Annotated in this window: 49 protein-coding genes (1 of these 49 only partly in view); 18 read left to right on the forward strand and 31 right to left on the reverse strand. The window is 51.9% G+C overall.

Annotation, left to right across the window (positions count from 1 at the left end; genetic code table 11):
* Window positions 1-20 precede the first annotated feature (20 nt).
* The gene (ung, locus tag KK062_RS04480; protein WP_254083052.1) at window positions 21-683 is read left to right on the forward strand and encodes a uracil-DNA glycosylase; all 663 of its coding nucleotides are present in this window, start codon (window positions 21-23) and stop codon (window positions 681-683) included.
* A gap of 75 nt (window positions 684-758) precedes the next feature.
* Here the strand turns inward: ung and lepB are convergent, their stop codons facing one another.
* The 10 genes from lepB to KK062_RS04535 all read right to left on the reverse strand — a co-directional run bounded on the left by lepB (window position 759) and on the right by KK062_RS04535 (window position 9,757).
* Window positions 759-2,237: a signal peptidase I gene (gene lepB / locus KK062_RS04485; protein ID WP_317195742.1), complete on the reverse strand. Its 1,479-nt coding sequence runs from the start codon at window positions 2,235-2,237 to the stop codon at window positions 759-761.
* Window positions 2,238-2,308: 71 nt separating this feature from the next.
* Window positions 2,309-3,016: a 4-hydroxy-tetrahydrodipicolinate reductase gene (dapB, locus tag KK062_RS04495; RefSeq protein WP_254083053.1), complete on the reverse strand. Its 708-nt coding sequence runs from the start codon at window positions 3,014-3,016 to the stop codon at window positions 2,309-2,311.
* A gap of 90 nt (window positions 3,017-3,106) precedes the next feature.
* Window positions 3,107-3,523: a BrxA/BrxB family bacilliredoxin gene (locus KK062_RS04500; protein ID WP_254083054.1), complete on the reverse strand. Its 417-nt coding sequence runs from the start codon at window positions 3,521-3,523 to the stop codon at window positions 3,107-3,109.
* Between the two features lie 47 nt (window positions 3,524-3,570).
* On the reverse strand, window positions 3,571-3,924 hold the full coding sequence (locus KK062_RS04505) for an SUF system Fe-S cluster assembly protein (RefSeq protein ID WP_254083055.1): 354 nt from the start codon (window positions 3,922-3,924) through the stop codon (window positions 3,571-3,573).
* On the reverse strand, window positions 3,921-4,355 hold the full coding sequence (locus tag KK062_RS04510; protein ID WP_254083056.1) for a SufE family protein: 435 nt from the start codon (window positions 4,353-4,355) through the stop codon (window positions 3,921-3,923). Before KK062_RS04510 ends, KK062_RS04505 begins: the two co-directional genes overlap by 4 nt.
* A complete protein-coding gene (locus KK062_RS04515; RefSeq protein WP_317195743.1) occupies window positions 4,352-5,596 on the reverse strand; it encodes an aminotransferase class V-fold PLP-dependent enzyme in 1,245 nt (414 codons plus the stop codon). The genes KK062_RS04510 and KK062_RS04515 overlap by 4 nt, the downstream gene beginning before the upstream one ends.
* Window positions 5,597-5,598: 2 nt before the next feature.
* The gene (gene sufD / locus KK062_RS04520) at window positions 5,599-6,912 is read right to left on the reverse strand and encodes a Fe-S cluster assembly protein SufD (RefSeq protein WP_254083057.1); all 1,314 of its coding nucleotides are present in this window, start codon (window positions 6,910-6,912) and stop codon (window positions 5,599-5,601) included.
* 15 nt (window positions 6,913-6,927) lie between these two features.
* Window positions 6,928-7,683 (reverse strand): Fe-S cluster assembly ATPase SufC, encoded by a 756-nt coding sequence (gene sufC, locus KK062_RS04525; protein WP_254083058.1) that lies wholly within the window; start codon window positions 7,681-7,683, stop codon window positions 6,928-6,930.
* A gap of 58 nt (window positions 7,684-7,741) precedes the next feature.
* Window positions 7,742-9,187, reverse strand: coding sequence for a Fe-S cluster assembly protein SufB (gene sufB / locus KK062_RS04530; RefSeq protein ID WP_254083059.1), 1,446 nt, complete (start codon window positions 9,185-9,187; stop codon window positions 7,742-7,744).
* An 84-nt stretch (window positions 9,188-9,271) separates the two neighbouring features.
* Complete coding sequence (locus tag KK062_RS04535) at window positions 9,272-9,757, reverse strand: Lrp/AsnC ligand binding domain-containing protein (protein ID WP_254083060.1); 486 nt, start codon at window positions 9,755-9,757, stop codon at window positions 9,272-9,274.
* Window positions 9,758-10,416: 659 nt separating this feature from the next.
* On the opposite strand from KK062_RS04535, the gene KK062_RS04540 reads away from it, so the two are divergent.
* Window positions 10,417-12,102: an AMP-binding protein gene (locus KK062_RS04540; protein WP_254083061.1), complete on the forward strand. Its 1,686-nt coding sequence runs from the start codon at window positions 10,417-10,419 to the stop codon at window positions 12,100-12,102.
* 39 nt (window positions 12,103-12,141) lie between these two features.
* Window positions 12,142-12,582, forward strand: a complete 441-nt coding sequence (locus tag KK062_RS04545) for a tellurite resistance TerB family protein (RefSeq protein WP_254083062.1) — start codon at window positions 12,142-12,144, stop codon at window positions 12,580-12,582.
* Here KK062_RS04545 and KK062_RS04550 read toward each other — a convergent pair whose 3' ends face one another.
* Window positions 12,583-12,975, reverse strand: coding sequence for a hypothetical protein (locus KK062_RS04550; RefSeq protein ID WP_254083063.1), 393 nt, complete (start codon window positions 12,973-12,975; stop codon window positions 12,583-12,585).
* Between the two features lie 170 nt (window positions 12,976-13,145).
* Between KK062_RS04550 and KK062_RS04555 the strand changes: the two genes are divergently transcribed.
* Window positions 13,146-14,591, forward strand: coding sequence for a TonB-dependent receptor (locus KK062_RS04555; RefSeq protein ID WP_254083064.1), 1,446 nt, complete (start codon window positions 13,146-13,148; stop codon window positions 14,589-14,591).
* Here the strand turns inward: KK062_RS04555 and KK062_RS04560 are convergent.
* A complete protein-coding gene (locus tag KK062_RS04560) occupies window positions 14,588-15,952 on the reverse strand; it encodes an alanine/glycine:cation symporter family protein (protein ID WP_254083065.1) in 1,365 nt (454 codons plus the stop codon). The genes KK062_RS04555 and KK062_RS04560 overlap by 4 nt on opposite strands.
* 437 nt (window positions 15,953-16,389) lie before the next feature.
* Here KK062_RS04560 and KK062_RS04565 point away from each other — a divergent pair, with 437 nt between their 5' ends.
* The 11 genes from KK062_RS04565 (at window position 16,390) to KK062_RS04615 (ending at window position 32,302) form a co-directional block, all read left to right on the forward strand.
* Entirely contained in the window at window positions 16,390-17,130 is a 741-nt protein-coding gene (locus KK062_RS04565) for a sensor histidine kinase (RefSeq protein ID WP_254083066.1), read from the forward strand.
* Between the two features lie 66 nt (window positions 17,131-17,196).
* Complete coding sequence (locus KK062_RS04570) at window positions 17,197-20,301, forward strand: PAS domain S-box protein (RefSeq protein WP_254083067.1); 3,105 nt, start codon at window positions 17,197-17,199, stop codon at window positions 20,299-20,301.
* Between the two features lie 55 nt (window positions 20,302-20,356).
* Window positions 20,357-21,106, forward strand: coding sequence for a LytR/AlgR family response regulator transcription factor (locus KK062_RS04575; protein WP_254083068.1), 750 nt, complete (start codon window positions 20,357-20,359; stop codon window positions 21,104-21,106).
* A 139-nt stretch (window positions 21,107-21,245) separates the two neighbouring features.
* Window positions 21,246-23,843, forward strand: coding sequence for a PAS domain-containing protein (locus KK062_RS04580; protein WP_254083069.1), 2,598 nt, complete (start codon window positions 21,246-21,248; stop codon window positions 23,841-23,843).
* Window positions 23,844-24,230: 387 nt separating this feature from the next.
* Window positions 24,231-24,608, forward strand: coding sequence for a response regulator (locus KK062_RS04585; protein ID WP_254083070.1), 378 nt, complete (start codon window positions 24,231-24,233; stop codon window positions 24,606-24,608).
* Window positions 24,598-26,613 (forward strand): chemotaxis protein CheA, encoded by a 2,016-nt coding sequence (locus tag KK062_RS04590; RefSeq protein ID WP_254083071.1) that lies wholly within the window; start codon window positions 24,598-24,600, stop codon window positions 26,611-26,613. The genes KK062_RS04585 and KK062_RS04590 overlap by 11 nt, the downstream gene beginning before the upstream one ends.
* Before the next feature lie 3 nt (window positions 26,614-26,616).
* Entirely contained in the window at window positions 26,617-27,096 is a 480-nt protein-coding gene (locus KK062_RS04595) for a chemotaxis protein CheW (RefSeq protein ID WP_254083072.1), read from the forward strand.
* Window positions 27,097-27,127: 31 nt separating this feature from the next.
* Window positions 27,128-29,287: a HAMP domain-containing methyl-accepting chemotaxis protein gene (locus KK062_RS04600; protein WP_254083073.1), complete on the forward strand. Its 2,160-nt coding sequence runs from the start codon at window positions 27,128-27,130 to the stop codon at window positions 29,285-29,287.
* A gap of 423 nt (window positions 29,288-29,710) precedes the next feature.
* On the forward strand, window positions 29,711-30,934 hold the full coding sequence (locus KK062_RS04605) for a TolC family protein (RefSeq protein ID WP_254083074.1): 1,224 nt from the start codon (window positions 29,711-29,713) through the stop codon (window positions 30,932-30,934).
* A 7-nt stretch (window positions 30,935-30,941) separates the two neighbouring features.
* Window positions 30,942-31,799, forward strand: a complete 858-nt coding sequence (locus KK062_RS04610) for a CheR family methyltransferase (protein ID WP_254083075.1) — start codon at window positions 30,942-30,944, stop codon at window positions 31,797-31,799.
* Complete coding sequence (locus tag KK062_RS04615; RefSeq protein WP_254083076.1) at window positions 31,796-32,302, forward strand: chemotaxis protein CheD; 507 nt, start codon at window positions 31,796-31,798, stop codon at window positions 32,300-32,302. The genes KK062_RS04610 and KK062_RS04615 overlap by 4 nt, the downstream gene beginning before the upstream one ends.
* Window positions 32,303-32,308: 6 nt before the next feature.
* On the opposite strand, the gene KK062_RS04620 is transcribed toward KK062_RS04615, so the two are convergent.
* Entirely contained in the window at window positions 32,309-33,721 is a 1,413-nt protein-coding gene (locus KK062_RS04620; protein ID WP_254083077.1) for an inorganic phosphate transporter, read from the reverse strand.
* Window positions 33,722-33,952: 231 nt separating this feature from the next.
* Here KK062_RS04620 and pdeM point away from each other — a divergent pair, with 231 nt between their 5' ends.
* The gene (gene pdeM, locus KK062_RS04625; RefSeq protein WP_254083078.1) at window positions 33,953-34,588 is read left to right on the forward strand and encodes a ligase-associated DNA damage response endonuclease PdeM; all 636 of its coding nucleotides are present in this window, start codon (window positions 33,953-33,955) and stop codon (window positions 34,586-34,588) included.
* A gap of 15 nt (window positions 34,589-34,603) precedes the next feature.
* Window positions 34,604-35,764 (forward strand): CapA family protein, encoded by a 1,161-nt coding sequence (locus KK062_RS04630; protein ID WP_254083079.1) that lies wholly within the window; start codon window positions 34,604-34,606, stop codon window positions 35,762-35,764.
* Window positions 35,765-35,767: 3 nt separating this feature from the next.
* On the opposite strand, the gene KK062_RS04635 is transcribed toward KK062_RS04630, so the two are convergent.
* From KK062_RS04635 to KK062_RS04655, 5 genes are all read right to left on the reverse strand, one after another.
* On the reverse strand, window positions 35,768-36,499 hold the full coding sequence (locus KK062_RS04635; protein WP_254083080.1) for a hypothetical protein: 732 nt from the start codon (window positions 36,497-36,499) through the stop codon (window positions 35,768-35,770).
* A gap of 4 nt (window positions 36,500-36,503) precedes the next feature.
* Window positions 36,504-38,330: an LTA synthase family protein gene (locus KK062_RS04640; protein ID WP_254083081.1), complete on the reverse strand. Its 1,827-nt coding sequence runs from the start codon at window positions 38,328-38,330 to the stop codon at window positions 36,504-36,506.
* A 97-nt stretch (window positions 38,331-38,427) separates the two neighbouring features.
* A complete protein-coding gene (gene groL, locus KK062_RS04645) occupies window positions 38,428-40,068 on the reverse strand; it encodes a chaperonin GroEL (RefSeq protein WP_254083082.1) in 1,641 nt (546 codons plus the stop codon).
* Window positions 40,069-40,091: 23 nt separating this feature from the next.
* The gene (locus KK062_RS04650) at window positions 40,092-40,370 is read right to left on the reverse strand and encodes a co-chaperone GroES (protein ID WP_254083083.1); all 279 of its coding nucleotides are present in this window, start codon (window positions 40,368-40,370) and stop codon (window positions 40,092-40,094) included.
* A 212-nt stretch (window positions 40,371-40,582) separates the two neighbouring features.
* Window positions 40,583-41,293, reverse strand: coding sequence for a hypothetical protein (locus KK062_RS04655; protein WP_254083084.1), 711 nt, complete (start codon window positions 41,291-41,293; stop codon window positions 40,583-40,585).
* Between the two features lie 298 nt (window positions 41,294-41,591).
* Here KK062_RS04655 and KK062_RS04660 point away from each other — a divergent pair, with 298 nt between their 5' ends.
* Window positions 41,592-42,107: a hypothetical protein gene (locus KK062_RS04660; RefSeq protein WP_254083085.1), complete on the forward strand. Its 516-nt coding sequence runs from the start codon at window positions 41,592-41,594 to the stop codon at window positions 42,105-42,107.
* A 75-nt stretch (window positions 42,108-42,182) separates the two neighbouring features.
* On the opposite strand, the gene KK062_RS04665 is transcribed toward KK062_RS04660, so the two are convergent.
* The 13 genes from KK062_RS04665 to serA all read right to left on the reverse strand — a co-directional run.
* The gene (locus KK062_RS04665; RefSeq protein ID WP_254083086.1) at window positions 42,183-43,358 is read right to left on the reverse strand and encodes an acetyl-CoA C-acyltransferase; all 1,176 of its coding nucleotides are present in this window, start codon (window positions 43,356-43,358) and stop codon (window positions 42,183-42,185) included.
* Window positions 43,359-43,396: 38 nt separating this feature from the next.
* The gene (locus KK062_RS04670; RefSeq protein ID WP_254083087.1) at window positions 43,397-44,065 is read right to left on the reverse strand and encodes a hypothetical protein; all 669 of its coding nucleotides are present in this window, start codon (window positions 44,063-44,065) and stop codon (window positions 43,397-43,399) included.
* 3 nt (window positions 44,066-44,068) lie between these two features.
* Window positions 44,069-44,725, reverse strand: coding sequence for a tetratricopeptide repeat protein (locus KK062_RS04675; protein WP_254083088.1), 657 nt, complete (start codon window positions 44,723-44,725; stop codon window positions 44,069-44,071).
* On the reverse strand, window positions 44,722-45,693 hold the full coding sequence (locus KK062_RS04680) for a vWA domain-containing protein (protein ID WP_254083089.1): 972 nt from the start codon (window positions 45,691-45,693) through the stop codon (window positions 44,722-44,724). Before KK062_RS04680 ends, KK062_RS04675 begins: the two co-directional genes overlap by 4 nt.
* Before the next feature lie 79 nt (window positions 45,694-45,772).
* Window positions 45,773-46,273 carry a GNAT family N-acetyltransferase gene (locus KK062_RS04685; protein ID WP_254083090.1) on the reverse strand — a complete coding sequence of 167 codons (501 nt, stop codon included), beginning with the start codon at window positions 46,271-46,273 and terminating at the stop codon, window positions 45,773-45,775.
* A gap of 12 nt (window positions 46,274-46,285) precedes the next feature.
* Complete coding sequence (dapA, locus tag KK062_RS04690; protein WP_254083091.1) at window positions 46,286-47,161, reverse strand: 4-hydroxy-tetrahydrodipicolinate synthase; 876 nt, start codon at window positions 47,159-47,161, stop codon at window positions 46,286-46,288.
* A 30-nt stretch (window positions 47,162-47,191) separates the two neighbouring features.
* The gene (locus KK062_RS04695) at window positions 47,192-47,698 is read right to left on the reverse strand and encodes a DUF6913 domain-containing protein (RefSeq protein WP_254083092.1); all 507 of its coding nucleotides are present in this window, start codon (window positions 47,696-47,698) and stop codon (window positions 47,192-47,194) included.
* Window positions 47,699-47,706: 8 nt separating this feature from the next.
* On the reverse strand, window positions 47,707-49,728 hold the full coding sequence (ligA, locus tag KK062_RS04700; RefSeq protein WP_254083093.1) for an NAD-dependent DNA ligase LigA: 2,022 nt from the start codon (window positions 49,726-49,728) through the stop codon (window positions 47,707-47,709).
* 76 nt (window positions 49,729-49,804) lie between these two features.
* The gene (locus KK062_RS04705; protein ID WP_254083094.1) at window positions 49,805-52,183 is read right to left on the reverse strand and encodes a TonB-dependent receptor; all 2,379 of its coding nucleotides are present in this window, start codon (window positions 52,181-52,183) and stop codon (window positions 49,805-49,807) included.
* Window positions 52,184-52,555: 372 nt separating this feature from the next.
* Window positions 52,556-54,421, reverse strand: a complete 1,866-nt coding sequence (locus KK062_RS04710) for a M1 family metallopeptidase (RefSeq protein ID WP_254083095.1) — start codon at window positions 54,419-54,421, stop codon at window positions 52,556-52,558.
* 168 nt (window positions 54,422-54,589) lie between these two features.
* Window positions 54,590-55,666: an aminotransferase class V-fold PLP-dependent enzyme gene (locus KK062_RS04715; protein ID WP_254083096.1), complete on the reverse strand. Its 1,077-nt coding sequence runs from the start codon at window positions 55,664-55,666 to the stop codon at window positions 54,590-54,592.
* Between the two features lie 409 nt (window positions 55,667-56,075).
* A complete protein-coding gene (locus tag KK062_RS04720) occupies window positions 56,076-56,903 on the reverse strand; it encodes an ion transporter (protein WP_254083097.1) in 828 nt (275 codons plus the stop codon).
* Between the two features lie 58 nt (window positions 56,904-56,961).
* On the reverse strand, window positions 56,962-57,671 hold the 3' portion of the coding sequence (gene serA, locus KK062_RS04725; RefSeq protein ID WP_254083098.1) for a phosphoglycerate dehydrogenase. 1,183 nt of this gene lie beyond the right edge of the window; only the last 710 of its 1,893 coding nucleotides appear in the window; the start codon falls outside the window, past its right edge — the gene reads right to left on this strand; it ends in the stop codon at window positions 56,962-56,964.

Genomic DNA, 57,671 nt, shown 5'->3' on the forward strand with positions numbered 1-57,671 from the left:
GCTACCCGTTAGTTTTAGGGATGGATGTTAAAATTGCGCCTTCCTGGAAGGATCGTCTGGCTGACGAATTCAACAAGCCATACTTCAAAACCCTCATCAATTTTGTCAAACAAGAGTATCAAACCCAAACGGTATACCCGCCGGGCAAGGAAATTTTTAACGCTTTTGACGCCTGTGATTTCAGCGATGTAAAAGTGGTCATCCTGGGGCAGGATCCGTATCACGGCGCGGGTCAGGCCAATGGCCTGTGTTTCTCAGTGCATGACGGCATACGCATGCCGCCGTCGCTGGTCAATATCTTCAAAGAGATCCTGGCCGATTTGGGCAAGCCCCTGCCATCCACGGGCAACCTGGAGCGCTGGGCCAGGCAAGGTGTACTCCTGCTAAACGCGACGCTTACCGTGCGGGCCTCGTCGCCGGGCTCACACCAGAACAAAGGGTGGGAGACCTTTACCGACGCCGTCATCAAGCATATATCGGACGAACGCCAGCACGTGGTATTCCTGTTGTGGGGATCGTACGCGCAGAAGAAAGGTGAGGTCATCGACCGCAGCAAACACCTCGTGTTGATGTCGCCGCACCCGTCACCCTTCTCGGCTGACCGTGGCTTTTTTGGAAACAAACATTTCAGCAAGACGAACGAATACCTTGTGAGGCAGGGACTGACACCTATTGAATGGTAATCGCCACGGTGTAAGGCATCATAAAAAAAGCCCCCTTGCTATAAACAAGGGGGCTTTTGCTTTTATGCTATAAAGCTATTTGATCAGCTTAAAGAAGCGATTCCAGCGGATGCGGTTCGCGAGACCAGAGCCGTTGTCGACCGACAGCCAGATAAAGAATGCTTTTCCGACGATGTGATCTTCCGGCACAAACCCCCAAAAGCGTGAGTCGAGGGAATTGTGACGGTTGTCACCCATCATGAAGTAATAGTTTTGCTTGAAGGTATAACTGGTCACAGGTTGACCGTCGATGAAGAGCTTGTCGCCTTCTATCTTGACGTTTTTGTTGTGGTCGTACAGCTTAATGGTTGTGCCATACAGGGCCAGGGTTGACTTATCGATGGTAATGGTCGCGCCTTCTTTCGGAATCCACAACGGACCGAAGTTATCGGTCGACCAGCGGAACAACCGGGTAGAGTCGGGGCCGCCATACCAGTCGTAGTAGCTCGAGTAGGGAATGGTGCCTTCGTCGTGTATGCGTTTCTGTGCTTCGATGGCGCGGATATACGGCAGGGCCTTGATCTCCTCTGCGCGGGCTTTGGTCAGCCACATTTGGTAGGCAAACTTTCCGTCAGCCTGACGACCGTGGGCCTGATAGTCTTCAATACCCAGGCCGAGGCCGGCAAGGTTACGTTCGCTAATCGGTCCGTCGGACAATATCAGATAGCTGAATTGTATTTCCGGCGGCACGGGCGATGCCACGCCGTTGATATATACCTGCTGGTCTCTGATCGATAGCGTGTCGCCGGCTACGGCTACGCAGCGTTTTATATAGTTTGTTTTGAGATCGACCGGGTAATCGATGCCATCGTTCAGCCCTTTGGGTGGCACGTTAAAAACGACCACGTCTTCGCGTTTTACATGGCTGATGCCGGGCAAACGATACTGGGGCAGCTTGATCCATTCCAGGTAAGACGGGACATTCTTCGTGAACCAAATCTTCTGGTGGGTCAGAGGGATTTGCAGCGGTGTTGTCGTGGTGCGGGTACCGTAGTGGAATTTGCTGACAAACAGGAAATCGCCTACAAGCAGGGAGTTTTCCATGGAAGGCGTGGGAATGGTATAGGCTTCCATGATCAGCCAGCGGATCAGGGTCGCAGCGATTACGGCAAAGCCAATGGCTTCGGTCCATTCCTGACGGGTAGATTTTTCGCCGTGGATCTGGGTGGCGGGGCCTTTATACTTTACATCTTTGGCAAAGCCCATGTAGGGGAAGTAGATGAACGGGAAGATAACCGCGGCGGCGATCTGGTGAACCTTTTCTTTGCCAAACGATTTCAGCAGGTCGGCCACTACGCCAATGGCGATAATCTGACCAATTACAGGAATCAATAAATAAAAGATCCAGGACCAAGGGCGTCCCACGATTTTCAGAAGCACGATCTGGCCGTAAATAGGAATAAGCGATTTCCAGCCGGGTTCGCCTGCTTTTTCAAACAACTTCCACATCCCGACATACGAAGGGACGAAGACGAGCACAAAGCCCAACATGATAAGAAATTCGTAACCTGCCATAAATTATGTTCTTGAAAACCTGTAAATAAAGATAAAATAATCGATTTAGACGGTTAGTCGCTGGAACGGCCTTAAAATTTCAAGTAATCGTCCATGGAAAGAATACCTTTTTTGTTCTTAATCCATTCAGCTACCATCACCGCACCTTTTGCAAAGCCTTCACGGGAATGTGCGATGTGTTTGATCTCGATATCGTCAATGGGAGAGGCATATTTCACGACGTGGGTGCCGGGCACCTGGTCGATGCGGAAAGAATTAATGACAAGTTCGTCGGGGTTGCCAGTGTCCCGGTTCACCCAGCCTTTTTTGCGGGGCAGGTATTTCATGGTCCCTTCAGCCAGCGTAATGGCGGTGCCACTGGGCGCGTCTCTTTTTTCGGCGTGGTGGATCTCGTTCATCTCCACATCGTATTCTGTCATATTCTGGACCATTTTGGCCAGGTACTCGTTCAGCTTAAAGAAGATGTTTACGCCGACGCTATAGTTGGAAGAGTAGAAGAATGCGCCGTTGCGTTCCTGGCAAAGCGCTTCGATCTCGGGCTTGCGTACCAGCCAGCCGGTTGTGCCGCAGACTACCGGAATATCGTTCAGCAGCGTCCTGCGTACATTTTCGAAGGCAGCGTCGGGGTGAGAGAATTCGATGGCAACGTCGCCTGTGGCGGTTTCGAATTCGTGTTGGTTGTGAAGGTCGATGCGGGCGGAGATAGTATGGCCGCGCTCGAGGGCTACGCGCTCAATGATTTTTCCCATTTTTCCGTAGCCGAGAAGGATGATATTCATGTAAGGGTTTGTCGAGTTTGCCGTAAAACTAAAAACTTTCCGAAAGTTTAGTGCTCCCGGAAAGTTTTTAGTTCGGATTCGTCTATACGACTAGCAAAACTCTTCAAACACTTCGACCAGGTGTTGGCCGATCATTTGGGCGTTGCGGCCTTCAATGTGGTGGCGTTCAACAAAATGAACAAGCTCGCCATCTTTGAACAGGGCAATGGCGGGTGAAGACGGCGGGTAAGGCAGGGTATATTCCCGTGCTTTAGAAACCGCTTCTTTATCAACACCGGCAAAAACCGTTGTCAGCTGCTGCGGCTTTTTGCCGGCATGCTCGACAGCCCATTTCACACCAGGGCGTGCTGCACCGGCAGCACATCCACATACAGAGTTGATGACCAGCAGGGTAGTGCCTTGCTGATTCTTCAGACAATTATCAACTTCCTCGGAAGTCTTCAGTTCAGAGAACCCAGCGCTGGTCAGATCGCTGCGCATGGGCGCCACTAGTTGTTCGGGATACATATTGTTTTTTGCAAAGTTAAATCGGATTGTACTGTTATTATAACAAATTATAAAAATCCTAGTTCAAGCTTGGCCGCCTCGCTCATCATGTCTTGCGAGTACGGTGGGTCAAACGTCAACTCCACCTTCACATCGTTCACGCCTTCAATCGCTTTCAATTTCTGCTGCACTTCTCCGGGAATAGATTCTGCGGAAGGGCATGATGGCGACGTAAGCGTCATTTGTATATAAACGTTGTTGACGGGGTAGACGTTGATCTCGTAGATCAAGCCGAGCTCATAAACATCAACCGGAATTTCGGGGTCGTAAACGGTCTTGATGGCTTGCAGAACTTTCTCCTGCAGGTCCGGAATGGCTGTCGTGGAGGTGTGTTGTTCGGTAGAACTGGCCGGTTCGCTCATGAGTTTACTTGCATTTTTGTCTTAAACGCCAGGGCATACAGTTTCATCTGTTTGATCATGGCTCCAAAACCATTAGAACGTTGCGTGCCAATAAAGCGTTCCATGCCGATGCGGTTCATGAACGTCAGGTTGGCATTTAAAATAGCGTCGGGAGTCTGTCCGTTAAAGATTCGCACCAGCAAGCTTACAAGCCCTTTGGTAATGGCGGTGTTGCTGTCCGCCACGAACTGGACCTTGCCGTCTTCGATCTGGCCCGAGAGCCATACCTTTGATTGGCAACCTTTTACGACATTTTCTTCGGTTTTGTCGGCTTCCGGCATCTCGGGAAGCTTCTGGCCAAGTTCCATCAGGTAGAATACGGCCATTTCACGGTCGCCGTCCAGGAGAGAGAATTCTTCGGTTATAGCGTCCTGAGTTTCCTCGATGTTCATTTCATGAAGTTGATGATCCGCTCGAGACCTTCCACCAGTTGGTCGATCTCTTTTTTCGTGTTGTAAACAGCGAATGAGGCACGTACGGTTCCTTCTACCTGGAAACACTCCATGAGCGGCTGCGTACAGTGGTGTCCTGTGCGTACGGCAATGCCGCGGGAGTCGAGCATCTGGCCGATGTCAAAGTGATGGATGCCTTCCACACCGAATGAAAGCACACCAACCTTTTGCGGTGCCGTACCGATCAGTCGCACGCCCTTCAGCGCCGAAACGCGCTCGGTAGCATAGGTTAACAACGCATGCTCATGGGTGGCGATGTTCTCACGGCCCAGGTCGAGAATAAAGTCCATGGCGTATTTATAGGCCACTACATCGGCAATGTTGGGTGTACCGGCTTCGAACTTATACGGCAGATCGTTGTATGTCGTCTTGGCGAAGGTTACATCTTTGATCATCTCGCCGCCAGCCTGGTAAGGTGGCATTTTCTCCAGCAGCTCACGTTTGCCGTAGAGCAGACCGGTGCCGGTCGGGCCGTACATCTTGTGCGAAGAGAGACAGTAGAAGTCGCAGTCCAGGTCTTGCACGTCGATGGCGACGTGAGCACCGGTTTGCGCGCCATCGATCACGGCTACCGCACCGGCGGCATGCGCCAGGGCGATGATCTCTTTTACGGGATTGATGGTACCCAGGCTATTGGAAGCATGATTGACCGACACCACTTTGGTCTGCGGCGAAAGCAGCTTCTTATAGGCTTCCATATCCAACGCGCCATTCTCTAAAACAGGAATGACACGCAGTACGGCACCCGTAGCTTCGCAGACGATTTGCCAGGGTACGATGTTGGAATGGTGCTCCAATCCACTGATGATGATCTCGTCGTTGGTCTTCAGAAAAGCGCGACCGTACGAGGATGCCACCAGGTTGAGGCTCTCGGTTACACCGCGGGTGAAGATGATCTCCTGTTCTGAACGGGCGTTGATAAATGTGCGCGCCGTGTGGCGGGTTTCTTCATACGCCTTTGTCGCCTTTTCCGCCAGTGTGTGGATGCCACGGTGGATGTTGGCGTTATAGCCCTTGTAATAACCGATCAGGGCATCGATCACGACAAGCGGCTTTTGCGAAGTAGCCGCGTTGTCAAAATATACCAGGTCACGTCCGTTTACTTGCTGGTGCAGAATCGGAAACTGTTTCCGAATGGCTTCAACATCCAGTACACGGGTGACTGCAGGAGAGGAGGTCATACTCAAAAGTTTTTGTGTAGCCGTTGGCTAATCAGGTTGTCGAGGTATTCCTTCACCACCGGGTTCTTCACGTTGGTCAGGACTTCGCCGGTAAAGGCGTACAGCATCATGGCCTGTGCCGACAGCTTGTCGATGCCGCGGGAACGCAGGTAGAAGACCGCTTCTTCGTCCAGCTGACCGGAGGTACAGCCGTGCGAGCATTTCACGTCGTCAGCCCAGATTTCGAGCTGTGGCTTCGTGTTTACGATGGCCGTAGGGCTCAACAGGATATTACGGTTCGCCTGGAAGGCGTTCGTCTTCTGTGCTTGTGGGCGTACATAAATCTTGCCGTTAAAGACACCGCGCGAAGTACCGTCCATAACACCTTTGTATAGCTCGTTGCTAAAGGAGTTCGGCTTGCGGTGATCTACCACGGTGTGGTTGTCTGCCAGGGTGTCGCCGGTTAACAAATAGAGACCGTACATGTGCGATTCAATGCCTTCGCCGTCCAGGACCAACTGCAGGTTATTGCGTACAAGCTTACCGTTGAGCGTGAACGTGAAGGTGTTCACGCGGCTGTAGTTTGCCTGTTGTATGCGGATCGTTCCGACCTGATACCGTTGGCCGGCGTCGTGTTGAATGCTGTAGAGATTTAAGCCTGCATTTTCGGCCACGACAGCTTCCGTCACCTGGTTAGAGAACGATGGCGATGCACCGGTTGAGTCATATTTCTCCAGGATGGTGACCTCGGCATTCCTGCCTACCACGATCAGGTTACGGGTCGCGGTAACGACCTGGCCTTGGCTGGCGTCGTGCAAGTGATACAGGATAATGGGCCGCTCGATGATTTTGTTGTCAGGAACGTGTACAAACAGGCCGGTCGTCCACGCCGCGGTGTTCCAGGCCGTAAACGCATCGGCTGCGGTGTCGGCATATTGGCCAAGGTGTTTTAACACCAGGGCGGTGTGGGTAGCCAGGGCATCTTGCAAGGGCAGGATGGTCAAGGCTGTTGTGTCTTGTATGCGGGAATCTGCCGGGGAAAATACGCCGTTGATAAAGACCAGGCTATCGGCTTCCAGGCCGGCAATGGCATAGTCTTTCACCCGGCTTACCTGCCCTGCCGGTGTCGGCTGTGACAAGGAAAACTGCTTCTCCAGGATGCGGGTTACCGGGGTGAACCGGTATTCTTCAGCCTTTGCAGCAGGAAGGCCCACAGCGCGGAAGGCGGCGGTGGCATCTTTGCGCAAGGTGGCATCGGAGGCAGTGGCCACCAGTTGCTTATCGAGCAATGCGGCTAACTCCGATGTTATAGTGTTGTCGGTTACAGTGGCGCTCATGAGCAGGATCGTTGGTTAGAGTACAGATACTTCTTCTTTGATCCAGTCGTAGCCCTTGGCTTCGAGCTCCAGCGCCAGTTCTTTGGTACCGGATTTAACGATCTTTCCTTTATATAATACGTGTACAAAATCAGGCACGATATAATCGAGCAGACGCTGGTAGTGGGTTACTACGATCACCGCATTCGACTTATTGCGCAATTTGTTTACACCGTTGGATACGATCTTCAGGGCGTCGATGTCAAGACCTGAGTCTGTTTCGTCGAGGATGGCGAGCTTTGGCTCTAACATAGCCATTTGGAAGATTTCGTTGCGTTTCTTTTCGCCACCGGAGAAGCCTTCGTTCAGGGCACGGTTCAGCAGGGCCTGGTCGATCTCTACCAGCTTCATTTTTTCTTTCATGAGGCCGAGGAACGACACAGCGTCCAGTGTGGGCTGGCCACGGTATCCGCGGATTTGATTCACGGCGGTCTTCATGAAATTGATGGTACTCACCCCCGGTATTTCTACCGGATATTGGAACGCCATGAACACCCCTTCGCGGGCGCGGTCTTCCGGAGCCATTTCCAACAGATCTTTCCCTTCGAAGGATACCTCGCCACCGGTCACCTCGTATTCTTCACGTCCCGCAAGTACCGACGCCAGGGTGCTTTTACCCGAACCGTTAGGTCCCATGATGGCGTGTACTTCGCCCGGCTTCACATCCAGGTTGATGCCGTTCAGGATATGCTTCTCACCAATCTTCGCCTGTAAATTCTTAATCGTTAACATCGCTATACCTCAAATCTTTTATTACGTTCTCGTTCTTTCGTTATCGTTGCTTGGCGTATTAGCCAACGCTTCCTTCGAGCGTCAGGGCCAGCAGCTTTTGTGCTTCCACGGCAAATTCCATCGGAAGCTGATTCAATACCTCCTTGGCATAACCGTTGACGATCAGCGCTACCGCAGACTCTTCATCTATACCGCGTTGCAGACAGTAGAAAATCTGGTCTTCGCCAATCTTGGAAGTGGTGGCCTCGTGTTCGATGCGCGCGGTATTGTTTTCCACGTCTATGTACGGGAAGGTGTGTGCGCCGCATTGGTCACCCATGAGCAGGGAATCACATTGCGAGAAGTTGCGTGCGCCTTCTGCGCGTTTCATAATATGTACCTGGCCGCGGTAGCTGTTTTGTGAGTGGCCGGCAGAGATCCCTTTCGATACGATCCGCGACTTGGTGTTTTTGCCAATGTGGATCATCTTCGTGCCGGTGTCGGCTTGCTGATAGTTGTTGGTAACAGCCACCGAGTAAAACTCACCCATGGAATTGTCGCCGCGCAAAATGCAAGACGGATATTTCCAGGTAATAGCCGAGCCTGTCTCAACCTGGGTCCAGGAGATTTTCGAGCTATCGCCGTAGCATAAGCCACGTTTGGTGACGAAGTTGTAAATACCTCCTTTGCCTTCCTTGTTGCCCGGGTACCAGTTCTGCACGGTAGAGTATTTTACCGTTGCATCTTTCATGGCGTAGATTTCTACTACGGCCGCGTGCAATTGGTTCTCGTCACGCTGCGGGGCAGTACAACCTTCCAGATAGCTTACATAAGAGCCTTCGTCGGCCACAATGAGCGTACGCTCAAACTGACCGGTGTTGGCCGCGTTAATACGGAAATAGGTGGACAGCTCCATCGGGCAACGTACGCCCTTGGGAATATAACAGAATGAACCGTCGGTAAAGACGGCCGAGTTCAATGCAGAGAAATAGTTGTCGTTTACCGGTACGACCGAGCCCATGTATTTCTTCACCAGGTCGGGGTGCTTCTGTACTGCTTCGCTAAACGAGCAGAAGATAATACCAAGCTCGCCGAGTGTTTCTTTAAAGGTAGTGGCAACAGACACGCTGTCGATAACGGCGTCTACGGCAATACCGGTCAGGCGCTTTTGCTCGGTCAGCGAGATGCCCAGCTTCTCAAAGGTCTTGATCAGCTCGGGATCTACATCCTCCAGGTTCTTGGGCGTCACCTTCTGCTTGGGAGCAGAGTAGTAGATCACGTCCTGGTAATTGATTTCCGGGAATTTTACGTTGGCCCACGTGGGCTCTTTCATCTTTGTCCACTGCTGATAGGCTTTCATACGCCATTCCAGCAACCATGCCGGTTCGTTTTTCTTGGCAGAAATGAACCGGATGATGTCTTCATTTAGTCCCTTTGGGGCGGAATCAGTCTCAATGTCCGTCGTCCACCCATGCTCATACTCCTTTGACGTGAGCTCTTCCAGTACCTGATTGTCTTTACTCATAGTGATCAAGTAGTCTATTTAGACTAATTTTAAACAACCTACAAAATTATAACAAAAAAGGCATTTTAAGGTTCCGGGGCCGGTTTATTTATTTGAAATTGTTTGATCTACTAAGTTGAGACTTCGGTCCAGACTTTCCTCCAGGGAGATCATAGTCTCAGTACGTTCAATGCCTTCTACCTGCTGAATCTTGTCATGCAGCACGAGCTTGAGGTGATTGGTATCCTTACAGTGAATCTTGCAGAACATGCTGTAGTTACCGGTTGTATAATGAATGCTCGTGATCTCCGGAATAGCCTTGATTTTGGCGATTACCTGGTCGTACAACGCACTTTTCTGCAGGAAGATTCCTATAAAGGCGGTGATATCATAGCCTAACTTGGCGTAATTGACTTTCAAAGTCGTTTTCTCAACAATGCCTGCTTCTTCCATCTTATTCATCCGCACGTGCACCGTACCGCCGGAAACAAAGGCTTTTTTGGCTACTTCGGTATAAGGCTTCTTGGCATCCTGCATTAAAATCTCCAGGATCTTCAGGTCTACATTGTCAACTTTATAATTTTCTGGCATAGGTGAAATTGGTTGTTAGTGTTAATTCAAAAATATGAAATATTATTGAAAAGTATACAATTATTGGAATGTTTTGTTGATTTCGATGCTAGTAAATGACTTACTTTGTTACATAATTTACAACGAGACAAAAGAAACACACACCATTCTCACACGCAAAAATAACACATCTTGTAGGGTGTTGAAATTGGCAGACAAGCCCTCCGGTCTCGAGGGTGGAGGTAACGGAATAAAGTCCAGCCTTTGGCGACCTAACCGCTCCGTGGAGGTTCGAGTCCTTCTCCTACAGCCGCGCACACGCACACACAAAGTAACACATTATTGTAGGGTGTTGAAATTGGCAGACATGCCCTCCGGTCTCGAGGGTGGAGGATAGGAACAAAGCAATGCGCTGACCCCGTCATTTTCTGGAATACAGGGTCAGTACAAAGCCTAACCGCTCCGTGGAGGTTCGAATCCTTCTCCTACAGCAGCTCAGTTTAGGTTAATGAGTTATTCTAGAGCTACCCGTTCCGGTTTTCCGGAACGGGTTTTTTTATGCACTTTGCCCACCGTCCAAACGGGTTTCATGGCCAAATTCTTATATTCCTGTTTGATTTGCTGCGAACAATCGTTTGCTTTGGATTATTAAATATTGATACGTCACGCGTCTGATTACTATGAAAGATTTTCCGTGGTTTAAGCACTACCCCCCTCAGGTTGCACATGAAATAAAGCTCTATGAGTACGAGTCGTTGGTCGACCTTTTTGAAAAGAGTGTAGGGCGCTTCCGCGACCGGGTTGCTTTTGAAAATATGGGTGTAACGCTAACCTATGGACAGGTGCACGAGCTCTCGGGACACTTCGCCGCATACCTGCAGAAAGATCTCGGTCTGAAAAAGGGTGACCGGATCGCCATTCAGATGCCTAACCTGTTGCAGTTTCCGATTGTATTCTTTGGCGCCCTGCGCGCCGGCCTCACGGTGGTCAATACCAATCCGCTCTATACACCGCGTGAGATGGAGCACCAATTCAAAGACTCTGGTATTTCGGCCATCGTTATTGTTGCCAACTTTGCGAGCCACCTGGAAAAGATCAAGGGCAACGTACCATCGCTGAAGCATATCATCGTCACTCAGTTGGGCGACATGCTCGGCGGTCTGAAAGGCACCATCGTGAACCTGGTAGTGAAACACATCAAGAAGATGGTGCCCGCCTATCACTTGCCGACAGCGCTTTCTTTTAAGGATGTCATGAAGAAAGGCGCGTCGTTAAAGCTCGATGCACCGAGAATAACCATCGATGACCTGGCGGTATTACAGTACACCGGGGGGACTACGGGTATTGCCAAAGGTGCCAAACTTTCGCACGGCAATATTGTAGCGCATAATTCCATGATCACCCAATGGTTCCAGCCCTACCTGCAAGACAAACGCGGTGGCGACGACCTGATCATCACCGCCATTCCGATGTATCACATCTTTGCCCTGACGGTAAACGGCTTCCTGATGTTCAGCACCGGCGTTAAAAATGTGCTGATCACAAACCCGCGCGATATGAAAGGCTTTGTAAAAGAGCTGAGCAAACATAAGTTCACTATCATTACCGGTGTTAATACATTGTTTAATGGATTGCTGAACAACCCCGATTTTAAGAACCTCGACTTCTCACACTTGAAAGGCTCCGTAGCGGGTGGTATGGCGTTGCAAGACGCGGTGGCAAGAAAGTGGGAGCAAGTAACCGGTTCCGGCCTTATCGAAGGCTACGGCCTGAGCGAGACCTCGCCGGTATTGTGCTGTAATCCACTCGACGGCAAGCACCGGCTGGGCACCATCGGTCTGCCCATGCCCAACACCGAGGTGGCCGTATTCGACGATGACGGCAACCGATTGGCCGAAGGCGAGACAGGTGAGTTGTGTGCCCGCGGGCCGCAAGTCATGTCGGGCTATTGGGAAAAGGACAACGAAGGCGTATTCTTCAACAAGGAATGGTTCCGCACGGGCGACATTGGCATCATGGACAAAGAAGGCTACTTCAAGATTGTCGATCGTAAAAAAGATATGATCAAAGTGTCGGGATTCAACGTATACCCAAATGAGATAGAGAACGTGCTGGCGGGCCACCCGAAAGTATTGGAAGTAGCGGCCATCGGCGTGCCCGACGAAAAGTCGGGTGAGGTTATCAAAGTCTTTATAGTGAAGAAAGATCAGAGCCTGACCGAGAAGGAAGTAAAAGATTATTGCCACGAAAATCTGACGAACTATAAAGTGCCGAAGCTGGTGGAGTTCCGCACGGAGCTTCCGAAGACCAACGTCGGTAAGATCTTACGTCGCGCGCTGAAGGAAGAAAAGGCCGCGGCAGCTTAGTATATTGCTTTACGAACTTAACAAAAAAAGACACGGCCTATGATGGGTTTTTTTGAACATCAGTACCTCTCGTACAAGAAGAATCACATCAAGAACCTCCTGGCCCTTGCGAAAGTAGATGGGCACATGCACGAGAAGGAAGAAGCGTTGCTGTATAAGATCGGCCGCCGCTATGGTCTGAAAGATCGCCAGGTGCAGGAGCTGGTGGATAGCAGTGAGCAGTATGTGCTCAACGTTCCCGACAACCACAACGACAAGATGAATTTGCTATACGACCTCGTACTGATGGTGTATGCAGACGAGGTCGTAGATGAGCATGAGATACAGTTCTGCCAGGACGCCGTGCGCCAGTTTGGTATGAAAGAAGAACTGGTTCAATGGTTATTAAAAGAATTCGATCGCGGCACACCGCCGCCGCCCGACGACTGGGATCATATCAAACAACAAGCAAAGGAGCGATTTCTTGCGCAGCCGGTGTAATTAGTCGTAAAACTGGCAGTCTCCTCCGTGCCAGATCAACTTTTGATCGGTGATGCTTTGGAACGTCACGGAGTCATCGAGTTTATGGCCGTCGCATGTCCAAATCACGGGTATCCACTGGCATGAGGCACAGCACAGGCCTTGCACAAAAACCGTTTGATTTTCGTATGTACCTGTGTAAAGGGTGACCATGTTCCCCTGCGGGCCATTTTTTGCTTCCGCAATTTTGTCGCGAAGCCAACCCAGATTCTCCACCGGATTACAAACGCCACAGACGGGGTCACTTCCGTCGTCACAACTGGATTTAGAGTCGTCGTCGCTACCGCAGGCAAATACTGCGGCAGAAAACAAGAGGACGGCCAGCGGCCGAAGAATGAATTGTGTTTTTACCATATATAAGTAGGTTATGCTGTAATAGACACGATTGACGGAGGAATGGTTGGAAACGTTTGAGGCACGATTCGTGTTAATATACATGCACAGCAAATACACTCTATTTTTCACACTTTTCTTTTCAACCGTAGCCGATTAAAAGTAACTTAGGCCCGCGTGGAGACCAGCGTATGGATGAATTTAGAAAACTAACAACGCAAGAGAAGGCATTGCGTATCAATCTCAGCAGAGCCATCTACGGATCCTTTGCAGAGATAGGAGCAGGACAGGAAGTAGCAGCCAATTTTTTCAAAGTAGGAGGTGCTTCCGGAACTGTCGCCAAAACCATGTCGGCATACGACATGAAATTCAGTGATGCGATTTACGGGGTAGGGGACCGGTATGTCTGTGAAGACCGGTTGATGCGCATGCTCGACCACGAGTACGTACTCCTGCCCGAACGTTTACCACACCGCATTGAAACTACTCGCTTTTTTGCATTTGCCGACACCGTAGAGGTGCTCAACTACGAGCGCACGAACCAGGGTCACGGCTGGATCGGACTGCGATTTCAGTTGAAGCCTCAAAGCGAGCCCAACGACTGCATCATACACGTCAAGATGCACGACAACGATCCGTTGCAGCAACAGTACTCTCTGGGCATTGTCGGTGTGAATATGCTCTACTCGTGTATGTTCCTGAGCGACCCGGAAGAGATGTTAATGTCGTTGCTGGATGGCCTCACGGCCCGCCGCATCGAGATCGACATGTTCCGCATCTCAGGCCCCGACTTTAAGCACGTCGACAATCGCCTCATGGCGTTGAAGATGGTGAAGAATGGCCTGACCAAAGCCGCCATGTTCGGCCCCGACGGCAACGTGATGCAGCCATCGGATGAGCTCTATAAAAAGAACGTGTTGGTACTACGCGGTCGATTCCGTCCGCCGACCCACGTTAACGTAGATATGCTGCTCACCTCGCGGCGTCACTTCAAACAAGAGCCTGACGTTACACGCTCAAACATTGTATTGCTCTCCGAGCTTACACTGAACGACTTGAGTTCGGATGGTAAGGTGGATGAAAAAGACTTTCTGCATCGCTGCGATATTCTCTGCTCCCTGGGACAGAATGTATTGATCTCGAATTACTTCGAATACTACCGCCTGGTGGAGTATCTGTCGAAGATCACCCGCGGTAAAAAGATCGGCATCATCATGGGCATCTATGCCCTGCAAAAGGTATTTGATGAAAAGACCTATGAGAACATTCGGGGGGGAATTCTCGAATGCTTTGCATCGCTGTTTGGCACCAACGTTAAAATATATGTTTATCCGGCGTTGCGTCCGGATGCAACGCTCTTTACACTGAAAGACTTTGAGAACGAGCTTCCGCCCAATCTCAAGAATCTGTTCCGCTATCTGATTGATAACAACAAGATGGAAGACGTGAGCGATGCCGACACCCGCAAGCTGCACATCATCTCTGACAACGTGCTGGCTATGATCCGCAAGGGCGAGCCGGGTTGGGAGAAGTTCGTGCCGCACAAAGTAGAGGAGGCAATCCGGGAACAGCGCCTGTTCGACCTGCCGGCTGCCGATACCGCCGATGTTACCATCGTGCCGGAAGCGCAGCCTTAGCGCTTTTGTTTGTAAATCACGTTCTCAAAGTAACGCCGCGCTTCGGCCATCACTTTTGGCGCGAGCACCATGCCCGTGATCATGGTAGGCACCGCCATGAGCGCAAACGCTATATCGATGAGGTATAAAACGGTCTCCATAGACGCCACAGCGCCCACGACAATCATGGTGAGGTAGAAGTAATCGTAGCTGGCGCCATAACGCTCGCCGATCAGAAAGGCCAGTGCCTTGCGTCCGTAATAGCTGTATGAAAACAAGGCGCTGATACCAAATACCAACGTGCAGAGCAGCAATACATAGTGGCCGCCCAGCGGCATGGCCTTCGCATAGGCCTCGGCTGTCAGGGTGATGCCCGACGATTTGCTGGTCTGCCATACGTCCGTTACCAGAATAGCGAGTGCCGTCAGTGTACACGATACAATCGTATCGATTACCGGGCTGAGCATGGACGCCATCCCTTCCTGAACAGGTGCCGAGCTTTTCGCAGCGCCCATCGCCATGGGGGCTGTGCCGATGCCCGCCTCGTTGGAGAACGTAGCGCGGCGTACACCTAACATAATAATACCGCCCAGCATGCCACCGAGGAATGGTTGTCCATGGTAGTGGTGGGCCGCAAAGGCGTCCTCGAAAATCATGGCCAGGTACCGCGGCACCTGGTCGGCATATGCCACCAGGATAATCATGACCGAGGCAAAATGCAGGACGATCATAACCGGCACCAGGCGCCCCGCCCAGTTACCTATGCGTTGGATGCCGCCGACAATAACGGCCGAAGCAATGGCACAGAGTACGACGCCAATCAGCACCTTCCAGGTGCCGGGTGACAACCCCGCAAGAGGCATTGCCCCCAATCCAATATCGTAGATGGCCTGTGTTAGCTGATTCGCCTGGTAGATCGGCAACGCCCCAACCATACAGCAGAGGCAGAACATCACGGCCCAGGGCTGCCAGCGCTTGCCCATTGCCTCGCGAATGACATACATCGGGCCGCCTTGCACTTCACCATTACTATCCTTGCCACGATAGAGACTTGCCAGCGTGCTGGTAAAGAAGTTCGTAGACATTCCTATGATCGCGGTGACCCACATCCAAAAGAGCGCACCGGGTCCACCAAGCGCAATGGCCGTGGCCACGCCTGAGAGATTTCCAATGCCGACGGTAGACGCCAACGCCGTAGACAATGCCTTGTAGGCACTGATTTGGCCCGGCGCGTTTGGGTCGTCATATTTTCCCCGTAACACATCGATCGCATGTTTGAAATGCCTAAAGTGAATGAATCGGGAATAGAACATAAAAAACAAACCACCCCCGATGATGAGAAACAATACCGGCCACCAGATGTAGCCAGACAGGTCTTCCAAAAAGGCCTGTAGGGTAAAAAGGGCGAAAAGAGAGCAAAAACGCAACTGATTCTACTTTAGAGGCTTAAAAGTAGTAAAAAGGTGTTATTTCCTACCAGGTAAGTAGATTAACCTCGTAAAGTTGAGGCATCGATAGGGCATGCTTATAGCATACCTATGGCATACCTATACCAAAGCTATGGTTAACTTATAATAACCTTATAGTGAGTATAGTAAAATGAAAATTGCGAAGCTTGGCAAGCTGGCAGGTGTTAGCCAGGCGAAGCATCTGCAATATCCCACCAGCCCCGGCGTTATAACAACAATCGGTAGTAACGGCTTCATGCCTGCAAAATGCCTCAGGAACCTGGCAGGTATTTTGATATGCTGATGAAAGGAATGTCCGGAGCACAAAAGACCCCTCAAGTCTTAGTAACCACTAAATAACGTATCGGACCGTGGAGAATGGAAATGTAATGGAACGTCAGAACGAGGAGTTGCGAAGAATCAATGCCGAGCTTGATCGCTTTGTATACAGCGCCTCACACGATCTGCGAGCGCCCCTCATGAGTGTCAAAGGGCTGCTGAACATGATCAAGCTCGATGCTGAAAAGAAGAATACCGATTTGTACCTGGCCTTAATTGAAAAGAGTGTGGGCCGGTTAGACAATTTTATCACCGATATCATTCAATACTCGCGCAACACGCGCACCGATGTCGAAGACAAAGAGATAGACGTGGCCACGCTGCTGCAGGAGTCGCTGGAGACTCTGCGGTTTATGGAGGGCGCCGAACATGTACGGAGCACGCACTACATGGACATCCGTGCGCCGTTTTACTCCGACCCCAGCCGGTTGCTCATGGTCTTCAACAATATCATCTCGAACGCCGTACGCTACCGCAACAGCGCACGCCAGGACTCGTTCCTCGACGTCAACATCAGTGTGGATAGTGCGCGCGCGCGTATCAGTTTTACAGACAACGGCATCGGTATTCCGGCCGAGTACCAGGAAGCTATCTTTGACATGTTCTTCCGCGTCAGCGGTGAAGGGCAAGGATCGGGGCTCGGCCTGTACATCGTAAAGGATGCCGTGACCAGGTTGCACGGGACAGTAAACGTACAATCGGTGCCTGGAAAGGGCACGACATTTATGGTAGAAATCCCCAACCAGCTCGGCCAGGCGCGCCTTCAGGCATAGCGACAAAGTCGTCTGTCTCTTGGAAAATTGCAATTAGCCCGTAACTTCGTTACAAAGTGTGGGCCATTGAGTACTATCAGTGATAAGGAATTTAGCTCGTTGCTGGATGCAACATTGTTCTCGAGCATCCTGGATAGCATCAACGAGGCGATCTGGGTAATCGATTTTAATAAGTCGCATCCATATTGGTTCGCTTCGGTCGCCAATAAGCTCAAGTACGCCGTTCCTCAAGACCCTATCTCACCCAGTTTCTGGCGTGACAATGTACACCCTCAGGATGCCGACCGCGCGGTAAAAGGATTTGAGCAGGCGTTGCAAGACCCTGCGGTAATGAATTTTGTACATGAGTATCGCTTTTGCGGGGCCAATAATATCTACTACATCATACACGACACGATGCGCTTCCTGCGTAACGAACGCGGCATGGCGCAACGTGTGATTGGCAGCTGGCGTGATGTGACGGAGGAACGCATGCGTGAGCACAAGCTTGAGCAGGCACTCAACACCCTGGAAGACGAACGCAATCGCTTCAAGCTGATAGCCGAGCTATCCAGCGCGGCCATGTGGGAATACGATATACCGGAAAACCGGTTGTCGTGGATGTCGGGCAGCTCGACATTGGAGGAGTTTGGTTTTAACAAGCCGCACTATAAACTGCAAGATTGGATCGAGGGTATCCATGAAGAAGACCGCGAGCGTGTGGAGCAAAACTTTGACCGTGCGATGGCAACGGAAGAAAGCTTCTTCGATACATACCGGTTTAAAAAGGCCGATGGAAAGATTGCCTATGTCATTGATCAGGGTACCTTTCTCCGCGACGCCTCGGGCAAGGCCTACAAAGCCGTCGGCAGCTGGGTCGATATAACCCGCGAGCGCTTGCGCGAGCTTTTGCTGGAGGACACACTGCAGCATCAACGCAGCTTGAACTATTCGTTGCAGGTGCGCGAAGAGGAGCTGGCTTCGACCGAAGAAGAGCTTCGTCAGATCAACGACCAGCTATACATCAACATACGGCAACTTTCCGAACGCGAGTTTGTTCTCAACCAATCACAAAAATTGGCGAAGATCGGCAGCTGGGAGTACGACGCTGAGCACAAGACCATGTTCTGGTCGGCCGAGATGTATAACATCTATGGTGTCGACCCTTCTTTTAATAGCAGCGACTTCGAGGAAGTAAACCGTTTGTACGAGGCAGGCAGCGAGGCCGTTGTCAACCAATCGTTCACCACCCTGCTGAAGGATCACCGGCCTTCCGACATCACCGTGCAGCTCAAAACACCCCTGGGCTATCGCAAGTGGGTGCGCATTACGGCGCATCCGTTGCTCGAAGACTACGGCGTGCGCCGCATCCTGGGGCTGACATACGACATCACGTACTTCAAAGAAGCGGAGGAACGATTGCGTTCGAGCGAAGAGAAATTCTCAAAGGCCTTCCGCTTTAGTCCCGACCTCATGTCGATTCACCGCGAACGTGACGGTGTGATCGTAGCTGTAAACGACAACGCCTATACCGTGCTGGGATTTCGCAAAGAAGAAATTGCCGGCAAATCGGTGCAAGAGCTCGCGCTGTTCATCGATCCGGCCGAACGCGAGAAGTTTTATGACGCGTATTTTAAACATGGTCATGCACAGATAGAAACAAAATGGCGTCGGAAGGACGGTGGCCAGATCGACGTACTGATCACCAGCAACCGCATCGAGATTGAAGGAGAGGGGCATTTGCTAAGCGTCGTAAAAGACATCTCCGAATCGAAGGCAGCCGAAGAACGTTTCCGCAAGGCCTTCGATCTGAGCCCCGACCTGATGATGATCTTCCGCGAGCACGATCTGGTGTTGATCGATGTTAACAGTAAGATCGAAATGATCTCGGGCTATACCCGGGAAGAAGTGCTCGGCAAATCTTCCACCGACTTTGAGATCTGGGTGGACAAGGATATGAAGAACAAATACTTCGAATCCTATTTTCAACTGGGCGGGGTAAGCTTGGAGACTCAGTTCTATGGCAAGGATGGTATTCAGTTTTTTGGGTCGGTCACAACGAAACGGATTCAGCTCTCTGGCGAAAACCACATGCTGGTGGTTGTCCGCGACATGACCGAGCGAAAAAAGGCCGAAGAAAAGATTATCGAGAATGAGGCCAAGCTGGATGCCATTATCAACAACACCGACATGAGCATCTGGTCACTGGACCTGCACTATAGAATTACCGCGCTGAACCGCTCGTTTCACGACATGGTACGTCACAATACCGAAGATGTGAACTTCGGCGTCGGTCAGAATGTGCTCGATGTATCCCGACGGTTCTTGCCCGAAGAATATGTGCAGTATTGGAAAGTACTTTATAACCGCGCCTTTGCCGGCGAGTCCGTACTGGAAGAATCTGACCTTAACGGTCGGGCCATTCTGGCTTCGCTCCACCCGATCATTGAAAACAATCGTATCATTGGAGCGTCGGTTTATGCCCAGGACATCACCGAACGCAAGCAGAAAGAGGAAGAGCTGAACCGTAAAAACCTGGAGCTTGCCGAAGCCAACAAAAAGATTGGTGGCCTCAAGCTCATGGCGTTGCGGTCGGTGATGAACCCGCATTTTATTTTCAACGCGCTAAATTCGATACAGTTCTTTATTGCGAAGAACGACCGGCAAAATGCCATCAACTACCTGTCAACATTCTCTAAGCTGATCCGTGGTGTGTTGAACCACTCCGTGAAGGACAAGATCAGCGTTGCTGACGAGTTGGACCTATTAAAGCACTACATCAACCTGGAGATGGTACGCTTTGAAAACAAATTCGAGCTCGTTTTAGAAATTGACCCTGAGCTGGATAGTGAGAACATCGAAATCCCGTCACTTTTAATACAGCCCTACGTAGAAAATGCCATTCTGCACGGTCTGTATAACAAACCGGACAAAGGGCTGTTGAAGACCTGTGTGCGGTATGATAGTGACCGTGTTTTATTCATTGTGGAAGACAACGGCATTGGGCGGGAAGCAGCCCGCCAGTTGCGCGAAAAGAATTTTCCCAAACATACATCCATGGGCACGGTGCTGACCGAGGAGCGTTTACGGCTTATCAACGAGCTTAATAACATTTCTTTAGGGATAGATGACCTGGTCCATCCCGACGGAAGCGCCGCTGGTACAAGAATACGTATCTGGGTAAGATTTTAAATTTGTCGGTACTGGATTTCAGGATACTTTTGGTAAATTAGGTCTGACCTTCTCTATGATCACAAGTATAATTGTCGATGACGAGCTCAAAAGCAGGGAGAGCCTCAAAATCCTGCTGGAAGACTTCTGCGAAAATGTGACTGTCAAGGCCCTTTGCCAGAATATTGGCGAAGCCATCGACGCGATCAAAGAGAACAAACCCGATGTGGTGTTTCTTGACATTCAACTACAACGGGAGACAGGTTTTGACTTATTGACGCGGCTGCCGGAAATCGACTTTGAAGTGATCTTCACCACGGCCTACTCGGAATATGCCATTAAGGCCTTCCGTTTCTCGGCCATCGACTACCTGCTCAAGCCCATCGATATTGAAGAGCTTAAGCGCGCACTGGCGAAAGTCGAGAAGCGCAAAGGCGATACCATTGCCACCCGGTTGCAGCAGCTGATGCAAAACTTGCGCACCGGTTCTACTGACAACTACAAACTGACCTTACCGACGTCCGATGGATTGCTCTTTGTAAAGATCCAGGACATTTTATATTGCGAGGCGTCCAGTAACTACACCGAGATCACCTTCGCCGACGGAAAGAAGTGTATTGTGAGCCGGACGTTGAAAGAATACGAAGACTTACTGGCAGATCATAACTTTTATCGCATTCACAATTCCTACCTGATCAACCTGAATGCCATAAAGAAATATGTACGGGGAGAGGGGGGCTATGTAATCATGAACAATGACAAATCCCTGGACGTCTCCAAACGAAAAAAAGAGGGCTTTTTGTCCCGCATCGGCTCAAAACTCTGACCGGGACCATCCGCTCACTCACATCGGCCACTTGCTCAATGCCCATTTCTGAATACTCGTTCCCCGGGTAACATTGCGTTGGCAATTGTCTGGCCTGACCGCAACTGCTTGATTTATTTACCTCTTAATATCACGCCGCATGAAAATCCTCTCGTATGCCCTGATCAAGAAAAACTATCTCAACAACCTCAACCAACGCATCACCTCGGGGCAGCAAGAGGTAGCGGGGGCTACACGCTTTGTCAAAGAGATCGAACAGGGCAACCTCGAGGTGCAATACAACGGTGACGACAAGGTTGACCAGGAGAATCTGCTGGCATCGTCACTCATCAGCATGCGCGACCAAATGAAACGCTTCTCGCAGGAGGAACGTCAACGCAACTGGGTGACGGAGGGCCTGGCAAAGTTTGTGGATATTCTGCGTTCGAAGAACGACGACATCAAGGTGTTGGCCGAAGACATCATCAGCAACCTCATCAAATACATGGGGGCTAACCAGGGGGCGTTGTACGTTATTAACGACGACCAAAAGGACGACGAGTATTTAGAGATGCTCGCCTGTTACGCCTATGACCGCAAGAAGCACCTTACCCAACGGATTGAGATTGGTGAAGGTGTCACCGGTCAGGTCATATTGGAAAAGCGCACGACCTATATGACCGTTATTCCGAAGGATTTTATGCGCATAACCTCCGGCCTGGGCGAAGCGTCGCCATCGGCGCTGCTGATCGTGCCGTTGAAGATTGAAGAGCAGGTGTTGGGCGTAATCGAGATTGCCTCGTTCACGGAGATCAAACGCTACAAGATCGACTTTGCAGAAAAGCTGGCCGAGAGCATTGCGGCTACCATTCTGGCGGTGAAAACCAACGACCGCACCCGCAAGCTGCTGGAAGAGACGCAGCAACAGGCCGAGCAGATGCGCTCACAGGAAGAAGAGATGCGCCAAAACATGGAAGAACTGGCGGCCACCCAGGAAGAGATGCACCGCGTGCTGACGGAAGTGCAGGGGAAAGAGCGTTACATGATCGACCTTATCGATGCCTCGACGGACTCGATCCTGACCGTAGATAAAAATATGCTCATCATCAACAGCAATACGCAGTTCCGTTCCACGTATGCCGGCATGGAGATCGATAAAGGCTTTGACCTGACACGCATTTTCTCCACACCCGAAGAAAAAGAACGCTATCGCGCCATATACCGCCGTGTATTTGAAGGCGAGTCCTTTGATATGACGGACCACGTCCGTGTCAACGGTATGGATATGTATTATATGCTGTCCTACAGTCCCATTCGCAACGATGCCGGCGATGTCATAGCCGCCGCGGTTTTTGCCAAGGATGTTACGCAGCTCACGAAGGCCAGGAACGACGCCCAGCATCAGTCGGAAGAGCTGAAGGCCCAGGAGGAAGAGCTGCGGCAGAATATGGAAGAGCTTTCGGCTACGCAGGAGGAGATGCAACGCATCCTGAACGAGGTGCAATCGCAGGAACGGTACTTAAACGAATTGCTCAATGCTTCCACAGACTCCATCTACACCCTCGATAAAAACCTGAAGCTGATCAGCTACAACAAAGCCTTTGGTGCCGCGCTCGAAGCCATGGGCGTACCATTACAGAAGGGTTTTGACATGCTGTCGCTTTTTCCCGAGGGAGCCGAGCGTGAAAAACAGCGCGAGATGTACGTGCGGGCGCTAAAAGGGGAGACCTTTGAAATTACAACAGACTACACCACGAATGGTGTTACATCGTATCATACCAGCATCAACGCCCCCCTGTACAATGATGCTGGCGAGATCTTCGCGTTGGCGTCCTATTCACATGAGGTGACGCAGCAGGTGGAGCTGCAACGAAAGACCGATGCCTTACTGGAGGAGGCGCAGAACCGGGCGGAAGAGATGAAGGCCCAGGAAGAAGAGCTGCACCGCATACTCACCGAAGTGCAGGACAACGAACGGTATTTAAATGAGCTGTTAAATGCGGCCACCGACTCCATCTACACGCTGGATAAGAACTTCCGCCTGATCAGCTACAACCGCGTCTTCGGTGGCTCGCTCGAAAGCATGGGCATACCGTTGAAGAAAGGGTTTGAAATACTGTCCCTGTTCCCGGATAAAGAGGAACAGGACAAGCAGCAGGCGTTGTACGCGCGCGCGTTGAAAGGGGAGTCATTTGAAGAAGTATCAACCTACACTTCCAATGGCGTAACCTCGTATTACGCAAACAGCTTTGCGCCCTTGCGCAATGAGGCGGGTGAGGTATTTGCTATTGCGGGCTTTGCCAAAGACATTACCGAACGTATAAACCTGCAAAAGCAGGCTGCGCAGCGGGAGAGCGTATTGGGACTTACCACGATTTTATCCGAGGCCGACGAACGTGGCGTCATCACGTTGGTAAACGACAAACTGTGTGAAGTGTCGAAATACACACGGGAAGAATTGATCGGCAAGCCGCACAGCATCTTCCGGCACCCCGATATGCCGAAGGAGCTCTTTAAGGTCTTCTGGCAGACGATTAAAGCAGGTCAGGTTTTTAAAGCTATTATCAAGAACCGCGCAAAGGATGGCACCCACTACTGGGTGGATGCTACGATCGTTCCGGTGAAAGATGAGGCCGGCAAGATCGTACAATATATTGGCGCGCGGTATCACATCACGGAAGATGCCCTTGCGCTCACACTGTACAACAAACAAGCTGAAGCGCTAAAGCTGCCCTTCCACCCGGCGACGCAGCCGTAAACTCGGCGACTTCTTCCGCCTACTCATTTGGTTCTCCCACCTACTCATTAGTGGTATCGGAGGCTTCCGGGGCGCCGTATATTTGTAACACATACACAGTAAAATTCTCCTGTATCATAGGTTTTGGGTTTAAGGGTTACAGGAATTAGAAAGCCCCGCTGGCAGACGGCCGCGGGGCTTTTTTGCTTTTAAGCCGTATCGTAGTGATCAAGGCAGTTAAACTGCCGTCAATGACACTTACTCCCCGTTTCCGACCGCTTATCGCCGTAAACTGTATGTTGTTCGGAAAAACTAACCACTTAATAACTTAAGCCGCCCACCTAATCGACAGCGCTGTTCCCATCCGGGGTTTCGACGTTAATTCGAACATATTTCAATACCCCCCGTATGAAACAAACCATCCTGGTAGTAGACGACTTTGCAAGCATCCGCGATTTTGTATGTGAAACACTCCAGCGCAAGGGGTACCAGACTTTGGGCGCTGCCAACGGCAATGAAGCATACAAGGTGCTGACCGAAACAGAGGACGTGAAACTGGTCCTCACCGACTACAACATGCCCGACTGCACGGGCTTTGAATTACTGAAAAAGATCAAGGATAACCCGACGGTGTCGAAAGTACCCGTCATTTTTTTAACGACCGAATCGAACCCGGATAAGATGCGTAGCGCCAAAGAGGCGGGACTGACGGCATGGATTAAAAAACCGTATCGTTCAGAAACGTTCTTTGCACAGATAGAAAACGCACTGTCCAATGGACATTAATCAGACGCGTTTCATAGAGGACGCGCTGGATCTGCTGAACGAGCTTGACGAAGGACTACTGCAGCTCGAAGCTAACCCACACGCCAGTGCCCCGCTGGAGCAGGTGTTTCGCACCATGCACACCATCAAAGGCGGCGCCAACATGTTTGGGTTTGAGAGCATCGGTACCCTGGCGCATCAGCTGGAAACCCTGTACGACTACGTGCGGCAGGGAAAAATGCAGGTAACCGATGGGTTGATCAGCATTACCCTGCACGCTTTCGACAAAGTACGGGATCTGTTAAAAGAAAAAGATGCAGCCCGCATCAACAACAGCGACGCGTTAAAAGAGCATTTACAGGTAGCCATGGAGTTCTTAAAGGTGGCTGAAGCCACCGGTGACCTCGCCGACCTCTCGGGCACGATGGTCACGAAGGACGAACTGGCTACCTTCTTTTTACGCGTCTCGCCCTCTATAGCATTGACGGAAGATGGCAACCATCCGCTCATCTTCATCTTGCAAGACATTGCCATCCTCGGCAACTCCCGTGTGCTGCTGCACAAGCATCCGTCGGGAGAAGTGGCGCAATGGGAAGTTATGATCGCAACCACCGCGCCGCAGGCCGAGCTTGAGAGCTACTTCATGTTCGTCGAGAACGAATGCGCGGTAGAATATATCCGCCTGGCTCCGGGTGACCTGTTTGAAGATGCCGGTTTCAGCGAATACCTGGATACACTCCAGGGGCAACCCGTTAACCTGGCCAGGATCCAGCCGATCATTGATCGACGTCAGGCTACTTACGTAGCCCCACTGAACGAAGAAGACGAGAGCGATACTGCTGCTGGCCGTAAGCGTGTGGCTTCCGACAGTTATATAAAAGTAAGCAAACGCAAAGTAGACGATCTGCTGAACTGGATTAGCGAGCTGATCATTCTGCAGGCCCAACTGTCCAATACCGCTTCGTCGTTGCAACATGCAGCGCTGACGAATGTAACCGAGCAACTGGAAATGATCACGGGCCGCCTGCGCGACACGTCGCTGGAAATAGGCCTCGTGCCGGTTGAAACACTCGTAACAAAATTCAAGCGCCTGGTGCGCGACCTGTCCCGCCAACTGGGCAAGAAGGTGAACTTCCTGAGCGAAGGCGCCGAGACGGAAATGGACAAGGACGTTATTGAGCTGATGGCCGATCCGATGATCCACATCATTCGAAACGCCATTGACCATGGTATCGAAACCCCCGAAGAGCGCAAAGCCGCCGGTAAGTCCGAGCATGGCGCCGTGAAACTGAAAGCATTCAATTCGAGCGCCTACGTAAACATCGTCATCAGTGATGATGGCAAAGGAATCTGCAAAGAAAACGTTCTGAAGAAGGCGCAGGAAAAAGGCCTGGTGGCCGCGGATGCCAACTTGTCGGATGACGAGATCTATGACTTCATCTTCCATCCGGGATTGTCCACGGCGTCACAGATCTCCGACGTATCGGGTCGTGGTGTGGGCATGGATGTGGTCAAACAGAAAATAGTAGAGCTGCGGGGAAGTGTCTCGGTTAAGAGCCAACCGGGACGCGGAACCGTTATACACATCAAACTGCCGCTGTCGCGTTCGATCATCGAAGGACTGCTGGTAAACGTAGCCGAAACACGCTATGTCGTACCGATGAATGTCGTTGAGCGCATCGACCGCATACCGTACGACGAGCTTTACCGCGACGATAAGGTAAACAGAACCGTGGTAGTGAACGAAGAGCCTCTGTTCGTGCTCTCCCTGCGTGAGCAATTTCACCCCGGCCTGAATCCGCCGCGCACAACGGATATTATTTCAATCCAGGTGAACGGTGCGCGCAAAGGCATCGCCGTCGACAAGATCGAAGGCAAAATGCAGACCGTCATGAAGCCGCTGGGAGATGTATATAAAAACCAGGACTTCATTTCAGGTAGTACGATCCTCGGTAATGGAAACCTGGCCCTGGTACTCGATCCGGTGCGCTTGTTCTCCATGAGTATGAATACAATCACTGTCTAACCTATGAGTAAGAATCACGAATCACACCCCTACCTGACATTCTCGTTGGGCGAAGAAAAGTTCGCCATCAGCGTCGAGTATGTACAGGAAGTCGTGGAGCTGGAGCAGGTCACCAAAGTTCCCAACGCCCCCGACTATATGCTGGGCATCATCAACCTGCGCGGTAGAGTATTACCGCTCCTCGACACACGCATGAAACTTGGCCTGAAGCGGACGGAGATTACTAAAAAGAGCCGCATCATGATACTCGACCTGACAACAGCAGACGACAAGAGCTTGCAGGTGGGGGCTCTGGTAGACATTGCGAAAGAAGTCATTGAGCTGGCGCCTGACGACATACAAGAGGCTCCCGACTTTGAAAACTACAAAACGCAGGCTCCGATCACGGGCATCGTCAACAACCGCGGTGACATTACCATGATCATGGACATCGACCGGATATTCTCGACGGCCGACATCGTTCAGCTCAACACACTAAATTAAAAAACTATAAAGGCTTTAATCTTTACTCTCTATGATGAATAATTTAACTATCCGCACAAAGCTCATAGCAGCGTTTACAATCCTGCTGGTTCTGATGGGCGTGATCTTTGCGATCTCGTACTCGAGCATCAGTAGTATAAACGACAAGCTCAATGAGATCACTGACAAGACGGCTGTACAACTTCAATTGATTGGTGATATCGAAGTGAACCTGACAGAGATCAGCCGCGACCAGAAAAAACTGATCCAGGCCGAAGATCTCGAAACCATGAACGCTATTAAACGTTCGATCGAAGGGTTTACAACCGAGGTTACGGGAACACTCGCGGAGCTTGAGCGCATCAGTGATGAAGAGACGGTAGTAAAGATCAAAAATTTACGGGCTCGCATTACTGACTTCCTGAACGCTGGTTCCAACGTGATTCAGCTGGCGCTGGAAAACACAGAAATACAGGCAACCCTGTTATCCGACAACGAGGCATACGTAGAATATACGAAGATCAAATCGACACTGGAAGAATTGATCGCGCGCTTGAATGCAGCCGGCGACAAAGGACAGCTGGACAAAGTGCACCAAATCCGGGCGTACCTGGTAGACCTAAAGAATTCGGAGAAGACCCTCATCGCCGCCGAGACCGAAGAAGCAAACAAGGCCGTCATCCAGAAAGCAGGGGAGATTGAGAACAAGATCGAGATCCTGGGGACGGCCATCGGCGGTAATCTCACCGGAGAAAACAAAGCGCTGTTTGATAAATACCAGATGCAGTACAGCAATTTCTATAACCTGCACCTGCGTGTACGCGACATGGCGCAAAAGAATTCGAATACACGTGCTGAGGCAATCTCCGAAGGCGAAGTAGAAAAGCTCGACGATGCTTCTGATGCGGTGTTAAGCGAGATCGAAGCCGACATAGAAGGTAAGCTCGCGCAAGACCGCATCGCGGTTGACGAACAATATGCCAGCGCCATCCGCATGATGCTCATCATCATTATTCTGGCTGTCGTTATCGGATCGCTCGTAGCCGTATGGTTGCTGCGCGACATCACATCATCACTGAATGTAGCAAAAGGTACTATTCGTCAGGTAGCGAAGGGTGACTTCAGTGCCGATGTCCGGATAGAGAAGCAAGACGAGATCGGCGACATGCTGCAGGAGCTTCAACTCATGGTGGAGAAACTGCGCAACAGTGTCGAAGTAGCCAAGCTGGTATCAAAAGGAGACCTGACCATAGACTTCAGCACCATCCGCAACAAAGGGGGCGACCTGGACGATGCCCTGGAGACCATGGTGAACAACCTGCGCGAGATCGCCACAACGATCTATAACGGCGCAGAAAACGTATCCGCCGCCAGCCAACAAGTTGCGTCAGCCTCTCAGCAGATGTCGCAAGGCGCACAAGAGCAGGCCAGCGCTTCGGAAGAAGTATCTTCTTCGATGGAGCAAATGGTGGCCAACATCCAACAAAACACCGACAACTCACGCGAAACAGAAAAGATTGCCAACAAAGCGGCGAAAGACATACAGGTAAGCGGTGAATCCGTATCCGAAACGGTAGAAGCGATCACCAACATTGCAGAGAAGATTGCGATCATCGAAGAGATTGCCTCTAAGACTGACTTGCTTGCGCTGAACGCTGCAGTCGAAGCAGCCCGAGCCGGCGAGCATGGTAAAGGGTTTGCCGTAGTAGCAGCGGAAGTACGCAAGCTCGCCGAGCGAAGCCAGAAAGCCGCTTCTGAGATCACTGAAATCTCTTCGAAGACGGTACGTGCTGCACAGCAGTCGAAAGAGCTCTTGCTCAACACCCTGCCGGACATCAACAAGACGGCGCAGCTAGTACAAGAGATCGCAGCGGCCAGCATCGAGCAAAATACAGGCGCCGACCAGGTGAACGGTGCTATCCAGCAGCTGTCGCAGGTAACGCAAGGCAACGCGTCGGCGGCCGAAGAGATGTCGTCCAATGCGGAAGAGCTCAGCGGTCAGGCCGAGGAGCTGAAAGCAGCGGTAAACTATTTCAAGCTCGACAATCGCGCGATAGCAAGAGCAAAGACTGCCAAGGCCGCTACCAGCCGTAAATCGGCGAAGCCGAGCTACAAGGAAGTGGCGGTATCATCGAATGGCAACGGCCATGGAAAAGGATTCGACCTGAAGCTCGACGAAGGGCCGGCGGATCATGACTTTACAGATTTTTAATATCTAACGTATAAGGGGGAAGTGCCACGCAAGCAGTGAAGTGGAGAGAAGGGAAAGGCTTGCGGGCACTTTATAAAAATAAGAGCATAAGATCTTGAGTGATTGGATATGAGGGGGAAGTGCCACGCAGGCAGTGACGTTGAATGAAGGGAAGGCTTGCGGGCACTTTAGTATAAAATTGAGTTTTAGGTTGATTGTGTAACGGGAATTAATGTGAAGCATGAGGGGGAAGTGTCGTGCAGGCAGTGAAGTTGAACGAAGGGAAGGCCTGCCGGCACTTTAGTTACACCGGCGACAAAACGAATAACGAATTATTTGAAAAGACATTACGGAAGAGAAGGGGGAGAAGTGCCTGGCAGGAGGAGGAAGAGGGGGAGAAAAGACGCCTGCCGGCACTTTCATTTAACCTTAAGACCTACGACTATGAGACCTTTATTATTGGCATTAGCCGGATTTCTATGGGTAGCTTTACCAGCAGTAACACAAGCCCAGCCCGGCGTTCGCATTACAGTAGCCGATTTCCTTCAAGCCATTGAACAACATCCTGATATCTCTGCGCATGCGGAAGGCATCGAGTCTATCAAAAGCGAGATCGACATTGCCCGCATTTTACCTGACCCAAGCTTGACATTTGGCAACGTGTCGGGCGACATCAGTGGCATGAACATGCCCCAGCAATTATACCTGGGCATAGACTATACCGTGGAGACCGGTCGGAAGCGCCAGCATCGTGTTCAATTAGCGAGCGCCCAGGTGCGCCTGGCCGAGGCCGAGCACACAGTGTTTGTCAATGAATTTAAGCGCGATGCACTGCTGCTGTTCCAGCACTGCTGGATGCTGGAACAACAGATCCAGGAGGACCTCAAATACAAACAAGAGATACTTTCGCTGAACGTGCCCGACAGCACCGCGCGCCTGAAGCAACAGTTGCTGCTGCTGGAAAACCAACTGTTGTTAGACGTGGCACAAGACGACCTGAAAGAGTCGCTCGAGGAGCTGAACGACATGGTAAAGCATGTATACGGTGCGCAGCCCGTACTCCCAGCCATGTGGGTATGGTCCTTTGAGAAGTATACTTCTGCACAGGCCAGCCGCTACGACCGTGTCCAGGTGAGTAAAGCCTCGGCGGACGTCGTACACCAGGAGATCTTATTAATGGCGGCGAACCGCGTACCGGACATCTCAGTCTCGTTGGGTAACAACTTCGTGGGCCGCGCAACGAATCCTGAAGCGCCATCACCCCGCTATAATGCTATTACAGCAACGGTGTCCGTACCCTTGAAGTTCTCAAACTGGCATGGCGCGGAACGCAAACGTGAAGAGCTAAAGAAAGCCTCGGCACGTCAGCAGGAACTGGAAGCCGTAGGCGTTGTAGAAGATCAATTAGACGAGACACAGGATGATATCGCCGACCTTTCCACTACCTTTACCCAACTCAACAAGTTGATCGCTTTGCAGGAACGGTTCGTCTCGCAACTTCCGCCGACGCAGTCGCGGGAGAAATTAGAAGAGCTGACCCTGCTGCATGGCTACCGGCACCAGCGATGGGAGATCTTCGACAACATCTCAAAGCGCAAAGCCGATCTCTTCGTGTTGACTGGCGCGCTGCCGCGCGACCCTTCGGTCCTGGCGGGCTCACAAAACTAACTTTTGAATGATGACCCAGGCCACGGATCAACCCCTTTTTGTCCGCATGGACGATGAGAGCTTTGCTCGCCTCAGCTCGTACGTAACGCGCGAGTATGGCATCAAGCTCCCCGTCAATAAGCGGTCCATGCTGGAGAGCCGCCTGAACAAAAAAGTAAAAAGCCTGGGGTTGGATAACTATAAACAATTCCTGGATCACATCTTCAGCGAAGAAGAGAAGCAAGGCGATCTGCTGCACGTCATTGACCTGATTACAACAAACAAGACGGACTTCTTTCGCGAACCCGAGCATTTCAAATTTCTGTCGGGCAGCTTTTTACCCGCGTGGACCGAACAAGCAAACCGGCAGGCCATGAACGTGTGGTCAGCGGGTTGTTCCAGCGGAGAAGAGCCCTATACCCTGGTGATGGTGCTCGAAGAATTTCGCAAGCGTAACCCCGCCTTCAACTATTCGCTGCTGGCAAGCGACGTGTCGATCCGCATGATCCAGGCGGCCTTCAAGGGCGTGTATACGCTCGACAAGATTGCGGCGATCTCCAACGAGATGCGACGTGCGTACTTTTTGCGCAGCAAGGTGCAGCCCGATCTTGTGCGCGTAAAACCCGAATACCGGAAAAAGATCAATTACCGGCGTATCAACTTCATGGACGACGGCTTTGGACTGATCAAGCACGACTATGACATCATCTTCTGCCGTAACGTGTTGATCTATTTCGATAAGGCCACACAAGAGCGCGTCATCCGGAAGTTCGCTGAACATTTGCGTCCCGGCGGACTATTATTTTTGGGCCACAGCGAGTCGATCATGGGCATGAACGTGCCTTTCCGTCAGCTTCGCCCTACGGTTTATCAGGCTATGGCATGATACCCCACCGCCGCTACACCGTATTTGCCGGACAATTTCTGATCACCTCCGTGCCCGCACTGTTAACAACCGTACTCGGCTCGTGCATAGCGGTATGTTTGTGGGACAAAAAAAACCACATCGGTGGCATTAATCATTACCTGCTGCCCGGCACACCCGACGACGACACCGGTGACCCTACACGCGGCATGGCCGCCACGCATATGCTGGTACGCTCCATGCTCAATCGACGGGTGAAACGAGAGAACCTCGAAGCGAAGGTCTTCGGAGGATGCAATTCGCTCTACAAAAACTCCGATGTCTTCCGCATCGGGATGCGTAATAGCGAGATCGCGTTGGAAGTATTAGACCACTATGACATTCCTGTCGCGGCGAAACATGTAGGGGGAGCGTATGGACGGAAGATTGTCTTCAACACCGCCACGGGCAAAGTGCGTATGCGCCTCCTGACGGAAACGGCGGCCGAGGTCAACGAAAAGATTAAACTTGGATTTGGCTATTAGCTCCGGTTAAAAGATCGCACGGAACAGCAGGAACAGTGATCCAGACAGGATCATCACGACGGGCAACGTCAGCAGCCACGCCATCAGAATGTTCCGTACGGTATCACCTTGCAGGTTTTTCACACCTTTGCTGGCGACCATGGCCCCCGCAATCCCCGAAGACAATACGTGTGTCGTACTGACCGGTAGCCCCAGGTTAGTCGAGAGACCAATGGTGCTGGCGGCCACAAGCTCAGCCGAAGCGCCCTGTGCGTATGTGAGATGTTCTTTACCAATCTTCTCACCAACGGTTTTTACAATACGTTTCCAGCCAATCATAGTACCTAATCCCAGTGACAGCGAGATCATCAGGATGGCCCAGCGTGGCGAGTAATCCGTAATCTTACGAACGGCCTTCAGGTCATCTTTAATAATCTGGCGGCTGGCAGCGCTTACGCTCAGCTCGTCTTTGTCTAACAGATACTTCAGGTGACGATCCAGCATAAGAATGTCTTTCCGTACGCTAAACCGTTCCTTTTTAGAAATCTCGTCTACCGAATGCACCTGGCTGATGGAGCTCAAAAGGTGTTGGTTTGTCGTGCGAGCTTCCGTAAAGACAGCTTGGTCCGGAGCCGAAAGGGGCGTGGGATCGAGAGTAGCGATGACTCGCTCGATACGGTGCAGCGGCGCGTTCAATTCGGTGGGCGATACACGAACATCCAGCGCGAAGTATACCGGCACAATGCCGATCAGGATCAGCATAATCAGGCCCACACCCTTCTGACCATCATTTGAGCCGTGATAGTAGCTTACGCTGGTACACGTCAGGATCAGAATGATTCGGATCCACAACGGTGGCGGAGCGTTCTTCTTGGGTTCTTTAAACAAACTATCACCGTACGAAGTCTTCTTGGTAAGCGTTCGCAGCAGGTACATCAATATGATCGTGATCGAAAAGCCGAACAGGGGAGAGATGAGTAATGAAACGCCGATATCGGAAGCCTTATCCCAGTTGACGGCAGCGGATTGCGAATCGGGTAGCAACGAGAACGCAATGCCTACGCCCAAAATGGAGCCGATGAGTGTATGCGAGCTGGAACAGGGAATTCCTAAATACCAGGTCAACAGGTTCCAGAAGATGGCACTGATCAGTAGTGCCATGACCATGGAAATACTATGTGCAATGTTTTGGTCGATGAGCGATTCTACCGGCAGCAAGTTCACAATACCCATCGCGACACCGACACCTCCGAATAAAACACCGAGGAAATTCCAACTGCCTGACCAGATCACCGCAACCCAGGGCTTTAATGAGTTGGTGTAAATAACCGTCGCCACAGCGTTCGCTGTATCATGGAATCCGTTTACAAACTCAAAAGCGCAGGCGGCAACAAGGCAAAGGACCAGGAGGATAGAATAAGACAGGTCTAATTCAAACATAGAGATTGAAATTCGGGCGCAATCTAAGGCGATTTCGAACACCCAATGTTACTACTATGTTAACTTTTTTAATCAATAATCTCTTTTATTTCTCTAAATACGCTGAAAAACAGGAAGTTATCGTCTATTAACAATAGCAAAAATTGAGTGTGAAAGGGACCTTTTTTGTACTCCTGTGGAAGGTCTGCGCGGGTTTTCCGGAGGCGCGGCAAAGTGCTATCTTGGCGCCGAATGAAGGCTGTTATTGCAGGTGAGGAATTTAGTCTATTGCCACAAAAGGCCATGATCTGGCCGCGGTTGGAAACGTTGCTGCTGGCAGACCTGCACCTGGGCAAGGTCAACCACTTCCGCCGCTACGGCATTGCCGTGCCCAGCAAAGCCAATGACCACAACCTGGAGATCATTGTAGATCTGCTGCAAGCCACGCGCCCACGCCGGGTGATTTGCCTGGGCGATCTTTTTCACAGCCATTATAACACCGAGTGGGAGGTATTTGGCGAAGTGGTCAGCCACTTCCGGGCCATCTCCTTCGAGCTGGTGTTAGGCAACCACGACATCATGAGCGAGCGCCAATACGAGCGCAAAGGTATTCAGATACACGAACAGCTGCAGATCGACCGTATGGTGCTTACCCATCATCCGCAAGAGCAGATCGAGGCGGACTGTTACAACCTGGCCGGCCACATACACCCTGGCGTATGTCTCCGTGGAAAAGGGCGACAGTCCCTGATGTTACCGTGTTTTTACTTCGGAAAAAATCAAGGGTTGCTCCCCGCATTTGGTATGTTTACCGGGTTGGCGCGGATCACGCCCCGAAAAGAAGGAAAAGTTTTTGCTATACTTGAAGATAAAGTGCTCGAGCTCTGACCCTTTACAACAACTATGATAAAAAAATTACTGCTAGGTTGCCTCATGACATGCACGCTGCCTGTCTTCGCCCAGGACACCACCCGCCTGTCGCTATTATTTGTAGGCGATGTTATGGGACACGACTCCCAAATTGCCGCGGCCTACGACCCTGTAGGGAAGAAGTATGACTACAGCACCTGCTTTCAGTATGTCAAACCCTACATCGAGTCGGCAGACCTGGCGATTGGCAACCTCGAGGTCACGCTGGCAGGTCCGCCCTACAAGGGCTACCCGCAGTTTAGCTCGCCCGACGCATTGGCCAGGACGCTGCAAGACATCGGCTTTGATGCACTGGTGACAGCCAACAACCATTGTGTTGATCGCGGCAAGAAAGGACTGGAACGCACGGTCATGATGCTCGACAGCTTACAAATTCCCCATACCGGCACCTTTGTCGATACCGTTAGCCGGATGAACGATCAGCCGATGATATTGGAACGAAAGGGATTTAAGCTGGCTGTATTGAATTATACCTACGGAACCAACGGACTGCCAGTATATAAACCCAACATCGTAAACCGCCTCGACACCGCCACCATGCGAAAGGATCTCGTACATGCACGTGCGCAGAAGCCCGATGCCATCATTGTCTTCACACACTGGGGCGAAGAGTATCAGAGCCTGCCTTCGGCGTTGCAAAAGCGACTCACGGAGTTTTGTTTTAAACATGGCGCCCAACTCGTCATCGGCGCACACCCGCACGTGATACAGCCCATGGAATGGCGCAAAGCCGAAAACCGGTTTGTAGCCTACTCATTAGGAAACTTTATTTCCGGACAACGCAAGCGCTATACCGACGGTGGCGCCATGGCGTACATCGAGCTTGAAAAGATCGCCTACAAACCCGACAGTGCGATAACGACGATTGACAGTGCCGCGTATTACCTGGAGTGGGTACACCGCGATGCCGCCAAGGATTATTATATACTACCCGCGCCGGAAGTCGAGCTTGACTCGATCGACATGCCCAAAGACGTCACCTCCCGCGCTGCCTTCAAGACATTCGTAGACGATTCGCGCGCGCTGTATAAGAAACACAATAAAGAAGTACCTGAAATCCGGCAGCGCCCGCAAACGCCGGCCCGCAGACCGGAAGACGTCCCGATGCTGGACGACCAGAAGAAAGAACCGTAGCGACTAGCGACGACGACGCTTCCGCTTCATGGCTTTCTTGGGAGCCGAAGGGCCACTGTTTCCCGAGTTGAAGATCAGACCGACGGAGAATTCCCATCCGGTAAAATCGATCTTGGCATCGGCATATTCCACCTCGCGGGTTTCCAGGGTGGTGCTCCCACCGGTATAGCTTCCTTTCAATGGGAACTTGGACTCGCCAACCAGGTAATTGGCTTCCAGCGAAACGCCGACATCCTTGAAAATATAGAGTGTCAGCTCGGCGCCACCATGGTAACCCCAGCCCGGTTTGTTCTTAAAAGAAAAGTCGCTGTTCACCACTTCCCATCCTTCGGCCTTGCGCAGGGCGCGATCAAAATTTCCATAATTGATGTGCTGGCTGAAGCCATGAAATCCAAAGGCGCCCCCTTTAATATCAAAGTCAGCCTTCTGACCGTGAAATTGGAGCACCAGCTCTACGGGGACGAAGATCGTAAAGTTCGGTCCCACGAGTGGATCTTTGCTTTCAAATGGCAGATCCTTCATATTCAGCCCCGACATGCGATAGAGCGAAGCGCCCGCTTCCAGTGCCAGGTACCGGTTAAAATCAAACCCTAAGCCGCGGATGGAAAACGGGCTGATAGGCGTTGAGAAGTAGCCGTTCTTGGGTATGAAGTAGGAAAACGACAGACCAAACTCCTGCGCCTGGGTGGTCACAACCGCCAACATCATCAGCGCCAGGGTAATATATCTTTTCATAGGCTTAACGTTTATTATAATCACTATAAAGCACCTGCTCATACGCCTTGCCCAGCGTAATGTCTTCCTCCGTAATATTGGTTTGTTCCAGGAACTGCTTGCCGGTGTTGTCATAGACCATGTGCTTGTCGGGCAGCAAAAAGCCAAAGCCGTCATTAAAGAAATACGCAGCAAACGGTACGACCTTGTTGCCGAGAATATCTTTACTAAATCGGAACTCCGGTGACGGTTTATCTAACTGTGCCAGCAAAGTATTGGCAATGTCAGTTTGTCCCGCAAGAGTATGGATCACCGTGTCTTGTCGTACCGCGCCGCCCACGATTAGCAGCGGCGTTTTAAAACGTCGTTTGTCTTTGAGCTCTTTATTGCCCGGGCTTCGGTGGCCGTGGTCGGCGGTCATGATCACGATGGTATTATCCCACCAGGGTTGCTTCTTGCAAAGCTCGATAAAGTTGCCGATGCTCTTGTCGGTATAGTGGCAGGAGTTCAGGAAAAGCGACTCCTCGTCTTGTCCCTGAATGAAGGGCTCCATGGGCACGTCAAAGGGCTCGTGGCTGCTCAGGGTAAGGATGACTTTAAAGAACGGGCTGCGGGTAGTATCCAGCTCGTGCAGGGCCTGGGCAAACATAAAGTGATCGTGTACGCCCCACTTGGAGGCATCCAGCTCCGCCGGGAAATCATTCGCGCTGGTGATGTGCTCAAAGCCTCCGGTGGTGAGGAACGAACGGAAATTGGCGAAGTCCACATCGCCGCCATAGACAAACGAGCTTTTATACCCTAGCTTCTTCAGCTCGAGATTCAGTTGAGGCATGCGTTGTGTCTTGGCCGGAAACTTAATGATGGACGTCTGCGGTTGGGCGGGATAAGCGCTGAGAATGCTTACCAACCCTTTGTCTGTACGGTCGCCACTCGAATAGAAATTGTCAAAGAGGATACCTTCTTTACACAGCTTGTTGAGATTGGGCGCGATATCCGGCAGACCGCCCAGGGGCTCGATCACATCGGCGGTAAAGCTTTCGATGATGATGAAGATGATGTTCGGGCGGGCCGTCGTAAACAGGTGCCGGGTAGAGTCGCTGGCCGGGTAGAGGGCGGCGAACCGCGCCTCGGCATCGGCGGAATTGACAAAGTTCTCGGGATAACGAACATTGGAGCCCTTACGGGCACTATTCAGAAAATTCCAGATGACGTTGATAGCGGTATGATTGGCATAAGGCTTTGATTTATGAAAAAACACAAAACCCGTATTCATCGGGGCCACTGATATGCTGCCGCGTATCGGAAAGAACAGCAGACCAGACACGGCCAGCATTACAAACGCTGTAGGCAGCGAGCCTTTGGTAAGCAGGGTAGACGTATAGGGTGATATAAGACGGTTATAGAGCCAGGTATACAATACCGTCAGGGTGAAAAAGATCGCGATCAGCCCAACGACTACTCCAGGCGAAACGCTGCCCAGTGCGCCGGAACCGATGTAAAAGAACGGAGTTGTATTGAGACGAAAGCCCCAGTGACGGTATAATTCCAGGTCGACCATTACGATCAGCCCGAAAAGCGTCAGCACGGCAAAAGTGATCACCCGCAGGGTACGGTGCAGCCAGATGCCGGCGGCAAACGAAGAGACCATGAGCAGCAAACCCGCCAGGGCGAGAACGTATCCTACCATGCTGGCATCCATGCGGATGCCATGGGTCATGGTCTGTAACATTTCCACAGCAGTCAGTTGCGCCGAAAGGTCGTGGTTATATGCCAGGAAAAGGCCGCGGATAAAAATCATATAGCTCAGCCAGAAAAGCATGAGCAGCAGGAAGATTCGAAGACGTTCGCGCATAGCCGGTAATTGCGTGCAAAGATAGTGGGTAGGGGTAAAAGAAAAAGGCTTCTCTTGGGAGAGAAGCCTTTTTCAACCATGTATAATGATGTTTTGATTACATCATGCCGCCCATGCCGCCGCCGTGGTGGGGCATAGCAGGAGCTTCTTTGTCTTCCGGAAGGTCAGATACCACCGCTTCAGTCGTCAGCAACAGGCCGGCGATAGAGGCTGCGTTTTCCAATGCCAGACGAGTTACTTTCGTCGGGTCGATAATACCCGCTGCGAAGAAGTTCTCGTATTTGTTCTCACGGGCATTGTAACCGAAGTCTTTTTTGCCGTCGCGAACTTTGTTCACGATCACAGAACCTTCCTGACCTGCGTTCTCAGCGATAGTGCGCAGCGGAGCTTCCAGTGCCAGACGAACGATGTTTACGCCTGTAGCCTGATCTTCATTGTCAACGCCGATAGCTTTGGGATCAATCAGCGCATCGATCGCACGGATGAAGGCTACGCCACCACCGGGAACAATGCCTTCCTGAACTGCCGCACGTGTTGCATGCAGGGCGTCGTCCACGCGGTCTTTCTTCTCTTTCATTTCTACTTCGGTAGCAGCACCCACGTACAGGATCGCCACACCACCTGAAAGTTTCGCCAGGCGCTCTTGCAGTTTTTCCTTGTCGTAGTCAGATGTAGTGCTTTCGATTTGAGCCTTGATCTGGTTTATACGGCCCTGGATGTCTTCCTTCTTGCCACTGCCATTCACAATCGTCGTGTTGTCTTTGTCGATGTGAATTTTCTCAGCGCGACCCAGCATATCCAGCGTAGCGTTCTCCAGTTTGAAGCCTTGCTCTTCCGAGATCACTTTGCCACCGGTCAGGATAGCGATATCTTCCAGGATAGCCTTTCTTCTGTCGCCAAAGCCAGGAGCTTTTACCGCAGCGATGCGCAGGGCACCACGGATCTTGTTCACCACCAGGGTAGCAAGGGCTTCGCCTTCTACTTCCTCTGCGATGATCACCAGCGGCTTGCCAGTTTGTGCAGATTGCTCCAGGATCGGCAGAAGCTCTTTCATGCTGCTGATCTTCTTGTCGTAGATCAGGATGAAGGGGCTTTCCAGCTCAGCTTCCATTTTCTCCGTGTTTGTCACGAAGTAAGCTGACAGGTAACCACGGTCGAATTGCATACCTTCCACGGTCTTCACTTCGGTCTCAGTACCCTTTGCTTCTTCAACGGTGATAACACCGTCTTTGCCTACTTTGTCCATAGCATCGGCGATCATCTTACCGATGGTCACGTCGCTGTTGGCAGAGATCATAGCCACTTGCGCGATCTCGTTCGAATCTTTGATTTTTTTGGATTGGCTCTTCAGGTTCTCCACAACAGCATCAACAGCTTTGTCGATACCGCGTTTCAGATCCATCGGGTTAGCACCAGCGGCCACGTTCTTAATACCGTGTGCATAGATCGCTTGTGCCAGTACAGTAGCGGTAGTAGTACCATCACCTGCCGCGTCAGCGGTTTTAGACGCTACTTCTTTCACCAGCTGCGCACCCATGTTTTCGATAGGGTCTTTCAGCTCGATTTCTTTTGCTACCGAAACACCGTCTTTCGTCACGGTCGGAGCACCAAATTTTTTATCCAGGATCACGTTACGGCCTTTAGGGCCCAGGGTCACCTTTACTGCGTCAGCCAACTTGTCTACGCCTCTCTTAATGCGGTCGCGGGCAGCGGTATCAAATGTTATTTCTTTAGCCATAGTCTTAGTTCGATTGAGATGAATTAAATAGTTCCGAAAATATCAGAGTTACGCATGATAAGGTACTCCTTACCGTCAATGGTGATCTCTGTGCCGGCATATTTGCCATACAGAATATTGTCGCCAACTTTTACCGTCACAGGCTTGTCTTTCAGACCTTCGCCGATGGCCACAACTATTCCCTTTTGGGGTTTCTCTTTTGCTGTATCAGGAATGATGATACCTGATGCTGTTTTGGTTTCAGCTTCAGCGGCTTCAACTAACACCCTGTCCTCATTTGGTTTGAAGTTGATTTTTGACATATACGAATCGATTTTTAAGGTTTAACAATTCAACATCCACGGGCTCTGCACCTATTGTGCCACCGTGTACGGAGATGCGAATTACGGACAAATTTTCTACTCCTGATAGCTTTTGCAGGGCGTATTCCTGCGATCCATGCTGGCAAAGTGGCAGAGTCTGCCACGTAGGGAACGGGCAGGTTTTAGACGTCGCTTATGACTCGGAGAAATTGTTATTTAGATATGTGCTTGACAAACAAACGTTTAGCAACAGGCATGAAAGTCTCGTAAAACGGGAACCGGGCCTTCGACAGAATCAGGTAGGTGGCAGGATTTGGCAGGTCCGAGTATTGTCGGATCAGGTCCAGTTTCATGCGCTCGTACGTATGCAGCGGCTTCTTTTCTACGCGCTCAATCAACTCGGTATTCAGGCCCCTCAATGCCTCCTGACTGCCTTCAAAGAAGCTCACCTGGTAACGGTAAATGGCCGTTTCTTTTTCGGGGGGCAAGGTCACAAACAGGTAGCCTTCCCGTGCATACAGCGGTGTGACGCCGACCGGCGAGATCTCACACTGCGACTCGACGTATTCGTAAATCATGGAGCCCTCTTGCAGCGAGCTCTTAATCTGTGGCAATGCAAAGTCGATGATAGACTCCAGCTCCTGCATGACCGCGTCGTCGTCAATCATTTCGCGATAGGTCAGCTCCAGCTTTTTAAACTCTTCCAGGGAAATTTCCTTCGGAAACGATTCGCGGATCAGCGTTTTGTTTTCCTTGACCGCCATCAGGTTGCGATAGTGAAAGACAAGGTCCGCCATGAAGGGATAAAGCTCGACGCGATCAAAAGAACTCTTTACCGCCTGCAGGTAGGCTAGCAACATGTATTTCTTATATTCAAAATCAATCAACCCCTGCGTTAGCCAATCATTCGACAATTTCTCCATGTCCCCACTCATTTCGTTGGTATAATGTACCGAATCTTTTTCGGAACGTCAAGCGCCCCATGTGGGAGCACGAAGGACCGATGTCAGAAATCCGGGGCATGATACGGGAAGTGGCCCTGCACGGGAAGGCTCTTTACATCCGGCCGCGGCATAGGTGTTTCGGCGACGATTCTGAAGCGCCTGCATCGTATTTTGTGCATTGTCGGCTGGAATCATACACGCTATAGATCGGTCTTCCTTTTGGCAGAATAAATAGTAATCATTGAAGCTACTTTGTATTACAAATAACAACCCCCTCATGAAAAGAAGTACCATCCTGCTAGGCTTGCTCATCGGCCTGGCGATTTCCTGTAAAGACGATGACTCCGACGAAAAGAACGGCGGCTATAGCTTTAAAGATCAGGATCTGGGCGGCATGGTTGGGGGTGTCCTTTGGACGCAACGAAGCGGTTTTGCCCAGGAGGAAAGCTACGATGGCGAAGAGATCCTGGGCATAGACCTGGTAGAAACGGTGTCCGGTGGCGAAGGATGTGACATGTTCATGCCGGAAGGCGACTACATCTTTTTCGATGTTCCCAACAAGGTTGGCCTCTACGAGCTGAGCATCAACTGGGATGCCGACCTGGCGAACAGCACCGAGGAAAGCCTGACAGTAACACTTTATGACGGAGACGATAAAATGAACTACATCGCCACCAAGGGGGCCATCGAAATTCTTTCGATCACCGACACCGAAATTACCGGGCGCATCGATGCCCGCGCAGAAGAGGGGACCTATGTAAACGGAAACTTCACCGTCGCGCTATGTAAGTAATAGATGATTGGGTTAATATAAAAAAGGCTGCCTCGCAAGGGGCAGCCTTTTTGTTTATGTCATGGTGTATGCCGATCAGGTCGAGATAACAATGGCCGAAGCGCCACCGCCGCCGTTGCAGATACCGGCCACGCCATACTTGCCCTTGTTTTGACGGAGCACGTTGATGAGCGTTGTCACGATGCGCGCACCGGAGGCGCCCAGCGGGTGTCCCAGGGCTACGGCGCCGCCGTTAACGTTCACCTTGCTGGCGTCCAATTTCAGCAGCGCATTGTTGGCCAGGGCCACGGCAGAAAACGCTTCGTTGATCTCGTAGAAGTCGATTGCCTCCGGAGCCACGCCCGCAACCTTCAGCGCTTTGGGAATTGCCAGGGAGGGGGTGGTCGTAAACCACATCGGATCCTGTGCCGCGTCGGCAAACCCATGAATGGTGGCCAGCGGCTTGATGCCCAGCGCTTCAGCTTTCTCACGGCTCATCAGTACCAGCGCCGCCGCGCCGTCGTTCAGCGTAGAGGCGTTGGCTGCCGTGACGGTGCCGTCTTTGGAAAAGGCCGGTTTCAGTCCCGGGATCTTATCGAAGTTCACACTCTTATACTCTTCGTCTTCGGCAAAACGGGTTACGTTGCCCTTGCGATCCGTCACTTCTACCGGCACGATCTCGTCCTGGAATTTGCCGGCGGCCCAGGCTGCAGCAGAACGTTTGTATGAGTCGATGGCATAGGCGTCCTGGTCCTGGCGGGAGATCTTCATCTCGCGGGCCGTGTTGTCCGCGCAAACACCCATGGCGCACTGGTTGTAGATGTCCGTGAGGCCGTCATAGGTAAGGCCGTCCAGCAATTCGCCGTTGCCAAATTTATATCCGGTACGAGCCTTGGGCAGATAATAGGGGATGTTGCTCATGCTTTCCGTGCCACCGGCTACAACGATGTCGTTGTGACCCAGCATGATTGATTGTGCGCCCAGCATAACGGCTTTCATGCCGGAAGCGCAGACTTTATTGACCAGGGTGCAAGGTATGGTAAAACCCAGGCCGGCCGCGGCGGCAATCTGCGTGGCAGGCGCCTGGCCCAGCCCGGCGGCGATGACATTTCCGATAAAAACTTCCTGAACCTGTGAGGCGTCGATGCCTGCTTTTTGCAGCGCACCCTTTACGGCAATGGCCCCAAGCTGCACAGCGGTAAGCGAAGACAGGCTACCGCCAAAACTGCCGATGGGTGTCCGCACGGCAGAGACAATATATACTTCTTTCATTTGGGTTGGTTGGTTTTACGTGTGGCTGTGGCGGCCGGCTACCAATCAGGTTTGTTGCGATCCTTGGGCTTGCTGGCTTTGCGCTTGTTCTGTTGCAGGTATTGTACCTCCTGGTTCTTCATGGCCTGCAAAATCATCTCCGCCTTCTCTTTGCTGATCTTCATTTGCTGAAGTTTATCGGAGAGCTGCTGGTCGCGCTGCTTTTTCTCCTGCTCGCGTTTCTCTTCGTCGCTCTGTTGCTGGTTCTGCTGGTCCTTCTGCTTCTTCTCTTTCTCCTCCTCACCTTTTTGCTGGTCCTTTTCCTGCTTCTCCTGCTCGTCTTTTTTATCCTGGCTATCCTTCTGCTGTTGATCTTTCTGCTCCTGGTCCTTCTTCTGCTGATCCTGCTTTTGCTGTTGATCCTTTTTCTCCTGCTCTTTTTTCTCCTGCTCTTTTTTCTCCTGCTCTTTTTTCTCCTGCTCTTTCTTTTGCTGGTCCTGTTTCTGCTGATCCTTCTGCTTCTGTTCCTGCTTCAGCTTCTTTTGAAGCTCACTAAGCTTGGGATCACCCGGATATTTTTGTAGGCCTTCGCCTACGGCGCGCAGGGCCTCGGCATTCTTACCGCCGACATAATAGTTGGCCGATTGGTTAAAGTACGCTTGTGCACCTTGTGCATAGGCCAAATGGCCGACGGTCAGGAAAACGATGAGCAGAATGAAGTTCTTCATAGCTTACTTTTTATCGATGGTAACAACATCTCCTAAACGATCGATGAAATCCTTGTAATACATCACCGACGGGTCTTTCTTGGCGCCTTCGTTCATGAGCGCCTGCGCATCCTTAAATTGGAACCGGGCCGCCAGCGCGTCCGCCTGTGCTTTTAACCGTTTAGCGTAGGCAGAAGGTTCCTGAGGCTTGTTCTGATCCTGGTTCTTTTTCTTTTCCTCTTCTTTCTTCTTCTCGTCCAGCTTCTTTTTGATCATCTCGTAATTGTAGCGCGCGTCGCCATTGGCCGGATCGGCCTTCAGTGCCGCTTTGAAGCTGGCCATGGCCTCTTCGTATTGACCCTTCTGATGGTGCATCACGCCGAGCTGCTGCTGTGCCTTGGATCGCACGGCGGTTTTCTCGCTACTCGCCAATGCCTGGTATTCCGTAAAAGCGTGGGCGGTATCCTTGAGGAGGTAATAAGCGTTGGCGAGGTTCAGCAAGGCCTCGTCCTCCACGACATCCAGTGTATCGACCAGGTATCGGTATTTGGCCACCGCTGTTTTATAATCGCCGGAAGTATACGCCCTGCGGGCTTCTGTTTTGGTACGGTTGATCTTCCCGATCTTGATCGGATCGATTGCCGCCGCAAACAAAAAGATGGATACCAGGAGCCATTTCATAATTTCAGCGCGGGTACGTTTACAAGTACATCCAGGATTAGCAATACCACGGCCGCCACCAGGAAGTAGAAATACTTGTTGGCGGTAACGTCTACAAAGCGGGCATCGCGCAGCTCGCCTTCAATGTTGCCGATGGTGTTGATCAGCCGCGATACATCGTTGCGCGCAGCGTTTATCTCAAAATACTGGCCGTCGGTTTTGTCGGCAAGCCCGCGTAAGGCAGAAGAGTTCAGCCGGGTCGTGACCGTGTTACCCTGGCGGTCGGTCTTCAGCGAGCGGCCGGCATAAATGTTACCACCGGCCTCTGTGCCCACGCCCAGGGTGAACAGCTTAATATCTTTGCTCTCAATTTCCGACACCACCTCACGCGAATCTTCGCCGAAGTCCTCGCCATCGCTGATCAGAATAATGACCTTTGATTTCGACTGGGTAGTCGGGCCGTCCGCCTCCTCCTCCAGTTTCTTCAGGGCCAACCGCAACGGAGGCCCAAAATCCGTGCCTGACGCAGGCACCAGGGTCGAGCTCATCGTTTCGATAAAGAGATTGAGGGCGTTCTGATCATAGGTCAGGGGGCATTGCATAAAAGCCTCCGACGAGAAAATGATGACGCCGATGCGGTCAGAGCTAAAAGCTTCGACCACCTTCTTCATCTCAAACTTCACTTTCTCCAACCGGGTAGGGGCGATGTCAAACGCATCCATGGACTTGGAAAGGTCCACGCAGATCATAATGTCCTTGCCCACCGACTTGACCTCTTTCTTCGAGCCGCCAAACGAAGGACCCAGAATGACAATGATAAACAGGGCAAAGTATAGTGTACGAGCAAACAGCTTCGCAAAAATGATCGAGAAAGGACTGTTCATACGCCGAGCAATGCGAACAGTTCGCACTACATACAGCGCGTACAATACCACAAACAAGGTGATAAAGACGATTTCCGTTATTCCAAAGTCACGATACCAAAGCACATTATTGCAGTTAACAGGTAGCAAGTAACAATGTGTACGCTGTTTATGCAAGCCGTTGGACAACGATCTCGGCGAATGCCTACGGGGTCACAATACGCCGCATGACGTAGTCGTTCATCCAGTAAGGCCCGATAGCAATGTCTTCTTCCCGCAGAATGGAGAACCCCGCCTTTTCGTAAAAAGATTTGGCCGGATTGTAGCGGTTTACATTCAGATCAAGCGTAGTAATGCCCTGGTCTTTAACGCGTTGCACAACTTCGTGCAACAGCATGCGGCCATAACCCTTGCCTTGATTGCCGGGACGCACATACAGTTTGTGAAGCTTGTACACGGGCTCGTCCGTACGGGCACCATAGGCAGCAAACCCCTGCGGTCCCTGATCGTCCGACAACAAAATAAATTGCTGGGTGCCCTGCGTCATGACCGTCGTCAAAGCCTCTACGCTATAGATCAGGTCCAGCATGTAGCGGACCTGATCGTGCTCGAGGAGGGGCGTGTAGGTTGGCCACCACGTGTCTTCTGCGAGCACACGAATGGCTGGAATGTCGGCCGTATCTGCGTTGCGGATGGATACACTCATACCAGCGAAAGGTTATTTCTTAAAATCTGCCAGTAGCGCATCGATGCGTTTGCGCAGTCCGGCAGAAGCCGGTGCATGGGGCAGCCGCACAGACTCACCGCAAATGCCCAGTTTGGAAAGTACATACTTGACACCAACCGGGTTGCCTTCCTCGTACATCGCACCGTTCAGGTCCGAAAGCTTATACAGCTCTTGTGCAGCCTTCGCATGATTGCCTGCAAGGAAATACTCCTTCATCTTCTTGAAGATCGTGGGGTAGGGGTTGGCCAATACCGAGATCAGGCCCTTGCCTCCCAGGGCGTACAGCGGCAGCGCCAGCATGTCGTCACCCGACACCAGCAGGAAGTCCTTCGGCATATATTTAGCGATCTTCAGACACTGCTCCAGGTTGCCTGACGACTCCTTCATGCCGATGATATTCTGATGGTTGGCCAGGCGCAGCGTGGTTTCTGCGGTGATGTTCGAGCCGGTGCGGCCCGGAATGTTATACAGAATCACCGGCACCGGGCAGGCGTTGGCGATTTTTACATAGTGTTGATAGATGCCTTCCTGGGATGGCTTGTTATAATATGGGCTTACCGACAGGAGGGCATCGATGCCTTTAAAATCGGTTTCGGCAATGGCTTCCAACACCTCGTGAGTATTATTACCACCGATGCCGTATACAATCGGCAAGCGGGCCGGGTTGTTGGCTTTGATGAAGGCGAGGATCTTGGCTTTCTCTTCGGACGTGAGCGTGGGAGATTCTCCCGTCGTGCCCAGCACAACGTAATAGTCAGCGCCCTTGGCTGTATGCTGCAAAAGCTTTTTCAGCGCTTTGTAGTCGACCTCGAGCGATTCGGTGAACGGTGTGATCAGGGCAACGCCTGTTCCGTAGAGCTTTTTCATGTTTACAGAAATAGGGGATAAAGGTTATGATTACTTCAATTGGGAGGCATACTTATACATGCCGTCGATGAGGGCCTGGATGCCGCCAGGTGACTCGATCATGAGCTCCAGGTACGGCTCACCGCCGTCAAAATGCTTGCCCACGCGGCACTTGGCCTTGCTTCGGGCCAGCACGTTCAGCACGAACACGTTCGGCTCCAGGTCGATGTAGAATAAAAAATCAAACGGGGCGTCGGCAAATTGGTTGGCGCTCGAAGACGTTATGTTGCCCCAGAACGACAATTCTTTTTCAGTAAAGAAGTCGAACTTAAACTCATAGTTTTCGTGCCTCGCCGGCATGTATTCCAATACTTGAACAACTTTTTCGTCTTGCTCCAGCTTCTTGATAAACTCTTTAATGACAAAGTGTTTCTGCTTGTCTTCGACTGAAAAAAGTACGCCCACCGTCCGTGCCTGCTTATAGGGCAGGTTGCTGCGGAACGCCTTGCTCTTTTTAAGCACGGCGTTGGTCTTGAGTTTAAGGAAGTTGAGCTTCATCGTAAAAGTTAGATGGATTCGCCGCGCATCAGGGCTTCAAAATCGGCTTCGGAAATGATCCGCACGCCCAAACTTTCAGCCTTCTCGCGCTTTGAAGGCCCCATATTATCACCTGCCAGCAAATAATCCAATTTTTTGGATACCGACGACACTATGCGTCCACCGTTTTTAACGACGATATCGTGTAACTGTTCGCGTTCGTAATTCTGAAATACCCCCGATACCAGGAAGGATTTGTTGGCCAGCACCTCGCTCTCCTTCTCGGGTTCGCGGGCCGTGCTCTCGAGCTGAAGTCCGGCGGCCCGCAGGCGGTCGATCTCCCGGCGGTTCTCGGGGTCCTGAAAGAAACGCTGTACGCTCTCGGCAATCTTTTTACCCACTTCGGGCGCCGCCAGTAATTTTTCCAGGTCTTCGCTGGCCATCGCCAGTGCGTCGATAGTCTTAAAGTAACGCGCCAGTTTCTCTGCTACCGTCTTGCCGACATACCGGATGCCGATGGCGAAAAGTACACTTTCAAACGGCGTGGCTTTCGATTGTTCGATGCCACCCAGCAGATTCCTGGCAGACTTGTCCTTAAAGCCCTCCAGGCGCAGTAAGTCTTCCTGCTTCAGGTCGTAAAGGTCTGCCGGGCTTTTTACCAACCCCAGCTCGTATAATTGACGAATGGTCTGCTCGCCCAGCGAGTTGATGTCCATCGCCTTGCGCTGTATGAAGTGTTCGATACGCCCGCGAATCTGCGGCGCACAGCCGTTAATATTCGGGCAATAAAAAGCCGCTTCACCTTCTTCGCGTATCAGCTGCGTGCCGCACACCGGGCATGTCTGTGTGTATTGCAGCGGCACCAGTTCCGGTTGGCGCCGGGCCATGTCGACAGCCGTCACTTTGGGAATGATCTCGCCTCCTTTTTCCACAAATACATAATCGCCGATCCGCAGATCCAGTCGCGCAATCTCGTTGGCGTTGTGCAGCGAGGCCCGCTTCACCGTGGTGCCTGCCAGTAGCACCGGCTCCAATTCCGCCACCGGCGTCACGGCGCCCGTGCGACCCACCTGGTAGGTGACGCCGTTGAGACGCGTGCTCATGCTTTCGGCTTTGTATTTATAGGCGATCGCCCACCGCGGGCTTTTGGCCGTAAAGCCAAGCTGCCGCTGTTGGTCGATGTCGTTTACCTTGATCACCACGCCGTCTGTTTCCAGCGGCAGGTCTGCGCGCTTTGTTTCCCACTCGTCAATGTAGGCCAATACCTCGTCAATCGACGTACACTTTCTATACGTGGGTGATACATTAAAGCCCCACGCTATCAGGTGCTGAATGCCTTCCGCATGGGTCTTGCTTTTCTCGCCCAGCAGATAGTATACATAGCAATCCAATCGACGCTTAGCCACCTCGCTGCTGTCTTGCAGTTTGAGTGTGCCCGACGTGGTGTTGCGGGCGTTGGCATACTTCTCCTCGCCGATGTCCTCACGCTCTTTGTTGAGCTGTTGAAAAACCTGCTTCGGCATAAACACCTCGCCGCGTACTTCAAACGATCCGGGTATATCCTGACCTTTGATCTTGAGCGGAATGCACCGGATGGTGCGTGCGTTGTGCGTAATGTCGTCGCCGCGTACGCCGTCGCCGCGGGTCACGCCCCGCACAAGAATGCCGTTCTCGTATGTCAGGCTGATCGACACGCCGTCGAACTTCAGCTCGCAAAAATATTCATAAGGATTGCCGTCCAGGCCCTTTGCCACGCGCTTGTCAAACTCCCGAAGGTCGTCGGCGCTGTAGGTGTTGCCCAGCGACAGCATCGGGTACTTGTGCGGTACGTTCTCAAAGTTTTTGGTAATCGTGCCGCCGACCCGTTGCGTGGGGGAATCGGGTTGCCGGAGCGCGGGAAATTGGGCCTCCAACGCCACCAGTTTTTCCAGGAGCTTGTCAAACTCAAAGTCACTGAGCACCGGTGCGCTCTGCTGGTAGTAGAGATCGTTGTGATGGTTGACCTCGTCGGTTAGTTTCGTGATTTCTTTTTGGGCCTGATCCGCTGTCATAAGGGCATAAAGCTAACCGCAAAATGTGGATCGTACAAACGATTGGCGCGGCGCCGGCAGCCCTGGCCGCGATCTTTTACATCTCTTCCGTAGACTCAGACTCTTTCTCCTTCAGGCGGTTCAGCCGGTAGGTAAACGTCACGAGCAGCTGGCGTGATTGCCACTGAAATTTCGAGCTCGAATAATATCCTTCGTTGTCGATGATCGACCGGCGTATGCGCGAATTGAACAGGTCGCGCACCGACGCATTGATGGTGCCCTTGCCTTTAAAGATGTCGTACGATGTGCCCACGTCCACCGAGTAGGTAGACCGGTCGCGCCCCTGCGTGGTAATGCGCGGCGCACGGTAGTTGAAAGAGCCCTGCACATCGAGCTTGCGGAACACCGTCCACTTCGATGTCGTGCGGCTGGTCCAGGTATAGGTGTCGGCCGACAACACCTCGTCCTGATAGGTGCCTTCGGTTATGGCCCGGTAGAAGTTGGCGCTCGTATTGATCTTCCACCACGTATCGATTGCGTGCGACAGATTCAGCTCGGCGCCATAGGCATTTTGTTCCGCCAGATTGATGGGAATGATCTGTGTGCGGCCTTGCTCGTCTACATCGCTCACAATCCGCTGGACCACGTCCGTGCGATGGCGGTGGTAGACACTAGAAAGGATCGATCCTTCTCCCCATTCAATAAGATAACCCAGCTCGTAGGAATGTGTATACTCAGGCTTCAGATTCGGGTTGCCCATGAAAAACTGGCGCGAGTCGCGAAAATCGGAGAACGGTAGCAGGTCGCGAAAATCAGGACGGCTGATGCGATAGCTATAGCTCACCTGCAAGGTGTTGCTGTCCTTTAACTTGTACGACAGTCCGGCACTGGGAAAGAGGTTGAAGTACGTGCGGGGATTAGATTCGTTTGTCTCGGTCAACTTCGTCGTAATGTCGGAATATTCACCACGCAAGCCGCCCTGTGCGGACAGCTTACCAAAGGCATTGCCCGCCATGACATACGCGGCGTGTATGTGCTCATCGTATTCCAGGTTGTTGGTGAAGGCGGGTAGTGGCGTCCAGGCATCATCGTCATCCTGTGTTTCCAGCGAGTACAGGTTGTGGATCATACGCGTGGCCGTCTTGATGCCAGCCTCGAGCTTGCCTTCTTTGCCAATGGGATGGACATAGTCCAGCTGTACCTGCCAGTTGGTCTCGTCGGCATTGTTTAACCCGCGTTGCAATGTCAGGTCGCCGCCGGGCGTACCTTCGGTATACTGGGTGGCTTCGTCGTCTACGCCGCGAATCCACTTGACGTCGGCCGTCAGGCTTTGGTCCTTGCGTTCAAAATCTTTCTTAAAGCTCAGCGACCCTTCCAGTGTCGACTCGTCTTCTTCCTCGCGCTCGGTGCGGACAACGTTGCGGGTAAGCGTGCCATCTTCGTCGTAGTCGTGATATGTATTGGTGGAGTGGTTCACACCGAAGGAGGGATTGTAAAGAAAGAATCCTGTCAGCGTGGTCTTTTCGGTCAGGAAGTAATCGAGGCCCAGCATGACGTTGTGGGCCAGGCCGCCGCGCTCGCGATCGTTATATTGGGAATATACAAAGCTGGTGTCTTCGCTGGTATACCGTTGATATGACGAGCCATAACCCGGCGCATTGCGGTCGTCGATGCCGTAGCTCGAAAAGAGGTTGATGTTATTCTTACGATAGTTGATGCTATACGACGCGCCAAGCTGGTACGGGTTTCCCGCCGTGGCCACAAACGTGCCGTTGAGGCCGCCGCGCTTGTCTTTCTTCATAATGATGTTGATGATACCGACCTCGCCCGCGGCGTCGTATCGCGAGGAAGGGTTGGTGATGACCTCGATCCGCTCGATCAGGTTGCCTTGCAGCTTGCGCAGGGCGTCGGGGTCGCGGCTGGTAAGTCCCGAAGGGCGGCCGTCGATCAGGATGCGCACATTACCGCTGCCGCGCAGGCTGACAGCGCCGTCTACATCTACCGTTACCGACGGCAGGTTACCCAGGATGTCCGACGCATTGGCGCCGACATTGCTCAGATCCTGGCTGACGTTAAAGACACGTTTGTCCAATTGCAGCTCCATAGCCGGTCGCTCGCCTTCGATCACCACCTCCTGTAATACATCGGCGCTGGTTTGGAGGACAATCGTCCCCAGGGCCAGGGGCGTGTTGGCCACATGTACACGGGGCACGATCTTATCGCGATAAGAAACAAACGTAACCTTGAGATAGTACCGTCCCGGTTTTACAGCCAACGAAAAAGCACCCGATACGTCGGATGCGCCACCTACCGCCAATGCCGAGTCGACCGCGTGGTATAAGGCCACGGTAGCAAACGGAACCGGTTCTCCATGCTCATCGGCGATCGTGCCGGCCACCGTCCCTGCAGGACGGTCTTGTGCCAGCACAGCGATCTGGTAAAGAATGGGCAAGAGAATGGCAAGTACGTACTTCATGCTGCAAAAGTGATTTTACCCGTTGTTACCTACAAGCATTGTTTGGAGCAATGGTCATTACCCCTGATGACGTCGTCAGCCCAGGTTGGAGCGGCAGCGTAGGCTCGGCCGCACAAAAACAGACGATAAGGCGCCGACATAACAGCCTGGCTAGGCCGCACAAACACGACGATAAAGCCCTGAAATGGCGACACATAACAGCCCAGGCTGGAGCGCCAGCGCAGGCCTGGGCCACGGACACCGAAGATATCGAAGCCCTGTAAGGGCGTAACATTTCGATGCACACACAAGGCCCGATTGTAAAGCAAAAAAAACGTGCCGCCGGAAGTTACTCGCAGCGGCACGTTTGTATGTTCTGTTCGCGATGCGCTTTTAGCGGGCAGGATTGCTATAAGCCTTGAGTCCATTGGACAGATCGGCGGTGTTGTTCTTGCGATCTACATCGGCCAGGCGCTGGGAAGGATCGATTTCCAGTGACGCGATCTCGGCCGCGGGCCGATCGATCTTCAGCGTATACGTTGGATTCACCCACGGCCAGGCCTCCAGGTCTTTGCGGGGAATGGCCTTCTCATCGGGCTTGCCACCCATCGTTTCATTCAACGGTATATAGTATAATTGCTTGCTGCCGTCCTTAAAGGTAACGACCAGGTCTACAGGCATGGGGAACTCGCCCAGGCGTTCCAGCGTCACGAAGGTGCCGCCGTTTTCCAATACGGTTTTGATACTGTAGTCGATCTTCTTCGTGGTGTTCACCCAGTAGCTCATATACCATTTCAGTTGCAAGCCGGAGACTTTCTCCATGACGCGGATGAAGTCGTTGGGCTCGGGGTGACGGAACTTCCAGGTGTTGAAGTATAGCCGCATGCCTTTGTAGAAGTTCTCCTCGCCGATAATATATTTCAGCTGGTGCAGGAATACCGTACCCATGGCGTACGAAGCCGTGCTATACGCGGTGTTGGTGTTGTAATGATCCGAATGTTGGCTGATGGGCTCTTGCAGTCCTTTCTTGATCAGCGAAAAATAAGCATTATAGCTGCCGGCGTGAGCTTCGGCCAACGACGTGTTGAGGAGGACCGCTTCCGACTCCTGGCTGGAAAAGTCCGTAAAGCCTTCGTCCATCCATGGGTAGAGCGACTCGTTCGAAGCCAGCACCCCCTGGTACCAGCTGTGTGCCGCTTCGTGCAGCATCACGCCCACCAGGCCGCCCAGGCTTCCCTCGCCCAGGATCAGCGTACACATGGGATATTCCATGCCGCCGTCGCCTCCCTGGATGATCGAATAAGAGTCGTATGGATATTTACCAAAGGTTTTGTTCATGTGCTCGAAGTGGCGTATGGCAAAACCTTCCATCTTTTTCCAGTTGTCGAGGATCTTGTCGTTCTTCTGGTAGAAGAAGTGTAGCTCGGGGCCGTTGGGCACCTGTGCGCGGTCGTGCAGGTAGTCGGGGTCCGCCGTCCAGGCAAAGTCGATTACATCCTTGGCCACAAAGTTCCAGGTCAGGTCGCCCTCGGGGCGTTTTACCGTGGCGCCCGGTTGCTCATAACCATAGCCAACCTTATCGGCATTTTTGAGCTTGCCGGTGCCGGCCAGGACGAAAGTAGGATCGAGCGTAATCTTCACGTCGAAGTCGCCCCATACGCCGTGAAACTCGCGCGCAACATATTGGTATGCATGCCATCCCTGAAAGTCATACTCCGCCAACTTGGGATACCACTGTGTCATGGAGTAGGCCACGCCTTCACGGTTGTTGCGGCCCGAGCGGCGCACCTGCAGCGGCACCTGTGCCTCGAACTTCATATCGAACACCGTCTTGGCACCGGGTAACAAAGCCTTCGGTAGGGTTACTTCCAGGACTGTACCGTTCACCTTGTACTGGGTGTCCTTGCCATCTTGCCTGAGGCTTTGAATGTGCTGATACCCGATCTCGTCGTCTTTCAGTTTGGAAATGCGGTCTTTCACGCGCCCGTCCGGATCGGCGATGTTGCGCGAGCGCACATCCATCATGCTCCCGGGCTGAAAAGCATTAAAGTATAAATGATAATACACCTTGCGGAGGGTGTCTCTGGAATTGTTGTGATAGGTAAGCTTTTGCGTACCGGTCACCTTATGTGTTTTCACATCCAGCTTTACGTCCATGACGTACTCGACGCGCTGCTGCCACCGGTAATCCTGGGCCGGCAGCCAATACCCGCCAAGGGTCAGCAGAAGTGTGAAAAAGAAGAATTTGTTACGAAACATGACTCGTGGGTTAATGAATGTTCCGGCAAAATATCCAAACCCACGAATTTTACAAAGCCGTTGGTAAAGCTACGGTAACATTAGGATTCTGGCGCAAGTCTTAGCCCCGTCCCGGGGCGGAGACTTGCGCCTGGGTGAAGTGGCAGTCTTCAGACTGCCGACGAACGTTTAAACCTTCGCCAAAGTATCCACCAGCAATTCATACTGCTCCTTCGAATGCGTCGGGAAATTGGCAAACCGCAATTGCGTCTTTTTAAACGCTCCATACCCATCACCCGGCTGCATGCCATTCTCCACTAAGAGTTTGGTGATCTTCTCCGTATGCTCCCCACACTCCGCCACAATCACGGTATTAGATTGGTTGACCTTTTCTTGAACGAACGGATTAATCAGCCCGTGATCATGTAAAGCTTTGTAGAGGATCGCCGCTTTGTATTCCGTCTCCTTGCGAATATTCTGAATACCGCGCCGCACCATATCTTCCACCACCTGCGCGAGCAGATAGATACCCAGTACGTTGGGCGTCTCCGGGTTCTGGTGCTTCAGCGCATGACTATACAACGAAGGGATGGAGTGATACGATCCGATCGAAATGCCCTTCGCCAGCAACTGCTCAGCCTTGGCCACACACGCATCATTGATCAACCAAACACCCAGACCGGCCGGTAGTCCAAAGCCCTTTTGCACCGAGAAAAACACGGAGTCGAATTGTGTATAGTCAAACGCAGGGTAGGGCAGGGAAGAAACAGCATCAACCGTCAGCAGTGCTCCCGGGTTTTTGGCGCGCAGTCCTGCGATGACTTCCATCGGCAGGGATACGCCCGAGGAGGTTTCGTTGTGCGTCACTGCGATCAGCTCCGTACCGGCGGGTATTGCCATCGAAGCATCAAAGCCTTTGCCCATGGCAACCTCTATTTTTTCAGGCTTTTTATTGAGCTGTTGCGCAATTTCAAAAAAGCGTTTGGAAAAAGAGCCATTCACCAGGTGAAAGGATTTTTCTTCCACCAGGTTTTGGATGATACGCTCCCAGATCTCGTTGGCTGAGCCGGTAAAGACAAGTGTATAATTTTCGGGAATGTCGAGCAGTGTGCGCAGGCCGTCGACCGACTTGCGGTAGATAGCTTCAAATTGTTTGCTGCGGTGTGACAAGGTCGGGATGCCTTCGCGGAATGCGGTGCGTACATGGTCTTCGACAGTGAAGTAAAGCTGGGAAGGACCTGGCGTGAAATTGATTTTTGGGCGCATAATAGAACGTAAAAATAAACGTTCTACAGTATATTCGGCACGGGCGGCAAAAGTTGTACGAAGAAATCTACAGATCAGCCCAACAAGTAGCCGTTCGACGGCGCGAACCGAATTGCCTCCCGATAGGTTCCCGAAAAATAGTTGCCAGGTCTCATGCTTTTGCCTAAGTTTGCATCACCCTTGGATTTGGGACACGTTTGCTGAACCTAACAATTATAAACAATACCGAGTGAAGCTTTCGGTCAAAATCAGGCCTCATCCCGATTCGTCGGGACCTCGCCCAAAAAGCAGGTTAACAGAAGAAGATTGCGAACGACGGCAGCTCAAAACTTGTCTTTTATGGGGTTCAGAAACACCCACCAAATCCATTGGGTATTTTTTTTGCCTATCCGCTAACGCGTGAATATTCTCAGGCATTTAGGCTACTCCCACAAAACTTGCAAAAAACAGCATCGGCATCGTGGCCATCTTTCAGGCAATGCGGGCATACTTGCGTCGAGATTTTCTCCTGCTGCTTGAGCTGCACCATTTCTGCAGAGACAATACCCGTTGGCACCGCCAGGATGCCATAACCCAAAATCATAATGAACGATGCCATCGTCTGACCTAACGTCGTCTGCGGCGCAATGTCGCCGTACCCAACCGTTGTCATCGTCACAATGGCCCAGTAGATACTCCGGGGTATACTGGTAAAGCCGTGCTCAGCGCCTTCGATCATATACATCAACGTACCGGTAATGACGACCGTCGTGAGTACGGTGACCAGGAATACGGTAATCTTATGCTGGCTGGCTTTTAATGCACGTACCAGGTTCTGACTTTCGCCGATGTGACGCGATAACTTGAGTATGCGAAAAATGCGGATCAACCGGACACTTCGAATGACCATCAGTGACTGAGCTCCCGGGATGAGCAAGGCCAGGTAGCTGGGAAGGATCGAAAGCAGGTCGACAATGCCAAAAAAGCTGAAGACATACCGCCGTCGTTGCGGCACGACCCACGCGCGCGCCAGGTATTCCAGTGTAAAAATGCCGGTAAAGAAAAGCTCCAGTCCGCGAAACCACGGGCCGTACAGCGCACGGATCGACTGAACACTTTCAATCATGATCGTAATGACACTACCGACGATACAGGCAAGCAATACCAGATCGAATAGACGACCCGCAGCCGTGTCGGCCTCAAAGATAATCTCGTATAAACGCAGTCGTAGACCCGTTAGCTTCTCCCGGGGTTTCACATGGTGCGAGCTCACTCAGCGAATATCACAAAAATAAGCCGGACTTCTATCGTCCGGATCAATACAACACGCGGAATTTAATCGTGTGCTCGATAGCGCGCAGCTTCGCGATTACATCTTTGTTATATTCTTTGTTGATGTCGGTGATCACATAGCCCACCAGCTCGTTGGTCTTCAGGTATTGACCGGCAATGTTGATGCCGTGATCGGCCAGGGTCTGGTTGATCTTTGCCAGGATACCCGGTACGTTGTTGTGTATGTGGATCAGGCGGTGTGCATCCGTCAGGATCGGCAACGTCAGGTTCGGGAAGTTGACGCTGTTTGACGTGCTGCCAGTGTTGATATAGTCCATGATCTTGCCCGGCACAAAGCGACCGATGTTCTCTTGCGCTTCGGCGGTGCTGCCACCGATGTGCGGCGTGAGTATAGTGTTGGGCAGGCCCCGCAGCTCGTTGATAAACTCTTCGTCGTTGCTCACCGGCTCGTAGGGGAACACGTCAATGGCTGTACCCGCTACTTTTCCGCTCACGATGTTATCACGTAGCGCCTGGATGTCGACGACGTGTCCACGGCTGAGATTGATAAAGATCACGCCCTTCTTCATCAGCGCGAATTCTTTCGCGCCGATCAGGTTCGCGTTTGACTTACGGCCGTCTACGTGCATGGAGATCACATCGGCTTGCTCCAGCACTTCTTCCATCGACTTGCACTTCACGGCGTTACCCAGTGACAGGCGCTCTTCGGTGTCGTAGTACAGTACTTTCATGC

This window comes from Dawidia cretensis (assembly GCF_018598175.1).
GTDB lineage: Bacteria > Bacteroidota > Bacteroidia > Cytophagales > Cyclobacteriaceae > Ohtaekwangia > Ohtaekwangia cretensis.

Excerpts from the sequence above, each read along its gene's own strand:
- ung (WP_254083052.1), top strand. The coding sequence starts at position 21 with ATGGATGTTAAAATTGCGCCTTCCTGGAAGGATCGTCTGGCTGACGAA.
- lepB (WP_317195742.1), bottom strand. The coding sequence starts at position 2,237 with ATGGCAGGTTACGAATTTCTTATCATGTTGGGCTTTGTGCTCGTCTTC.
- dapB (WP_254083053.1), bottom strand. The coding sequence starts at position 3,016 with ATGAATATCATCCTTCTCGGCTACGGAAAAATGGGAAAAATCATTGAG.
- KK062_RS04500 (WP_254083054.1), bottom strand. The coding sequence starts at position 3,523 with ATGTATCCCGAACAACTAGTGGCGCCCATGCGCAGCGATCTGACCAGC.
- KK062_RS04505 (WP_254083055.1), bottom strand. The coding sequence starts at position 3,924 with ATGAGCGAACCGGCCAGTTCTACCGAACAACACACCTCCACGACAGCC.
- KK062_RS04510 (WP_254083056.1), bottom strand. The coding sequence starts at position 4,355 with ATGAACATCGAGGAAACTCAGGACGCTATAACCGAAGAATTCTCTCTC.
- KK062_RS04515 (WP_317195743.1), bottom strand. The coding sequence starts at position 5,596 with ATGACCTCCTCTCCTGCAGTCACCCGTGTACTGGATGTTGAAGCCATT.
- sufD (WP_254083057.1), bottom strand. The coding sequence starts at position 6,912 with ATGAGCGCCACTGTAACCGACAACACTATAACATCGGAGTTAGCCGCA.
- sufC (WP_254083058.1), bottom strand. The coding sequence starts at position 7,683 with ATGTTAACGATTAAGAATTTACAGGCGAAGATTGGTGAGAAGCATATC.
- sufB (WP_254083059.1), bottom strand. The coding sequence starts at position 9,187 with ATGAGTAAAGACAATCAGGTACTGGAAGAGCTCACGTCAAAGGAGTAT.
- KK062_RS04535 (WP_254083060.1), bottom strand. The coding sequence starts at position 9,757 with ATGCCAGAAAATTATAAAGTTGACAATGTAGACCTGAAGATCCTGGAG.
- KK062_RS04540 (WP_254083061.1), top strand. The coding sequence starts at position 10,417 with ATGAAAGATTTTCCGTGGTTTAAGCACTACCCCCCTCAGGTTGCACAT.
- KK062_RS04545 (WP_254083062.1), top strand. The coding sequence starts at position 12,142 with ATGATGGGTTTTTTTGAACATCAGTACCTCTCGTACAAGAAGAATCAC.
- KK062_RS04550 (WP_254083063.1), bottom strand. The coding sequence starts at position 12,975 with ATGGTAAAAACACAATTCATTCTTCGGCCGCTGGCCGTCCTCTTGTTT.
- KK062_RS04555 (WP_254083064.1), top strand. The coding sequence starts at position 13,146 with ATGGATGAATTTAGAAAACTAACAACGCAAGAGAAGGCATTGCGTATC.
- KK062_RS04575 (WP_254083068.1), top strand. The coding sequence starts at position 20,357 with ATGATCACAAGTATAATTGTCGATGACGAGCTCAAAAGCAGGGAGAGC.
- KK062_RS04580 (WP_254083069.1), top strand. The coding sequence starts at position 21,246 with ATGAAAATCCTCTCGTATGCCCTGATCAAGAAAAACTATCTCAACAAC.
- KK062_RS04585 (WP_254083070.1), top strand. The coding sequence starts at position 24,231 with ATGAAACAAACCATCCTGGTAGTAGACGACTTTGCAAGCATCCGCGAT.
- KK062_RS04590 (WP_254083071.1), top strand. The coding sequence starts at position 24,598 with ATGGACATTAATCAGACGCGTTTCATAGAGGACGCGCTGGATCTGCTG.
- KK062_RS04595 (WP_254083072.1), top strand. The coding sequence starts at position 26,617 with ATGAGTAAGAATCACGAATCACACCCCTACCTGACATTCTCGTTGGGC.
- KK062_RS04600 (WP_254083073.1), top strand. The coding sequence starts at position 27,128 with ATGATGAATAATTTAACTATCCGCACAAAGCTCATAGCAGCGTTTACA.
- KK062_RS04605 (WP_254083074.1), top strand. The coding sequence starts at position 29,711 with ATGAGACCTTTATTATTGGCATTAGCCGGATTTCTATGGGTAGCTTTA.
- KK062_RS04610 (WP_254083075.1), top strand. The coding sequence starts at position 30,942 with ATGATGACCCAGGCCACGGATCAACCCCTTTTTGTCCGCATGGACGAT.
- KK062_RS04615 (WP_254083076.1), top strand. The coding sequence starts at position 31,796 with ATGATACCCCACCGCCGCTACACCGTATTTGCCGGACAATTTCTGATC.
- KK062_RS04620 (WP_254083077.1), bottom strand. The coding sequence starts at position 33,721 with ATGTTTGAATTAGACCTGTCTTATTCTATCCTCCTGGTCCTTTGCCTT.
- pdeM (WP_254083078.1), top strand. The coding sequence starts at position 33,953 with ATGAAGGCTGTTATTGCAGGTGAGGAATTTAGTCTATTGCCACAAAAG.
- KK062_RS04630 (WP_254083079.1), top strand. The coding sequence starts at position 34,604 with ATGATAAAAAAATTACTGCTAGGTTGCCTCATGACATGCACGCTGCCT.
- KK062_RS04635 (WP_254083080.1), bottom strand. The coding sequence starts at position 36,499 with ATGAAAAGATATATTACCCTGGCGCTGATGATGTTGGCGGTTGTGACC.
- KK062_RS04640 (WP_254083081.1), bottom strand. The coding sequence starts at position 38,330 with ATGCGCGAACGTCTTCGAATCTTCCTGCTGCTCATGCTTTTCTGGCTG.
- groL (WP_254083082.1), bottom strand. The coding sequence starts at position 40,068 with ATGGCTAAAGAAATAACATTTGATACCGCTGCCCGCGACCGCATTAAG.
- KK062_RS04650 (WP_254083083.1), bottom strand. The coding sequence starts at position 40,370 with ATGTCAAAAATCAACTTCAAACCAAATGAGGACAGGGTGTTAGTTGAA.
- KK062_RS04655 (WP_254083084.1), bottom strand. The coding sequence starts at position 41,293 with ATGGAGAAATTGTCGAATGATTGGCTAACGCAGGGGTTGATTGATTTT.
- KK062_RS04660 (WP_254083085.1), top strand. The coding sequence starts at position 41,592 with ATGAAAAGAAGTACCATCCTGCTAGGCTTGCTCATCGGCCTGGCGATT.
- KK062_RS04665 (WP_254083086.1), bottom strand. The coding sequence starts at position 43,358 with ATGAAAGAAGTATATATTGTCTCTGCCGTGCGGACACCCATCGGCAGT.
- KK062_RS04670 (WP_254083087.1), bottom strand. The coding sequence starts at position 44,065 with ATGAAGAACTTCATTCTGCTCATCGTTTTCCTGACCGTCGGCCATTTG.
- KK062_RS04675 (WP_254083088.1), bottom strand. The coding sequence starts at position 44,725 with ATGAAATGGCTCCTGGTATCCATCTTTTTGTTTGCGGCGGCAATCGAT.
- KK062_RS04685 (WP_254083090.1), bottom strand. The coding sequence starts at position 46,273 with ATGAGTGTATCCATCCGCAACGCAGATACGGCCGACATTCCAGCCATT.
- dapA (WP_254083091.1), bottom strand. The coding sequence starts at position 47,161 with ATGAAAAAGCTCTACGGAACAGGCGTTGCCCTGATCACACCGTTCACC.
- KK062_RS04695 (WP_254083092.1), bottom strand. The coding sequence starts at position 47,698 with ATGAAGCTCAACTTCCTTAAACTCAAGACCAACGCCGTGCTTAAAAAG.
- ligA (WP_254083093.1), bottom strand. The coding sequence starts at position 49,728 with ATGACAGCGGATCAGGCCCAAAAAGAAATCACGAAACTAACCGACGAG.
- KK062_RS04705 (WP_254083094.1), bottom strand. The coding sequence starts at position 52,183 with ATGAAGTACGTACTTGCCATTCTCTTGCCCATTCTTTACCAGATCGCT.
- KK062_RS04710 (WP_254083095.1), bottom strand. The coding sequence starts at position 54,421 with ATGTTTCGTAACAAATTCTTCTTTTTCACACTTCTGCTGACCCTTGGC.
- KK062_RS04715 (WP_254083096.1), bottom strand. The coding sequence starts at position 55,666 with ATGCGCCCAAAAATCAATTTCACGCCAGGTCCTTCCCAGCTTTACTTC.